We start from the raw sequence: 47,503 nt of genomic DNA, 5'->3' as shown, positions 1-47,503 counted from the left end.
GCAAAGAACTTTTAAAAATGGCTGGGGTACTAGGATTCGAACCTAGGGATGGCGAGATCAAAACCCGCTGCCTTACCGCTTGGCGATACCCCAACTAGAGATGGTGGCTATGACGGGATTCGAACCTGTGACCCCCGCATTATGAGTGCGATGCTCTAACCAACTGAGCTACATAGCCAACCTTGCTTCCGGTGAGTCGTTACCTCGTCACCGTGCGGGCCGAATTATGCGTATCTGGCTCTGGGGCGTCAACCCTTTTTTTGCCAGAAAAACGCAATTTGAGTGCGTTTGACCAGTTATTGGTCTCTGTTGCGCAAAAGCCCAACAATCTGGTTTTTTTTAAGACATTGCCATGATTGCCCGAGCAATGGCAGATAAAAAACAGGCCAGCAAATGCTGGCCTGTCATGGGATTAGACGTTGAACAGGAAGTTCATGATATCGCCATCTTTGACGATGTAATCTTTCCCTTCAGCGCGCATCTTGCCCGCTTCCTTGGCGCCTTGCTCACCCTTGTAGTTGATAAAGTCTTCAAAGGCGATGGTTTGGGCGCGAATAAAGCCTTTTTCAAAGTCAGTGTGGATCTTGCCAGCCGCTTGCGGGGCAGTGGCACCGACCGGAATAGTCCAGGCGCGTACCTCTTTCACACCGGCGGTGAAGTAGGTCTGCAGGTTGAGCAGCTGGTAGCCGGAGCGGATAACGCGGTTCAGGCCCGGCTCTTCGATGCCAAGGTCAGCCATGAACTCGGCGCGATCTTCATCGTCCAGTTCGGCTATGTCGGCTTCGATGGCGCAGCAGACCACCACCACGACCGCGTTCTCGGCGGCGGCGATTTCACGCACCTTGTCCAGATAGGGGTTGTTCTCGAAGCCATCTTCCGCCACGTTGGCGATATACATGGTGGGTTTCAGGGTCAGGAAGTTGAGGTGGCTCACGGCGGCCAGCTCTTCTTTATCCAGCTTCATGCCGCGGATCATCTGGCCGTTTTCCAGCGCAACCTTGATCTTCTCAAGCACTTCCACTTCCAGCTTGGCATCCTTGTCGCCGCCTTTGGCGCGCTTGGACTGACGGTGAATGGCGCGCTCGCAGGCGTCCAGATCCGACAGGGCCAGCTCGGTGTTGATCACTTCGATATCGTCAGCGGGAGAGACCTTGCCGGCAACGTGAATGATGTTTTCGTCGTCGAAGCAGCGCACTACATGGCCGATCGCTTCGGTTTCACGGATGTTGGCCAGGAACTGGTTACCCAGACCTTCACCCTTGGAGGCACCGGCAACCAGACCGGCGATGTCGACGAATTCCATGGTGGTCGGCACAACGCGCTGCGGATTGATGATGGCAGCCAGCTGATCGAGGCGGGGATCCGGCATCGGCACCACACCTGTGTTCGGCTCGATGGTGCAGAACGGGAAGTTGGCGGCTTCGATACCGGCCTTGGTCAGCGCGTTGAACAGGGTGGATTTGCCTACATTGGGCAGGCCCACGATACCGCATTTAAAACCCATGGATTGTTACCTTACTTGATGGATGCTGTTGGGGGTCGCCCGCAGGCGGCCCATGTCATGCTTGTTCTGGTCGTTGCTCATGTACCGGCACAATGCCCGTACAGGGTCAAACCGACCTAACCCTTTTCAGCCTTGAAGCTGTGCAAGCGATTCATGGCCTTGGTCATATCTTGTTTGAACAGGATGTCGGTGGCGCGCAGAGACTCGTCCAGCGCGGCGTCGATCAGGTTCTGTTCACTGCTGGGGGCCTTGGTCAGGACGAAGCTAGCCACCTGCTCTTTGCTGCCGGGATGGCCGATCCCGAGACGCAGCCGGAAGAAGTTATTGTTGTTGCCCATCTTGGCGATGATGTCCTTGAGGCCGTTATGGCCACCGTGACCACCACCTTGCTTGAACTTGGCGATGCCCGGCGGCAGATCCAGTTCGTCATGGGCCACCAGCATCGCTTCCGGCTCAATCTGATAAAAACGCGCCAGTGCGGCCACCGCCTTGCCGGAGAGGTTCATATAAGTGTTCGGGATGAGCAGCCGCACATCCTGCCCCTCGACCAGGATGCGGGCAGTATGGCCGAAGAACTTGGGTTCTTCACGCAGGCTGACATTGTGCCAGCGGGCCAGTTGCTCCACATACCAGGCGCCCGCGTTGTGGCGGGTCTTGGCATATTCCGGGCCGGGGTTGCCCAGTCCGACGATCAGTTTGATTTCGCTTGTCACGCTTGATGTCTTCACTCGCAGCTGCCATGGGCACACTACCCAGGGCAATAGGACGCAATATTCTAGCCGCCGAGTGGCGATCACTCAACCAATGCGCATGTTATGGCGGGATTTGCAGCATTATTGCGGCCAATGGGTGGCTAACGGTGGGCAAACGGGCCTCTTGCAAGAGGCCCGTTTCAGTTTACCGATGGATTGTGCCCGGTTGACTACCGTCGTTATTTGATACGCAGCAGGGTGACGGTCTCTTCATCCAGTGCGGTCAGGGTGGGACGGGCATCGCGTACATACTCCACGAAAGAGGCTGCATCGGTGCCGCAATCCACGCCGCTGGCTTTGCAATCGAGGGGCTGGCCCGGGGCATAGACGGCGCCGAGCAGTTCACCGTTCTGTGCCACCTTCAGCACCGGGAAGGCGGTCAGCTTGCCATTGACGCTGGCGATATCGACCCGCTCGCTCTTCTGACGCTGGGCATTGGCCAGTGCCTGCCAGCCATCGTTGCCGTTGGCGCTGTAGGCGTTCATCACCACCCGATAGTGCTGGCTATCCACCAGATCTTGCCACTCGCCGCTTGCGGTCTTGCGCTGCAATTGGGTCAGGGTGCCCGCTTTGCCTGCGTCGGTCTCCTGGAAGGTGTAACGCAGGTGGCCGCCATAGGGGAACTTGCCGGCATGGGCGCTGGCGGGCAGGGTGGCGGTGATGGTCTCGGTCAGCAGGGCGCGCACCTCGGCGCCAGTCAGGGTCAGCACCGAGAGCTGGTTCTTGAACGGCAGCAGGGTGAGGGCACTATCCCCCTCGCGCCATTCGCCAGCGGGCAGGTCGGCGCGCACGCCGCCCACCGCAACCAGAGAAAAATCGACCGGGCCACCGGTCAGGGCCTGAACGGCCGGGGTATTGGCCCAGTAGAACTCCCCTTCGGCAACCAGCGGCGCGACATCTGAGCCGTGGTTGTCGCTGCCGTTGTCGCCGGGGCGACGGGCATTTTGCAGTTGCTCGGGGATGGTACCGATCACCGGGCCGTAGGCTTGCTCCAGCGCCGGTTTGTAGTGGCTGTCGATGATGCCGCGCAGGCGCGGATCTTCATCCACGGTCACCAGATTGGGCTGGTTGTCGACAAACAGGCTCGCCTCTTTGCTCCGGGCGTCGTCGAGCGCTTGCTTGCGCGCCGCATCGGCGAAGAAGTCGCGGCTGGCCAGCAGGCTGTTGTGGCCCTGGCAGTCGGTCACCTGACCTAGGCTGTCAAAGGTCACCTGTGCCAGACCGATGGCCTGGGCGTAGGAGCCCGCCTGCACCACGCAGGTTTTGCCGATGCCATCCGGATTGGTCACCAGCTTGGCGTAATCGCCGGTCTTGCCCCAGCCGATATTGCGAAAATCGCCGAGCAGGCTGTGGGAGTGGCCGCCGACGATGGCATCGAGGCCGTTTACCTTGGCCGCCAGTGCCAGATCCCGCTCGTTGCCGATGTGGGTGAGCGCCACGATCTGATGGATCCCCTTGGCTTGCAGCATGTCGACCGTGGCCTGAGCCGAGGCGACCTCCTTGCCAAAGCGCAGCTTGCCGACGTTGGGGGCGATATTGCCCATGTCTTCCAGTACCAGACCGATGACGGCGACCAGCTGTTTGCCTTGTGGCAGGTTGTCGAGATCGGTGACCGGGCTCTTCTGGTTGCCGTCAAAGGCGTAGACCACGAAGGGCTTGAGGTTGTCAGCCTTGCTGAGGGCCGGATCGGCCTTGGTGTCGAGGTTGGCGGCCAGCACCGGGAAGTTGACCCCCTCGATGAAGCGGGCCAGCTTCTGATTATCCAGGTCGAACTCGTGGTTGCCCAGCGCCATGGCATCGAGGCCGAACTGGCTCAGCAACTCGGCGTTGGCCATCCCCTCGTTGAGCTTGAAGTAGCCGCTGCCCTGCCAGGCATCACCGCCGTGCAGCAGCAGCAAGGGCTGGTTCTTGGCCAGCGCATCGGCCTGATAGGCTTTCGCCATGGTCAGCAGCCGCGGGTAACCGCCAAAGCGGGTATAGAGGGTGTCCGTCTCCCCCTCCTGGGCAAAGATCTGCCCTTTGATCTCCGCATTGACCGGATCAAACTGGGAGTGGGTGTCGTTCATGTGAGCCAGAGTCAGCACGAAGGGCGGGTTCTCTTTGGCGGGCTGACAGGCGAACAGAGCGGAGGTGAGGGTCGCGAGCAGGAGGGGACGCAAGCAATTCATGGGTAAATCCTTAAGCCTGCCGGGGGCAGGGTCGTACCAGATAGCAGAAAGTTGGAAAGAGAAGGTCCAGAAAGACGAAAACCGCCTGATGGCGGTTTTCGTTATTGCTGAATCTATCAATGCTCAAACATGGCAGAGATGGACTCTTCGTTGCTGATGCGACGAATGGCTTCGGCCAGTACAGTTGACAGCGTCAGCTGCTTGACCTTGCCGACCGCTTTCATCTCCGCAGTGAGCGGGATGGAGTCGGTGATGATCAGTTCATCGATCACGGAGTTCTTGATGTTCTCGACGGCGGAACCGGAGAAGACCGGGTGGGTAGCGTAAGCGAATACACGCTTGGCACCGCGCTCTTTCAGGGCCTCTGCGGCTTTGCACAGGGTGCCGCCGGTGTCGATCATGTCATCAACGATGATGCAGTCGCGGCCGGCAACGTCACCGATCAGGTGCATGACCTGGGAGACGTTCGGGCGGGGACGGCGCTTGTCGATGATGGCGATGTCGGTGTCATCCAGCAGCTTGGCGATGGCGCGGGCACGCACGACGCCACCGATGTCCGGGGAGACAACGACAGGAGACTCGAGGTTCTTGGACTTCATGTCTTCCAGCAGCACCGGGCTACCGAACACGTTGTCTACCGGAACGTCGAAGAAACCTTGAATTTGCTCGGCATGCAGGTCAACGGTCAGCACGCGATCCACACCGACGCTGGAGAGGAAGTCAGCGACAACCTTGGCGGTGATGGGTACACGGGCGGAGCGGACGCGGCGGTCCTGACGGGCATAACCAAAGTAGGGGATAACGGCAGTGATACGGCCAGCTGAAGCACGACGCAGAGCATCCACCATGACGATCAATTCCATCAAATTGTCGTTGGTCGGGGCACAGGTGGATTGAATGATGAAGATATCGCCACCACGTACATTCTCATTGATCTGTACGCTGATCTCGCCGTCGCTAAAGCGACCTACGGCAGCATTGCCGAGTTTGATAAACAGGCGATCTGCGATCTTCTGGGCTAGTTCCGGCGTTGCGTTACCAGCAAACAGCTTCATGTCAGGCACGGTTTGAAACCTCGGGGTTGCATCCAGTATGTGGGGGAGTCTGAAATCAGACCCTATCGTTTTGGGGCAAACGATTTATCAAGATAACGTACAAGGTGTCTGCTGCCCAATGATTGTGATGATACCGGTAACCCGAATCCGTGGCCGAGTGCAAAACCGGCCACATTAATCATCATCAATACCGTTCGGTAAAATTGGCTGGGGTACTAGGATTCGAACCTAGGAATGGCGAGATCAAAACCCGCTGCCTTACCGCTTGGCGATACCCCAATCATTTGAACTGTTGCAATGTGGAGAAGAGAGGTGATATGTTCTCGCCCTTGGCGACAAACCCATCAAGTCCCTTCGGCACGCAGGCCAACACTTCCCGAGCAGTCACTTCGTCTTCAAATTGAGCAAAGACGCAGGCTCCTGTGCCCGTCATTCTTGACGGCGCGTATTCTAGCAACCAGCCGAGCGCATTGGCAACCTCGGGGTGGCGCTTTTTCACCAGTGATTCGCAATCGTTTTTCCACTCGCCTTCCAGCAGGTTGTCCAGCGCCATTTTTGGCGTGGCTCTCGGCAGGTCCGGATCCTGGAATACGGCCGCGGTCGCTACATGGCAATCGGGCTTGAGCACCAGATACCAGGCATCGGGCAGTTCGACCGGTTGCAGCCGCTCGCCTACTCCTTCGGCAAAGGCCGCCTTGCCACGGACAAACACCGGCACATCGGCCCCCAGCTGTACGCCGAGCGCTGCCAGTTCATCTTCACTCAAACCCGCTTGCCAGAGGTGGTTAAGCGCCACCAGCGTGGTCGCTGCATCGGATGAACCGCCGCCAATACCGCCCCCCATGGGCAGCACTTTCTCCAGCCGGATATGGGCCCCTTGCGGGCTCGGCAGGGTTGTTTGCAGCAGGCGCGCCGCCCGGATAATCAGATTCTGCTCATCCGGCACCCCGGGAATGGCCGGGCTCAGGGTGAGAGTGTCGCTATTCGGTATCACTTCAAACTCGAGCCAGTCGCTGTGGTTGAGGAAGATAAACAGGGTCTGCAGCTCGTGATAGCCATCGGGACGACGGCCATTGACGTGTAGAAACAGGTTGAGTTTGGCCGGTGCCGGCCAGCGTGTGGAAGCCATTAACGTGCAAGAGTCCATTGGTTGATCTGAAGCTTGAGGCGGCTGTTCTGGCCGGTCATGGTCAGCTGGTGCGGCAGGCGGTAGCCATCCTGATCCCGATAATCGCCATAGACGATCTGCCACTGGCCGTCGCGCACGCTGGCCAGACTGCTGTCGGGGTTGAGTTCAAACTCCGCCTGACCTGGCAGCCCCTTGATCCACTCTGGCAATCCCGCAACCGGAATATTCCAGCCGGTCAGTTGATAGATGAGCGCTTCGGCATCCTGGCTCTGGTGGCGATTGCCGTCGCTGTCGAGCAGGGTGATCTCTCCCTTGCTGCGGGAGAGCTCCAGAATGCTGGTGCCAATCAGGCTGGTGAGGTTGAGGCGATAATCCTCCCCATCCTGCTGCCAGTTGAGACGGGCGCTGCCCTTTTGCTGTGGCGTGATGATGGCCATCTTGCCGGATAGCTGCCAGTGGGTCAGCTGCTCGAGACGGGTCCGCTCCTGGTTCCAGTTCACCTGGTCACGCTGGGGCTGGGTGGTGGCACAACCGGCCAGCAACAGCAGGCAGGTGAGGGTAAAAATACGTAGCAGCAAGAGACGGCTCCAGAGAGAGGAATTTGCCACAGTATACGGGGCGGCCGTATTGCTTTTAAAGACTTACCCTTTCTCGTACAATTGGCAGCCTTTGCACCCAGCGTATGAAATGATCGTCGCCCACTCATGAGTTTGCTTGCCCTCGGAATCAACCACAACACCGCCAGTGTCGCCTTGCGGGAACGGGTCGCCTTTGGCCCTGACTGCATCGATCGCGCCTTGCGTGAGCTGGTGAGCCAACCCGGTGTCAGCGAGGCGGTGATCGTCTCCACCTGCAACCGGACCGAACTCTATTGCAATCTGGAGGAGGAGCGGCAGGAGCAAGTGCTGCGCTGGCTGCAGCAGTTCCACGGGTTGGACGCGGCCGAACTGGTCACTGCCATCTATCAGCATCACGATGAAGAGGCGGTGCGCCACCTGATGCGGGTGGCGTGCGGGCTCGACTCGCTGGTGCTGGGGGAGCCGCAGATCCTGGGGCAGATCAAGCAATCCTACGCTCACGCCCAGCAGGCGGAGTCGGTGAAGGGGGCGCTGGAGCGGCTGTTCCAGAAATCCTTCTCGGTGGCGAAAAGAGTGCGTACCGATACCGAGATTGGCGCCAGTGCCGTGTCGGTGGCCTTTGCCGCCGTCAGTCTGGGTCGGCGGATCTTCTCCGATCTCTCCCAGACCAAGGTATTGCTGGTCGGGGCGGGGGAGACCATTGAACTGGTGGCCCGTCACCTGCGCGAGCAGAGCGTCACCAAGATGATGGTGGCCAACCGCACCTTGCAGCGCGCCCAGACCCTGGCAGCCGAATTCGGTGCCCAGGTGATGACGCTCGAAGAGATCCCCGACTATCTGCACGAGGCGGATATTGTCATCAGCTCGACCGCCAGCCCACTGCCCATCATCGGCAAGGGGATGGTGGAGCGCGCGCTGAAGGCCCGCCGCTTCAAACCCATGTTTCTGGTGGATATTGCCGTGCCGCGCGACATCGAAGCCGAAGTCGATGAGCTCTCCGATGCCTATCTCTACACGGTGGATGATTTGCAGGGGATCATCGAGCAGAACCTCGAAACCCGTAAACGGGCTGCCGCACAGGCGGAAGTGATCGTGCAGGAAGAGCGCGACGAGTTTATGGGCTGGTATCGCGGCCAGAGCTCGGTCGATCTCATTCGCGATTACCGCCATCAGTCACAGCAAGTGGCTGATGAAGAGTTGCAACGGGCCCTGCTGGCATTGGCGCAGGGCGAGAGTGCCGAACAGGCGCTCAAGGCGATGGCCCATCGCCTCACCAACAAATTGATCCACGCGCCGACCCAGGCGTTGCGCCAGGCTGCCTCCCAGGGGGATCAGAGCGAGCTCTCCCGCTTGCGGCAGGCGCTGGGGTTGTCACAAGAGCCATAATTTTCGGGCAACCTGCCGGTTGTCCCGTCCTCCATTGAGAATGCAAGAGTTATGAATCCGTCACTGATCAGAAAGCTGGAAGGCCTCATCGAGCGCCACGAAGAAGTACAGGCCATGCTCGGCGAGCCAGACGTGGTCTCGGATCAGGATCGCTACCGCGCCCTGACCCGCGAATATGCCCAGCTGGAAGATATCGTTCACGCCTTCCAGCGTTACCGTCAGGCTCAGGATGATCTGGAGACCACCCAGATGATGCTGGAGGAGGAGGATGCCGACCTGCGCGAGATGGCGCAGGAGGAGCTGCCGCTCGCCAAGGCCAATCTGGAGGCGCTGGAGCAGGAGCTGCAACTGATGTTGCTGCCCAAGGATCCCAAGGATGACAACAATTGCTATCTGGAGATCCGCGCCGGTGCCGGTGGCGACGAAGCGGCCATCTTTGCCGGTGACTTGTTCCGCATGTATTCACGGTTTGCCGAGCGTCAGGGCTGGCGCGTCTCCATCGTCAGCTGCAATGACGGTGAGTACGGTGGCTACAAGGAGGTGATCGCCAAGATCGACGGCGAGCGCGTCTATGGCCGTCTCAAGTTTGAATCCGGTGGTCACCGGGTACAGCGGGTGCCGGAGACCGAATCTCAGGGGCGGGTGCACACCTCCGCCTGTACCGTCGCCGTGCTGCCGGAAGTGCCGGAAGCCGAGCAGATCGAGATCAATCCTTCCGACTTGAAGATCGACACCTTCCGCGCCTCCGGTGCCGGTGGTCAGCACGTCAACAAGACCGACTCGGCCATCCGCATCACCCACCTGCCGACCGGTCTGGTGGTGGAGTGTCAGGACGAGCGCTCCCAGCACAAGAACCGCGCCAAGGCGATGTCGGTGCTCTCCGCCCGCCTGCAAGCGGCCGAGGATGAGCGCCACCGCGCCGCCGAGCAGAGCACCCGCCGCAATCTGGTGGGCTCCGGCGATCGCTCCGAGCGCATCCGTACCTACAACTACCCGCAGGGCCGCCTCTCCGAGCATCGCATCAACCTGACCCTCTATCGCCTCTCCGAAATTTTGGAAGGGGATCTGGACTGCGTCATCACGCCGCTGGTGCAGGAGTATCAGGCCGATCAGCTCGCTTCGCTGGCCGAGAACAACTGATGCAAATGGTGATCCGGCAAGCTCGCATTAAGTGTGGTGCCCGTAAGGTTGAGTGGCACTGATGCAGATCCAGCAGGCCCGCGCCCATATCATGACCGTGCTGGCTGAGGGGGAGTCCCCCCGCGCCGATGCCGATGTACTGCTCTGTCATCTGCTCGGGTGTCGTCGCAGCTATCTGATGACCTGGCCCGAACATGAGCTGGATGCCGCCCAGCAGGCCACCCTGCAGGGGTGGCTGGCCCGTCGTCTCAATGGTGAACCCATCGCCCATCTGGTGGGCGAGCGGGAGTTCTGGTCGCTGCCCCTCAAGGTGAGCCCGGCGACCCTGATCCCGCGCCCCGATACCGAGGTGCTGGTCGAGCAGGCGCTGACCAGAATCCCGCAAGGGCCTTGCGCCGTGCTGGATCTCGGCACCGGCACCGGCGCCATCGCGCTGGCGCTCAAGTCCGAGCGGCCCGAGGTCGATGTGTGGGCGGTGGATCGGATGGCGGATGCCGCGGCGCTGGCCCGCGAGAACAGCGCCGCGCTGGGGTTACCCATCGAGGTGCGCGATGGCAGCTGGTTCGAGCCCCTTGGTGAGCCGGATCGCGACAATACGCCACGTTTTGCGGTGATTGTCTCCAATCCCCCCTATATTGATGGCGCCGATCCCCATCTCGAGCAGGGGGATGTGCGCTTTGAGCCTCGCTCGGCGCTGGTTGCCGATGACGCCGGGCTGGCCGATATCCGCCACATCGTGGCCCATGCTCCCGCTTATCTGCTGACCGATGGCTGGTTGCTGCTGGAGCATGGCTGGGATCAGGGGGAGTCGGTGCGTCAGTTGCTGCGTGATGGCGGTTACCGCGAGGTAGCCACGGTGCGCGATTACGGGGATAACGACAGGGTGACGCTGGGCCTCTGCCCGCTGCGCTGACGGTTCCTCACTGTTACACGGCGGGTTGCCTGTGCGCCCCCATGCAAGGATTGAATATGGTTTTTGTGCTCAAACACCTGCACCTCACCCTGATTGCCGGGGCCGTGCTGATGTTTATGCTCCGCTTCTACTGGGTACAGACCGCCACTGGCCGAGCCTATAGCGCGCCGGTGATGAAGGTCAGCGGCTGGCTCAACGGTCTGGTGGTGCTCTCCGGCGTATTGCTCTGCATGGTGCTGGATCTCAACCCGCTCAATAACGGAACGCCCTGGCTCAGCGAGAAGCTGATGGCCATTCTGGTGCTGGTATTTCTGGCGGCGATGGCGCTGCGGCTGGCCAAAAGCAATCTGGTGCGCTGGTGCTCCTTTCTGGGGGCGCTCGGCTGGATCTACTTTATTGCCAAGTTGGCAGTGCTCAAACAGACGAGTGTGTTCGGCTAAGGCATGAAGAGAATGTTACACATAGACGAATGGACCGATTTCGAAGCCCACGACATCACCGAGCTGGCGTTGTCAGTCAGCGATGAGATTTATGGCTCGGTCGAGGAGGGGATGCGCGAGTTGAACCTGCTGGACGAGTGGCTGGACGAGCAGATCGAAGAGGGCACCTGCGATGAGGTGCGCCAGCAGTTGCTGCAGGGCTTCTACCACAGCCTCGGTTTTCATGGCGACTGGCAGGACTATTTCTCTGCCAACAACTGCGATCTCAATCAGGTGCTGGTTCAGCGCAAGGGGATCCCGGTCAGCCTCGGCATTCTCATTATCCAGCTGGGGCGCAAGCTCGGGCTCGATGTAGAGGGGATCTGCTTCCCCGGCCACTTCCTGGTGAGCTTTGCCGGTGGCGAGGGGGAGGTCTATGTTGACCCCTTTACCGGCGACGAGCTGAGCCTGGCCCGCATCGAGCTGCTGCTGCGCGGTGCGTTGGGGGACTTGGCAACCCTGACCCCCGACTACCTGCAGCCCTCCGGCCAGTGGGAGATCATCGAACGGCTGCTCAACGTCAGCAAGGGTGCCCTGCTGCGGGAAGATCGCATGCCCGAGGCGCTACGTTGCAGCGAGCTGTTGCTGCGGATGAAGCCCGGCGATCCGCTGGAGACGCGGGATCGCGGCTTTATCTACGAGCAGCTCGATTGCCCGCGCCAGGCAGCCGACGATTTTGAATATTTTATTGAACAATGCCCGGACGATCCGGTCGCCGATGTGCTGAAAGTACAGCTGGCCGCGCTGGATCTGAGCCCCAAGCCCCTCCATTAAGGGCGGCTTGAAACTGAAACAGAAGAATATCAAGGCCGCTGCGTCCGGTCGCAACGGAGTAACTTGGCTTCAGGCCCTTTTATTTAGGATGTCTTGGAGTTGAAACAGAAGAATATCAAGGCCGCTGCGCTCGGCTGCAACGGAGTAACTTGGCTTCAGGCCCTTTTATTAAGGATGTCTTAGATGGAACAGAAGAATATCAAGATCAACCAGATCGACGTTGCCAACGACAAACCGTTCGTGCTGTTTGGCGGCATGAACGTGCTGGAATCCCGCGACATGGCGATGGCGGTGTGCGAGAAGTACGTGGAAGTGACCAGCAAGCTGGGCATCCCGTTTGTCTTCAAGGCGAGCTGGGACAAGGCTAACCGCTCCTCCATCCACTCCTACCGCGGTCCGGGTCTGGAAGAGGGGATGAAGATTTTCCAGGAGCTGAAAGCGACCTTCGGCATGCCGGTCATCTCCGATCTGCACGAACCCCATCAGGCCAAGCCGGTTGCCGAGGTGGTTGACGTTATCCAGCTGCCCGCTTTCCTGGCACGCCAGACCGATCTGGTGGAAGCCATGGCCCGCACCGGCAACGTTATCAACATCAAGAAGCCGCAGTTCCTCAGCCCAAGTCAGATGAAGAACATCACCGACAAGTTCGAGGAGTGCGGCAACGATCAGCTGATCCTGTGCGAGCGCGGTGCCAATTTCGGCTACGACAACCTGGTGGTGGACATGCTGGGCCTGGGGGTGATGAAGAAGAGCACCGGCGGCTATCCGGTGATCTTTGACGTGACCCACTCCCTGCAGTGTCGTGATCCGCTGGGGGCCGCCTCCGGTGGTCGTCGCGAGCAGGTGACCGAGCTGGCGCGCGCCGGCATGGCGGTCGGTCTGGCCGGTCTCTTTATCGAATCCCACCCGGATCCGAAAATTGCCCGCTGCGATGGCCCGAGCGCCCTGCCGCTGGAGAAGCTGGAAGGCTTCCTCAAACAGATGAAGGCCATCGATGACCTGATCAAGGGCTTCGAACCCCTCGATACCTCGGCCTGATCCCGACGCTGTCATGCCTGATGAAAATGCCCCGCAATGCGGGGTATTTTTATATCTGCCATATTTAGTTGAAGACTCAAATTAATCTACGAGCAAACAATTGTCGGTTGCTGTGGTGTTAATGGTGTTAATGGTGTTAATTTTGTTGTGTGATTAATGTCTCTTAATTGTTTTTTATTACATGTAAAGTGGTCCCCGTAGTAATGCAGAAACAGCATGGATCGGGTGAGGTACGCAGATATCTCGTCCGGCTATCTGCATGTTTATTGCTGCCATAACAATGTGCAATTAAATTAACAGGACGTTAATAATGCGAAAGAAACTATTTAGCAGCCTCTATTTTCAGGTATTGCTCGCGATTACCCTCGGGGTATTTCTGGGGCATGTCTATCCGGAACTGGGCGCCGATATGAAGCCCCTCGGTGATGGCTTCGTCAAATTGATCAAGATGATCATCGCCCCCGTTATTTTCTGTACCGTGGTTACCGGCATTGCTGGGATGGAGAGTATGAAGGCGGTCGGCAAGACCGGCGCCATTGCTCTGCTCTACTTCGAGGTGGTCAGCACTATCGCCTTGATCATCGGGCTGTGTGTGGTCAACCTGCTGCAACCGGGTGCCGGTATGAACGTCGATCCGGCTGCGCTGGATGCCAGCGCCATCTCCGCCTATGCGGAGCAGGCCAAATCCCAGGGCATTATCGCCTTTTTACTGGATATTATTCCGGGCAGTGTGATCGGTGCCTTTGCCAGCGGTAATATCTTGCAGGTGTTACTGTTTGCGGTGCTGTTTGGCTTCTCCCTGCATCATATCGGTGAAAAGGGACAGGTTATTTTCGGCGTCATCGACAGTTTCTCCAAAGTCATATTTGGCATTATCAATATGATAATGAGACTGGCGCCGGTCGGTGCATTCGGGGCAATGGCATTTACCATCGGCAAATATGGAGTAGGTTCACTGGTACAGCTGGGCCAGCTTATTGCCTGCTTCTATCTCACCTGCCTCTTCTTTATCTTCATTGTGCTGGGCAGCATCGCTAAAGCCTCGGGTTTTAGCATCCTGCGTTTCATCTCCTACATTCGTGAGGAGTTGCTGATCGTGCTGGGGACCTCCTCTTCCGAGTCGGTACTGCCGCGGATGCTGGACAAGATGGAGAAGCTGGGTTGCCAGAAATCGGTGGTGGGGCTGGTCATTCCGACCGGATACTCTTTTAACCTGGATGGCACCTCCATCTATCTGACCATGGCGGCGATTTTTATCGCCCAGGCCACCAATACGCCGCTCGACCTGTTCCAGCAGATCACCCTGCTGGTGGTACTGCTGATCTCCTCGAAAGGGGCGGCGGGGGTGACTGGTAGTGGCTTTATCGTGCTGGCAGCGACCATTTCGGCGGTGGGCCATCTGCCACTGGCTGGTTTGGCGCTGATCCTGGGGATCGACCGTTTTATGTCCGAAGCGCGGGCGTTGACCAACCTGATCGGTAACGGGGTTGCCACCGTGGTGGTCGCCAAATACTGCAAGCAGCTGGACGAGAAGAAAATGGATGCAGTGCTCGGCGGCAAGGTCGGGCAACTGGAAGCGGATAGGGCGTAAGCGCTGTTCCCCCCCGCACGGCCGCGTTGGCTGGTGCGGGGGCAATAAAAAAACGGCCAATCGGCCGTTTTTTTTGTGCTGATACCGCAAGTACCAGCTCTTCACTGCAGGGCGCTGATTACAGGCTCTGGGTGAAAGTACGGGTAACCACGTCACGCTGCTGTTCCGGGGTCAGAGCGTTGAAACGCACTGCGTAGCCAGATACACGGATGGTCAGCTGCGGGTACTTCTCCGGGTTTTCGATAGCATCTTCCAGAGTTTCGCGACGCAGCACGTTGACGTTCAGGTGCTGGCCACCTTCAACAGCAGGTTCAGCCTGAACCGGCAGTTCGCGGTATTCGAACTGACCCAGGTCAGCCAGTTGCACTTCTTGATCGGCAGCGAAAGCATCGCCTTTGACGCAGATGCAGCGAGCTTGTTGCTTCTCTTCGTCCAGAAGCCAGAAAGAGTTCAGCAGAGCGGTGTTGGCGGCCTGGGTGATTTGAATGCCTTTGATCATGGTATGACTCCTCAATGGGAACGCGAATCCAACTGTAAGGAAATTACCCTGATGTATTTAAGCTACCGTCGATGGCGATGACTTAAAGGGCCCTTGCCTTACACCTTTTCTTTGATGGGGTCATATATACCACGGTGGTAATATTACCAAAATTGATCTAGATCAAGAAAATCCGACAAAGCGCCATTTCAATGGGATTAAATTCTTGAGTTGAATCAAAAATAGGTCATTTTTTTGATTTTGTAAGATATCCAAATTATGCATCTTTTATCTCGTTAATCTAGTAATTTAACTACATCTTTTCGGCTTTTTCTGAGGTTAATTGAGGGGTTGGCTACACTCAGCAAAAAAAGCGAGGAGAGTGCCGGGTGAATAATGGGTGGCGAAAGTGGGTATGGCTCGCCCTGTTCTGTTGCTGGGCAAGCAGTGTTGCGGTGCGGGCCGAGACGGTGCGTATTGCCGTGGGCGAGTGGCCGCCCTATATCAGTGAGTCGTTGCCCAATCAGGGCTTTCTCTGTGAGGTGGTGCGCCAGGCCTTTGCCGAAGAGGGGCTCGATGTCAGCTTTCACTTCTATTCCTGGGCCGAGGCTTACCGACTGACTCTGGAGGGGCGCTATGTGGTCACCATGCCCTGGTTTCGCTCCCGCGAGCGGGAGCAGCTTTTCTATCTCTCCGCCTCGCTCGGCCATTTCACCACTCGCCTGATAACGTTGACCGGTACACCCGTGGTCAATCTGGGTGAGCTGAAACACGAGCCGGTCGGGGTGACCCGTGGCTATTTCTATGGCGATGGTTTTGCCGCCCGCCAAGCCGGGCTCACCCTCGAGTGGTCAGATTCCGATGAGGAAAGCATGGGCAAGCTGCTCGACGGGCGGATCCACTATCTGGTGATGGATGAGCAGGTGGCACAGACTCTGTTCCAGCAGGCACTCGTTCGTCATCCCCAATCGCTGTCACTGACCGGTGCCGCCGACCCCATCTGGTCGCAACCGGGATACCTGCTGATGCGCAAGGTCGATCCCGAGGCGCGCCGTCTGATGCTGCTGTTCAATAGCGGCCTGCGCAAGCTGGAGCGCTCGGGGCGCCTCGCCAGGCTCTGGAAAGCGTGAGCCACGGTTGCGTCTTGCGGGCTGGCCCCCTATCCTGAGCCCTTCGCCGTATCAAGTGAGGAGGCCGGGGTGCTGACCTGGAGTGATGTGATTGGCTCTGAGAAAGAGCAGGACTATTTCAAGAGTACGCTGGCAACTGTCAGAGCCGAGCGGGAAGCGGGCAAGGTGATCTACCCGCCAGCCACCGATGTGTTCAATGCCTTCAAGCTGACCGAGCTGGATCAGGTCAAGGTGGTGATCCTGGGCCAGGATCCCTACCACGGCCCCAATCAGGCGCACGGGCTCTGCTTCTCCGTTCTGCCCGGCGTGCGTACGCCCCCCTCACTGGTCAACATCTATAAAGAGATGCAGCGTGACCTGCCAGGTTTCGTCACACCCAATCACGGCTTTCTCGAATCCTGGGCCAAACAGGGTGTCTTGCTGCTCAACACTGTGCTGACGGTGCAGGCCGGTCAGGCTCATTCCCACGCCCATCTGGGATGGGAGACTTTTACCGATCGGGTCATCGAGCAGATCAATGCCAGTTGTCAGGGGGTGGTGTTCCTGCTGTGGGGGGCCCACGCCCAGAAGAAGGGACGTTTCATCGACCGCCAGCGCCACTATGTGCTGACCGCGCCGCACCCGAGCCCACTCTCTGCCCACCGCGGTTTCATCGGTTGCGGTCACTTTAGCGAGACCAATCGCTTGCTGGAACAACAGGGCAAGAGTCCGATAGAGTGGAAATCTGTCTGCATCCCACTTGATTGAGTGCAAAGTTCGGGCGACAAATGACCGTATACTCAGGGACATAAGATTAATTCAGAGCCAAGGAGTGCCCATGTTATCCAGTCTGCACAAGGACCATCTCAACATCGCCCGACTTTTGGAGCTGCTCAAGCACAAGCTGGCAGCCATTCGTGCCGAAGAGCCCATCAGCTATTTTCTGGTGCGCGATGTCATCGACTACCTGCGGGAGGTCTCTGACAAGTACCACCATCCCAAGGAAGACCTCATCTATGACTACTACCTGAAATATCGGGTGGTGGAGGGTGAGGTCGCCAACCGCCTGCAGGAGGAGCACGTCAAGCTGCTGGAGGCCGGGGCCGATCTCAAGGAGATGGTGGAGATGATCCTGATGGATGCGGTGATCCCCCTCGATCAGTTCACCACCAAGCTGGAGCGCTTCGTGGAACTGCAAGAGGCGCACATGAACTACGAAGAGGGGGTGATCTTCCCCCATCTGCGTGACTCCCTGACCGAGGATGACTGGCGTCATCTGGAGCAAAACTGGCAGAACCGCGCCATTGGCGACCCCCTGTTCGGGGCTGAGGTGAGCCAGCACTTTCAGGCACTGGCCAAACGCCTCTCTCTGCCGCTCACGACCGGCTAAGACGAGCCCTAACCCGCAGCGCGGCGGGTATTGTGTGAGTGCCACTTGAGTGAAAACAGAAAGGCCTCCATCCGGAGGCCTTTTGCATGGTGGAGCAAGCTTACGCCTGTGGTTTCAGGAAGTTGCGATAGAGCATATAGAGGTGGGCCGAGCTCCAGCTGAAGTTGCTGGCCCCCTGCATGGCGCCGGTCTCCGGATTGTAGTTTTCGCGGATGGGGCCGCTGCCCGCCAGTCCTTCGGCATTGTTGAACAGTTTGTTGACCAGTGCTTCGGCATCGCTGCGGTAGCCGTAGTTCTCCAGCCCCTTCACCCCGAAGTAGAACTGATCGAGCCATACCCGGCCGCGCCAGTAGATATTGGGGTCGTAGGCCGGGTTGGTGAGTGCGGCTGTGCCCAGCGGGATCTTTGTGTTGAACTCCTGGGCGTTGAGCATTACCTCACGTACCCGCGCCGCTTTCTCCTTGTCTGCGACCTCTGCCCAGAGCGGGCTCCACCCTTCCGGGCCACGGCCGCGAGCGGTCAGCAATTTGCCGACGCAGCCGTTGCCGTCAGCAACATCCCCCTGAGCAATCTGGCGATCGTAATAGAAGCCTGATGCCTCATCGAACATGCAGCTGTTGATGTAACCAGCCAGCTGGGTCGCGCCATCGCGGTAGCGGCTTGCGTCGTCCGGCTTGCCAAGCAGGTCGGCCATGTCGGCCAGAATGCGTTTCTCCTTGGCGAGGAAGGCGTTGAGCTCCACCGACTCCTGATCGATGGAGAAACCGATCAAATCGCCATTGTCCTGATGGTTTTCAAAGAAGGCGACGTTCCAGTCCTGACGCGCCTTGGCCAAATCTCCGCCATAGGTCTTGTCGGCATAGCGTTGCAGCTGGCCCGGTTCGATAAAGCCGAAGCGGGCGGCGTTGTCCATGCCTGACTCCCAACCGGCGCCGTGCTGGGCACCGATATCCATGTCGCTGTACCCGCCCACGTTCAACACCTGTTGATAGAGCGGCATACCGGCGCAGGCATACCAGCCATCCCCCTCACTGGTACAACTGGAGAGATCCAGCCCGGCGGGAATACCGTTGGAGTACTGCACCTTGAAGGTGATATTGCCGTACTCGTCGTTATGTTCGACGTGCTTGGTAGCACCATATTCGATGATGCCGTTGCGGTTGTTGTCACGTGCGCGGTACCACCAGTCGTGATAGGCCTGCAGTTTGGGATACATCTCGGCAATGAATGCCTTGTCCTTGGTAGCGCTGTAGATTTCCCAGATGGCCCAGGCGGAGAGGGGCGGCTTGGTGTCGCGCTCGTTCCAGTTGCCGCCATCGCCACCGCGATCCGCCAGCTTGTTGTAGAAGACGGCATCGATCACCATGCCCGCATCCTGCGGTCGCACCGGATCATCCGGCTGCACCTGATAGTCATACATGGCGCGCACGTTGTTCTTGGCCACCTCAGGGTTGAAGTGTGCCATGGCATAGGCGTGCTTCCAGCTGTCCCAAGCCCAGACGCCGTCGAACCAGCGGGCGGTATTGGAGGGGGTTACCCCGTCGTGGAGGATGGCGCCAGCCGGGGAGCGCCAGTTGCCATTGAGGGTCTCCATCGCCTTGACGGCGATGCGACGCTCCGACTCGGGGATCCCCTGATTGGAGAGACCCTTGGCAAGGTAGTCCTCCCAGCGGCGGATGGAGTCGGCAAAATAGCTGGCCGGGTTGGCCAGCAGGGCTTGACGGCTCTGCTGATGGCGGCTGGCGTCATCTGCGGAGTGGAGATAGCTCTGCAGGGTGTAGATATCCTCGCTCCCCTTGGCGGCAAGGGTAATGCTGGCGTCGCTTTGGTAGCCCAGTGTCTTCTGGTCGAGGGTGGTGCGACTTGGCAGGGTGCGGTCGATGCGATAGCGGGCGCTGCCGCTCTGCATGATGTTCCAGGTGCTGCGCAGTTTGCCGAACTGGAATTCGATTCCTTTGTCACTCTCGCTGATGGTGCGTGTCCAGCCTGGATATTTGCTGGCAATCGTATCCTTGGCATCCCATTGATTGAGCAACTCGCCCTGCCAGTTGAGGTTGAGGGTGAGCGGTGCATCGGTCTGGTTGATGAGTCGGGTGCGGATAAGGGCGGTGCGGGCATCACCATAACGCAGCTCCAGCTCCAGCGTGAAGGGCTCGAACTCGAAGCGTTGCACCAGCGCACCGGGAAGGGCGTACACCTCCTGCTTGCGGGCGCTGGTGAGCGGGAACGGGCGGCCGCTCGCATCGCTCAGGGTGAGCTTGTCCAGCTCGCTGGCAAAGAAGAGGCTGTACTCCTCGGAGATGACCATGGGACCGGTAAAGCCCCCCCACTCCTTGTCGCTGGCAGGCAGCAGGAAACCGTGCCATGCCCCCAGATCGAGCAGCGGGTTGTATTTGAGGTTGGAGTAGCTGTCAAAGTCGCGGAATTGGGTCGGAGTTCCCCGACGGTCGATCACGTCCTTGTACTGGATGGCCTGCTCCGGTTTGGCGACTGTGCTGCTCTCTGTCTGGTTATCGTTGCAGGCGGTCAGTCCGAACAGGGCGGTGCCTAGGGCTACCGAGAGTAAAGTTTTACGAAACATTTCTCGCTCCAATTCCGTTTATGTAGGTTAAAAGGAAGATTTTTTACGCTTATTTTTAGTGAAAAGATGTTCGGTAGCCATTGTATGGCAAGGGGAAAGGGAGCGTTGGCGCGAGATCACACTCTGAAGAGGCGGCAATGTGAGCGGGATCACCGGGTTACATCAGGTTACATAGAATGGTCTTTAAGTAATATTTTACTTTTCGTTGCTCGCCAATCTGGCAGGGCAGGTGTGCAGGTATTGGTGGGGCGTCAGGCCAAACTCCTGTTTGAAGCGGGCGGCAAAGCGGCTGGGGGAGTCATAACCGCAGGCGAGGGCGACCTCCAGCGGGGTCAGGCCCTGTTGCAACAGGTTGAGGGCGTGGCTCATGCGTACCTGAGCCAGCAACTGGCGAAAGCTGCGACCTTCGGCGGCCAGCTTGCGCACCATGGAGGCGCGGCTCATGGAGAAGTAGGGGGCCACCGCCTCCAGGGTGTGGTCGATGCCGGGTTCCACCGCCAGGTAGCGTGCCAGCCGCTCTGCGAGGGTCATGGTGCTGGCGGGAAAGAGTAACCCGAGGGCGTTGGCGGCCCGCAGCTCGGCATAGAAGCCGCGCAGCAGTTCGGCCTGGGTCGCCTCGCTCAGTCCCCGTTCGGCCATGGTGCTGATGAGCTCAAAGCAGAAGGCGAGCCCGGGGGTGACCTTGACGGCGGGTTCCTCCAGATCGGCGTGGGAAGGGGCTGACTCGGCCAGCCATTCTGGCGGCGGCGGGGTGAGCAGCGTGATGGCGTGGGAGCGAAATTTGCCCTGCTCCGGCTGATTGACGAAGGTGAGCTGGTGGCCTGCCGGGATCAGCAGCCACCGCTCCCTGTTAAACGACAGACGTCGCTCGCGCCACCACAGTTGCTTGCTCCCCTGGGTGACCCAGATGAGGGTCGGGGCGTAGATGAGCACCCGATGCAGGGGCTGCTGGCGGATCCCGAGATAGTGGCTCTGTTGCAGCAGGGGAGTGCTCATCCGGTTGGCTCCTAGGGGGTGACGAAGGTGGCGGTCAGGGTGGCTTTGCCGAGCGCCATGCTATTGAGCATGTAGCCTACCATAGCCGGCGGGGTATCAGCCTTTACCTCGAGATCATGGGGCAGGGCCCAGGCGGTGAACTGATAGCGGTGCATGCCGTGACCTGCGGGCGGGCAGGGGCCGCCATAACCCTGGCTGCCAAAGTCGGTGCGGATCTCCAATCCCTGCTTGAGCTTGCCGGAGGCATTGCTGGCCAGCTCGCTCTGGGTAGCAGGCAGGTTAACCACCAGCCAGTGCCACCAACCGCTGCCTGTAGGGGCATCGGGGTCATAGGCGGTGATGGCAACACTCTTGGTGCCTGCCGGCAGATCCTGCCAGCTAAGTTGGGGCGAGTGGTTGTCGCCGCTGCAGCCAAAGCCGTTGAAGCTGAACTGTTTGTCCATCAACTGGCCTTCGTGAATGTCCGTGCTCTTCAGGGTCATGGCAAAGGCTGGCATGGCCGTCAGGCAGAGCAGTGGCAACAGGGCACTCTGTTTGAGCAATTTCATCGGGTGACTCCTCGTGTGGTAACGGGTTCACTTTAACGAGGGCAGGGTAGAATGTTATTGCAGAACGGCTCAATGTGAGGTCAATTGGTGAGTTAATTGAGCCTTTGGGTGGTTTTATGGCAAGAAGGTAAACGGCAGCCATAAAAAAACCGGCATCAGGGATGCCGGTTTTTTGTTTGACGATGAGAGGTGCGGCTTAGCGCAGGATCATCTCGTCACGGCCCGGGCCGACGGAAACCATCGGAACCGGTACGCCGAGCAGCTCTTCGATACGCAGTACGTACTGCTGGGCTGCTTTGGGCAGCTCTTCGAAGGTGCGGCAGCCGGTGATGTCTTCGCTCCAGCTTTCCATCTGCTCGTAAACCGGCTTCAGGGCAGCGGTTTGCGGCCAAATCGGGTTCTCGGTGTGAGCACCTTCGTAGGCCACGCAGATCTTCAGATCCGGCAGACCGGTCAGGCAGTCCAGCTTGGTCAGGGCGACTTCGGTCGCAGCCTGCAGCTCGACACCGTTCTTGGTGGCGACGGCGTCGAAGTAACCGACATCACGGGGACGGCCGGTGGTGGCACCGAACTCGTTGGTGATCTTGCGGAACTCGTCCTGGTTCTCCATGGCGGTCAGCAGGGTGCCGGTACCGACAGAGGAGCTGAATGCCTTGGCTACAGCGATGACGCGCTCCGGGCGCAGACCTGGCAGACCGCCACCGATACCGGCGTAGGCGCCAGATACGTGGGAGGAGGTCACCCAGGGGTATTCGCCGTAGATCAGGTCACGGCCAGCGCCCAACTGCGCTTCGAACAGCAGGGTCTTGCCTTCCGCCTGCAGCGCTTTGAGCGGCATGCTGACGTTGCACACGGCGTCGAGCCACGGGGCAGAGACTTCCAGCAGCCAGTCGGCCATCTCCTGGGCAGTCTGGGTGAATTCGAAGGAGGGGTAGATAGCCTTCATCTGCGGCAGTTTCCAGTCCAGCATGAACTGGATGCGCTCGACCAGCACGTCCGGCTGTTTCAGCCAGCCAACCAGGATCGCTTTCTTCATCACGCGATCGCCGTAGGCAGGGGCGATGCCCTGACGGGTGGAGCCATAGGCGCCGTCACCCAGACGTTGCTCTTCCAGGGTATCTTCCAGTGCGTGCAGCGGCAGGCAGAGAGTTGCGCGGTCAGAGATGGCCAGCTTCGGAGTCACGCCGGAGGCTTTGACTTCCTCGAGCTCGACGGTCAGTTTCTCGGGGCTGATCACCATGCCCGGGCCGAGGACAACCAGGCAATCCGGGTTGAATACGCCACTCGGAACCTGGTGCAGCTTGAAGGTGCCAAGGTCGTTGACCACGGTGTGGCCAGCGTTGTTGCCGCCCTGGAAGCGAATGCTGGCGCCAGCTTGACCTGCCAGATAATCCACGATGCGGCCTTTGCCTTCATCACCCCAGTTAGCACCTACGACTACGATAGACGACATGACTCTTTCTCCTAAGACGTTAGGCGTCCATCCTAGGAGCCTGATGCGGATTAGAAAAATTAATTATCTTTATAATTCCGATAAGAGAACCATATAATTATGGCCAATTAAGCGGCAAACTGCTCGATTTTGCCTGGCAAGCCCCGCACCTCGCGGGTTGAGGGACTCTTATGCTGGATATTCACTGGCTGCAAACCTTTGTCACCCTGGCCCGATTGCAACATTTTGGCCAGACCGCCACCGAGCTGCACATGACCCAGCCCAATGTCAGCCTGCATATCAAGCGGCTGGAGCAGGCGACCCGGGTGCGGCTGATCGAGCGCAGCCCGTTTCGCCTGACGCAGGCGGGGGAGCGGCTGCTGCAAAGCGCCGAGCGCACCATCGCCGAGTTGCAGCTCTGCCAGTCCGATCTCAATGCCCTCAACCAGCTGAGTCAGGGGACGCTGGCCATCGCCGCCAGCGACATCATCTCCCGCCTGCTGCTGATCCAGCCGTTCCAGCGCTTCAAGCGGGAGTTCCCCGGCATCGACCTCACCCTGTTCAACACCACTTCGGATCAGGCCGCCGAGCTGGTCAAGGCGGGCAAGGCGGATCTGGGTTTTGTCATGGCGCAAAAGCGCAGCGAGCCGCTCTTCTATACCGAGCTGCAACAGGTGACCTGGTGCGCGCTGGGCCACGGCCTGGCCCGCTGGCAGGCGCGGGCGGTGGCGGGGGAGAGCGATCCCCTCGATGAGCCGACCCTGATCCTGCTCGGTCACGACACCCGCACCCGGGCGCTGATCGACCCGTCCCTGCCGCTGCTGGCCTTGCCCCCCTGTCGCATCATGGAGGTGGGCAGCGTGGACGCCCAGCTGGATTGGGCCGAGGCGGGCTTTGGTGTCGCCATCGTGCCGGACTTCTCCCTGCATCCGCGCCTCAACCTCACCGCGCCTGTCACCAGCCTCGGCGACTTTCCCGGTACCAGTCTGGGCTACGTGGTGCGCCAGAATCAGGTGTTGTCGCGGGCCATCAAGCAGTTGCTGCACTGGGTGGAGGAGGAGATCCAGAAGCCCAATCCCTATCTGACCCGGGTGATAGAGCCGTAGCGGTACGGCAAGGTGAGCACGACTATCGGGGTGACTGTGCCGCCATCAATTGCGTCACTATCGAACGCGCGTAAACAATCAGGGCAGCCGAGGTTGCCCTGATGCATTTGTGGGAGCTGACCATTCAGGGTTGCAGCTGTGTGGCTGCGCTGGTGGCAGGGGCGGGAGGCGTGTCGGTTTTATCCTGCTGCAGGGTTTCGCCAGTCACCGCGCTGCTGGCAGGCTGGGTTGCCTGCTCTTGCGGCGAAGTTGCCGCAGAGGCGCTTTGTGGCAACTGAGCCGAAACGGCAGCCGATGGTGATGGAACCGTTGACGCTGCGGCAGAGGGAGCCACTCTTTCCCCCTCGGTGGTCGGCGTAGCAGTGAGCTCGGGGGTGACCTCAAGTGCCTCTTCGGGCAAGGGATTAACCTCTGTGGCTTCTGTTGCCACTGCGGCACTGCTGGTGGCGGTCGCGTCGAAGGGCGCCTCAATGGGCGTTGTCGTCCCGTCGGCGGCACTCACCGGCTCTGTCGTGGGCACCGTCTCCGAGGCCGATGGCGCTGGTGTGAACGGCTCCGGCGTCAGTTGTTCCGCGGTTAACTGCTCGGGGGTCAGTGGCAAGGGGGCTGGCGGTTGATCCGACATCCCCGCATGGAGGGGCAGCTCGGTTTGCGCCTGCAACTGCTCGGGGGTCACCTTGCTCAGGGCGGGATGCAGCCGGCTGAACTGTTTGACCCGGGCCAGCAGGGTATCGCGCACGGTTCGGACGATGGGGTCCGGCAGGCTGGCCAGCGCCACCAGTTCGGCACTCATCCCGATGTTGTTGATGGCGGTGGTCTGCCCCGGATAGAGGTTGGCGGCGATACGGCTGCGCTGGTAGTAGGGGTGTTGCTTGAGCAGCGTGTCGATCTGCTCCCCTTCGATAGGGATGAGGCGCACCTTGCAGCGGCTGATCAGATCGCCGACCGCCAGACTGGGGTGACCGGCAACCACAAACGCGGCATCCAGCGAGCCATCGCACAGCCCTTCCAGCGGTTCGCTGTCCGACTTGAGTTGATAGGCAGCAAACTGCCCGGGTTGCCATCCCATGGCTGCCATCAGGGCCTGGCTGGTGATCTGCTCACCGGCGCCCTTGTTGCCCGGATAGACCCGCTTCCCTTCGATATCTGCCAGGGTGGTGATGCCGCTATTGGGGGCGGCCAGCAGGGCCAATGACTCCTGATAGAGGCGAAACAGGCTGCGCAGCTCATTGTTGGCCCCCTGCCCACTGAAGGGGCCGGTGCCGTGCAGGGCGTGGTGCAACACATCGGACTGCACCAGCGCCAGCTGTACGTCCCCCTTGTCGAGTGCCTTGAGGTTGGCCATCGAGCCACGGGTGCTCTGCACGGTGCAGCTGTCCCCATGCAGGGCATGGCCGGCATTGAGCACCCGGCAGATGGCGCCACCGGTCGGGTAGTAGACCCCGTTGAGCGGGCCCGTTCCGATAGTCAGCGCCTGGCTGCCAAAGGGGAGCAGCGCAGAGAGTGCACAGAGTGGGAGCAGAAGGTGATGCAAGATCCGTAGAGACATAATTGACCGTTGACTGAGTTGACCGCTGGCTGATGACACAGGGAAAAAGGGATGGGGCTTGCCCATCCCGTTGCTGGCTGATCAGGGCTTGTTGTGGTTGAGGATTGCCCGCTCCATCCGCGCCAGCGCGTCGGTCAGCCGTGCCCTGGTGCAGCCGAAGTTGAGCCGCACGAACTGACCGTCGCCAAACTGGGCGCCGGGGGAGAGACCAACCCCGGCCTGCTCGAAGAAGGGGATGGGATCGGCAAGGCCAAGGGCGCTCACATCGATCCAGGCCAGATACGTCGCCTGATGGTTGGCCAGCTTGACGCCGGGCCAGCGGGCAACCGCCTGCTGGATCAGGGCCAGATTGGCTGCCAGATAGTCGAGTTGCTCGGTCAGCCACTGTTCGCCACCCTCATAGGCCGCTTCGGCGGCGACAAAGCCCAGCAGGTTGACGTCGGCGCTGATGCCGCGCATCGCCTGTTGCAGCCTGAAGCGCAGACGGGCGTTGGGGATAATGGCGAAGGAGCAGCAGAGACCGGCGATATTGAAGGTCTTGCTCGGGGCCATCATCACCGCGCAGCGCTCGGCTGCTTGTGCACTGATGGCGCCGTAGGGAATGTGGCGGGCGTTTTTATCCAGCAGCAGATCGCAGTGGATTTCATCGGAGCAGATCACCAGATTGTGGCGCGCAGCGATGGCATCGATGGCCAGCAGCTCGTCACGGGTGAAGATGGTGCCGCCCGGGTTGTGGGGGTTGCAGAGCAGCAGCAGATCTGCGGCGGGGGCCTGACGCTCAAGCTCTGCCAGATCCAGCACCCAGCGACCGGCGTCTTCAATCATCGGCACGGTGAGCAGGGGACGATCATTGAAGCCCGGCGCCTGCAGGAAGGGGTAGTAGACCGGCTTGGGGGTGATGATACCGCGGCCATGCTGGCTCCACGCCTTGCAGGCAAGGTTGAGCCCCGGCACCACGCCGGGCAGGAACACCAGCCATTCGGGCTCGATGGCCCAGCCATAGCGGGTCGCCATCCGTTCGATAATGAGTTCGATCAGGCGCGGCGAGGGGCGTGAATAGCCGAAAATGCCGTGGGCAACCCGTTTGGTCAACGCCTCGATCACGGACGGGGGGGAGACAAAGTCGGTATCGGCAACCCACATGGGCAGCACATCCTGACCCTTGTACTTGTCCCATTTCAGGCTCATGGTGCCACTGCGGTCTACTTCCTGATCAAAATCAAACATGCGAACTCCTTGTGCTGGCAGGATGGGCTTTCACTCTACGGGGTCGCGGCCTCCCTCGCAAGGCGCACACCTGCTTATGCCATCCTTGAGCCCGCTCTTGATAGTGACATAAGATAGGCGCCGAATTTTCATACGGCTGCCGCCCGTTAGCCCGTATCGTCCCTCCAATCAGTGGTAACCCTATGAGCTTGTCGATAGCGGCGGTCAAACGCCCTGACCCCGTCTCTCTTTCATTTCTTGCCGTGACCTTTATGACCGGCGTCGCGGTGGCACTGCAGGTGCCTACCTTAAGTCTGTTTCTGGCCGAAGAGGTACAGGTGCGCCCCTTTCTGGTCGGGCTCTTCTATACCATCAACGCCGTGGTGGGCATTCTGGTCAGCCAATGGCTGGGCCACCGCTCCGACAACAAGGGGGATCGCAAGCGACTGATCCTGCGCTGCTGTTTTGCCGGGGTAGCGCTCTCCCTGCTGTTTGCCTGGAACCGCAACTACTGGCTGTTGGCGAGTCTGGGGGTGATGCTGGCGGCGCTGGCGGCCACTGCCAGCCCCCAGTTGTTTGCGCTGGCGCGGGAGTACTCCGACAGCCGCAACCGGCGGGCGGACATGTTCAGCTCGGTGATGCGCGCCCAGTTTTCGCTGGCCTGGGTCATAGGCCCGCCCATCGCCTTCGCGCTGGCCATAGGCTACGGCTTCGAGCTGATGTATCTGGCCTCGGCACTGGCCTATCTGCTCTGTGCCCTGGTGGTGTGGCGCTGGCTCCCCTCTCTCCCTTTGCCCAAGATGGCTGAAGAGACAGAGCGGGTCAGCAGCTGGCGGGATCCGGCGGTGCGGGCGCTCTTTATCGCCTCCACCCTGATGTGGACCTGCAACAGCATGTACCTGATCAATATGCCGCTCTATATCACCCGAGAGCTCGGGATGGATGAGAAGCTTGCCGGTATCCTGATGGGCACGGCGGCGGCGCTGGAGATCCCCTTCATGCTGCTGGCGGGTTATTACACGGCCCGTTTTGGCAAGCGCCCCATGATGTTGTTGGCGGTGCTGGCTGGCGCGGCCTTTTACACAGGTCTGGTGACCCTCACCGACCAATACGCCCTGATCGCCTTGCAGCTGTTCAACGCCATCTTCATCGGTATCGTGGCGGGGATCGGCATGTCTTACTTTCAGGATCTGATGCCGGGGAGAGCCGGGGTGGCGACTACCCTGTTTGCCAACAGCATCCGCACTGGCTCCATCATGGCGGGGGCAATCGCCGGTGTGGTGGCGGAGGTGTGGAGTTTCCACGGAGTCTTTATGGTGGCGCTGGGATTGGCGCTGGTGGCACTGGCCGCCAGCTGGCGGGTGCCCAACGTCTGACGGGGGATCTGGCTGTTATTTATCGTGCTGGGACTGGGCGTGCGGAAGCGGCGCTGATTCGCCCTGATATTCGTTGCGCAGGCAGCGCAGCAGCAGCTCGGTCGCTGGGCCGAGGGATTCGGGGGAGAGGGTCAGCAGGTAGGTGTAGAGGTGGCGCTCGTTGCCGCTCTCCAGATCCAGCTGTATGAGTGAACCTTCCGCCAGCTCCCGCTCTACCAGATGGCGCGGCAGCCAGGCATAGCCGAGGCCGAGGCGCAGCATGGCGAGCACTTCGTGGTAGTGGGTCGCCTTCCAGCCGGTATCATCTGCATCGTTCCAGTCCACCGAGCGGTGAATGGGGGGATGGAGGCTGATCTGGTTGTGGCTGGTCAGCACGTCGCTGCGGATGGGCCCCTCCTCCTGTGCCAGCGGATGGCTGGCGGCGCAGAGGGGCAGCAGGCACACCTCATCCAGCAACAGGCCGGTGCGATCGCCGGGCAGGTGCTCGGAGAGCATCAGGTCCCCCGGTTGCAGGGCGTTGAAGTGGCAGTGAATGCGTTCGTGCAGGTTGACCCGGCAACCCCGGCTGCGGGGATAGAAGCTGGCCAAGGCCCGATAGAGGCGATCCCTTGGCTGCAGCGCCGAGACATAGAGGTTGATCTGCGGCTCCCACTGCCGCTCCAGGTTGTTGGCCAGATTCTCCAGCTCTTCCACCTGCTGGCTCAACTGACGGGCCCGCTTGAGGAAGATCTCGCCCGCTGGCGTCAGCACCGCCTTGCGGCCGCGCACCTCCAGCAAGGGCACCCCCAGACTCTGCTGCAACTTCGCAACCGCATGATTGAGGGAGGACTGGCTCTTGTTCAGCGCCTCGGCCGCCTGGGCGTAGCCGCCGCAGTCGACCACCGCCTGAAAGATCCGCCATTGCTCAAACGTGCTCTTGGGACGAAACATAGTTCAACCTGATTGGAGATAGGATGGTCAGTGGTTCGAACAGGGAGCCTGTGCCCCCTATTCAATTTAACCCCTGCCGCACAACACTCTGGGTATTTTATTGATTTATTTGGGCTGGGCCACGCCACTTGTTTATTTTGGCTGAGCCACAAAGGTCTGGCCGGTTTTGCCGCGGCTGTCCGACCCCATCAGGTAGAGGTAGAGCGGCATCAGGTCGGCCGGAGTCTTGAGGTTCATGGGATCTTCCGCCGGGAAGGCGCTGGCGCGCATCTTGGTACGGGTACCGCCCGGGTTTAGGGTATTGACCCGCACACCGGTGTTCTCAAGCTCGTCGGCCAGCACTTCCATCATCCCCTCGATGGCGAACTTGGAGATGGCATAGGTGCCCCAGTAGGCGCGCCCCTTGCGTCCCACGCTGGAGGAGGTGTAGACGATGGAGGCATCGCCCTGCGCCTTGGCAGTCTGGCGCAGCAGCGGCAGCAGCGCCTGGGTCAGCAGGAATTCCGATTTGACGTTGACCTGCATCACCTCGTCCCACTCCTTCTCCTGAATGTGTTCAAACGGAGAGAGGGTGCCAAGCAGACCGGCGTTGAACAGCACGCCGTCGAGGCGGCCAAACTGCTGGGCGAAGGTTTCGGCCATGCCGCGGTAGTGGGCGGCGGTGGCCCCTTTCAGATCCACCGGCACGATGGCGGGCAGCGGATAACCGGCCGCTTCAATCTGGTCATACACGGCTTCGAGTTTGGCGCTGGTGCGGCCGAGCAGGATCACGGTGGCACCGTGAGCGGCGTAGGTGAGGGCGGCTTCGCGGCCGATCCCGTCGCCGGCACCTGTGACCAGAATGACTTTATCCTTGAGCAGATCGCGGGGCGCCTGATAATCGAGCATGACAACTCCTGTTAACAAATTCCGGCCATAAGTGCATGGCAATCGGCGCCAAGTGTACTGATCCGCGCGCCTATTTGACCAGCCAGCGGCAAGAAAAATGTGAAGAAAATAGAGAGGTTGTGATGCTCGGGTTGGTTTTTCCGGGCACTGGCTGCGATTTTTTGCGCGCATTCGCCAAACTCCCTAGAATGTGACGAAAACCGATCCATTCTGGAGTCCATCGTGACATTTCTGACCGAATATGGCCTGTTTCTGGCCAAGACAGTGACCTTCATGCTGGCCATCGGCGCCATCATCCTGATGATCGTCAGCACTCGCCAGCCGAAAGCGCGCAAGGGTGAGCTGGTGGTGACCGATCTCTCGAGCGAGCTGGAGCAGGGGCAATTTGCGCTCAAGAGTGCGCTCGTAAGCAAGGCCGAGCGCAAGGTGCTGGAAAAGCAGCAAAAAGAGGAGCAGAAAAAACGCGCCAAGGCCGGTGATGAGCGCAGCCGCCTGTTCGTGCTCGATTTCAACGGCAGCATGGATGCCAAAGAGGTGGCCTCCCTGCGCGAGGAGGTGAGCGCGGTGATTGGTGTCGCCCAGCCCGGCGACGAAGTGCTGCTGCGACTCGAATCCGGTGGCGGCGTGGTGCATGGCTATGGTTTGGCAGCCTCCCAGCTGCAGCGGTTGCGCGATCGTGACATCAAGCTCACCGTTGCGATTGACAAGGTGGCGGCGAGTGGCGGCTACATGATGGCCTGCGTGGCGGACAAGATCCTGGCTGCCCCCTTTGCCATCGTCGGCTCCATCGGGGTGATCGCCCAGCTGCCGAACTTCAACAAGTTGTTGAAAAAGCACGATATCGAATTCGAGATGCACACCGCCGGCCAGTACAAGCGCACTATCACCATGTTTGGCGAGAACGACGATCTGGGGCGCGAGAAGTTTCGCGAGGAGCTGGCGGCGATCCACGAGCGCTTCAAGGCCTTTGTGGCCGAACACCGCCCGCAACTCGATATCGATCAGGTCACGACCGGCGAGCACTGGCTGGCAAGTCAGGCCAAGGGGCTGGGGTTGGTGGATACCCTCTGCACCAGTGATGATTACCTGCTGGCGCAGGCCAGCCACCACAAGGTGATCGGCATCAGCTATCGCAAGCCAAAAAGCCTGACCCAGAAGCTGGGGCAGCAGGGCGCGCAGGCACTGGAAGCCGGACTGGGGCGGCTGTGGCAGCAGAGCCCCTGGCGCTAAGCCTGGCCCTCTGGCTCTAGTCAGAGGGAAATCCCGCGATAAAAAGGCCAGCCGATGCCCATCGGCTGGCCTTTTTGCATCCGGTTGCACCTTGCTGGTGAGCAAAGATTGTTTCTATTGAGGCCCTCTGTTACAACTGAATGCTTTCCCCGTTTATGACAGGATCTTGTGGTAAGAGCTGCGGGGCATGGAGCATAGCGATGTCATGGAGCACCTTCAGGCAATTTACCCCGCTGGTCTGGATCGTCATTCTGGGCACCTTTATGGTGCGTACCAGCTACTACATGGTGTGGCCCTTCCTCTCCATTCTGCTCTATCGGGAGTATGACCTTTCGGCCACCTTCATTGGCCTGTTACTGGGTGGCTCAATGGCCCTCTCTACCCTGGTCAGTTTTTACGGCGGCTGGCTCTCTGATCGCTTCGGGCGGCGCAGCATACTGCTGGCCGGTTGTCTGGTGGCGATGCTCTGTTTCGGTCTGCTCGGTTTTTCGCACGAGGTATTCTGGCTCGGGGTCGGGGTGATGGGCAGCGGCCTCTCGTCGGGGCTCATCGATGCCCCCGGCAAGGCGCTGATGGCTGACAGTCTGGCCTCGGCCAAGGCGCGGGAGTTGGCACTGCACCTGCGCTATTTTCTGCTCAACCTGGGGGCCGCGCTGGGGCCGCTGCTAGGGGTGACTCTCGGGATCAACGCCCAGCAGGAGACCTTCCTGTTTCTGGTGGTGAGCTATTTGCTGCTGGCGCTGGCCTTTGGCTGGGGATTTCGCCGGGCTGGCAGCACAGGCAAGCCGGGGACTGCCGGGCCCGGCTTGCGGGATGCCATCAAGGTGTTGCTGGCGGATCGTGCCTTCCTGCTGCTGGTGATGGCCAATCTTCTGATGGTGCTGGTCTACTCCCAGTTTCACTCGCCGCTGGTGCAATACCTGACCCGGGCCGGTATGCCGCAGGTGGCCGAGCTGGTTGCTCTGCTGGTGGCGACCAATGCCCTGACCGTGGTGCTGCTGCAGTTTCCGCTGCTGCGGTTGTTGTCACGCTGGCCGGTGCGGGTACGGCTTCATATCGGCATGGCGCTCTTTCTGTCGGCCCAATTGCTCTTCGCGCTGGGGGACCCGATGGTGCGCAGCCACTGGTTTGGCGCCGTGCTGTTGCTCAGCATTGGCGAGACCATCCTCTTCCCCCTGCTCAACGTGCTGATCGACCAGATGGCCCCCACCCACCTCAAGGGGAGCTACTTTGGTGCCAGCGCACTGGCCGGGTTGGGAGGGGCTGCCGGCGCCCTGCTGGGAGGCTGGATCCTCGAGCAGTGGAGCGGGCAGTTGCTCTATGTGCTGATGGCGCTGCTTTGTGTGGCGATTTTTGCGCTTTATGAGTGGGGTGCCAGAGTACAGCATTCCGCTGTGGCCACGTCTGTGGTTGAGCGGAGCTGACCCGGTTAATGCGGGGATCTGTGATGCTGAATGTTCAGTGCGTGCTACCCGGAGTCTTCTCTTTGAGCGCCTTCTTGGCTGCGTACATCCTCTCGTCGGCGAGGCGGATCAGGTTTAGCCCGTCGTCGTAGTGCTCCGGTCCGGTCTGCACTATGCCGATACTGAGGGTGAGATCGCCCAGCTGCTCCTTGACGGTGTTGATCAATCGTTTGAGATAAATATCCCGCGCCTGACTCTCGTTGCAGTTGGGCAGGATCAGGCAGAACTCATCTCCCCCATAACGAAAGCAGCTGTCTTCGGCGCGAAAGACCTGACGGATGCAGTTGCCGACGATGCGCAGGATCTCGTCTCCGCGCTGGTGACCTTCGGTATCGTTGATTTGCTTGAAGTTGTCGATATCGAGATAGGCGATGGCCATGGGTTCGGCACGGCGCTGACAGGTGCGCAGGCTTAGCAGCAACAGCTCGTTGAGGTGGCGAACGTTGAGCAATCCGGTCAGGGCATCGGTGCGGTTCAGCTCCTCCAGTTGCTTGGTACGCTCGCGAACTTTCTGCTCCAGACTCTTGGCATAGTTCTCCGACTTCTCTCTGGATGACTCTATTTCCGACACCAGACTGCGAATGTAGGTTTCGAAGACCAGAGTGATGTCGAACAGAAAGAGTTTGTCCAGGGCGGCCAGCATGACGAGGCGCTCCGGTTCATCGCGGATCTGCTCGAACATATCCTCGATCAGCAGGGCTTTGAGGGTGTTGATGGCGGCCAGATAGAGCTTGGGTTCGACCCCGATCCGCTTGTGAACCAGCCCGATCCGAAGCCGGTTGTTGACGTACTCCAGATCGTAATGGCCGCTGAAGAGATCGAGCACATAGCGCCGTTGCGCGGTGCGCAACCGTATGAGGGTATCGGCATCCCCGATCAACAGGGCGATTTCGGTGATGGCCGTCTGCTGCTGGTAGAAGCGATCCACCAGGGCGTCGATACGTGGTTCTATCTTGCTGCAATAACTTGCCAGCCGCGCCACATCCTGTTCATTGAGCAGCAATAACTCCTTGCGATGGGCAATTTCAAAGTCGGTGATCCTCATCTGCTCAAGCAGGGTCTGTTCGGTCGGATTCATCGTCGTCCTCGGTTTATTACTGGGCGTTACGCTGTCCGTGAGGTGGGACAAACAAGCAGGCGTGGCAATTGATAGTGTAGTCAGTGAGGCTGGGGCGCGCGCAATGCCCCCGCGTGGCGGGGGCTATGGAGGGTCAGGTGAAGGCTAAAGGGGCAAGAGATCCGGAGGGGGAGATCAGAAGGTCAGCACCTTGTCGGCAGCCAGGGTCCATTGGGCCAGCATCGGCAGGGTGCCGACCTCAATGCCCTCGATCAGCGGCAGGGCTGTGATGCCACGGGCATCGGTGCAGGTCTTGCACAGGCGAATGGTGACGCCCTGGGCCAGCAGGATCTCCAGCATCTGGCGCAGGTTGTATCCCTCGGCCGGTGCCTGACCGGCCAGCGCTGCACTCACCGCATCTGACATCAGGAACAGCTTCAGGCTGGCACCACCCTGTTCGTTGAGGGCGATAGCGAGACGCAGGGCGTTGAACAGGGATTCGCTGCCATAGGGGGCACCGTTGGCAATGACCACAATTTGTTGATTCATAACAGACTCCCGATTGGAAAGAGCGCCATTGTAGAACCAACAGGGTGGCAATTGCGTGATGTTGCACAACTTCTGTCGCACCTTTTTCCCGCTTGCTTGACCCTGCTGCCGATCGAGGTTTTTATGGTCAGCTCGTAAACAAGACCGGATGAATCGAGATGTGGAAAGTATTGGGAGCCGGCTTGCTGCTGTTGGCGGGTCAGGCCTTTGGCAGTGAGGCGGTCGGTTGCAAGGCCCGTCTGCAGGCCGTCAACGACCAGCTGGTGTTTGCCAAAGCACACAACAATGCCGGGCAGATTGCCGGGCTGGAACAGGCCGTGCGCAATATCAAGGCTAACTGTACCGATGAAGGTCTGCTCAAGGAGCAGAAAGAGCGGGTTAACAAACTGCGCGGCGAGGTGGATGAGCGTCTGCTTGAACTGCAGGAGGCGAGAGTCAGTGGCAAGCCGGAGAAGATTGCCAAGCGGCAGGCCAGGCTGGAGGAGTCCCAGACCCGGATGCTGGAGGCCCAGCGTGAGCTGGACAAACTGATCCGGCTGGTCGGCAAGTGATAGCCAGCCGCTGCACACAGGATCAAAAAAGGCCGATTACTCGGCCTTTTTTTCGTTTTACCGTCTGTGCATCAGCTACTGCCTGTGCATCCGCACAAACTTCTCCATCAGCTGATCTTCGGTCTCCACATAAGCGGGATCCCAGATGATGCAGTCGATAGGGCAGACACTGATGCAGGTCGGCTTCTCATAGTGACCGACGCACTCGGTGCAGCGACTGGGGTCGATCTCGTAGATCTCCTCACCCAGGCTGATAGCCTGGTTGGGGCACTCGGGATCGCACATGTCACAGTTGATGCATTTGTCGGTGATGAGCAGCGCCATCTCAGGCCGCCGTGTGCGGGTTGCGGGTATCCTGGCTGTCGCCCAGATTGCGCAGCAAAATGCCGTAGTTCACATCCAGATCTTTCGGGACTGGCACATAGACCACGTGACCGTTGCCCGGCGCGGTATCGATAAGCTCGCCCTTGCGGTTCTCCATCTGCTCCAGATTGAAACGGACGTTGCCCTGCGGGGTCATCAGCTCCAGGTTGTTGCCCACCAGGAACTTGTTCTTCACCTCGACCTCGACCATGTCACCTTTGCGACCGGTGATCTCGCCGACAAACTGCTGGGTGTCGGAGACGGAGTAGCCGTAGTCGTAGTTCTGGTATTCGCTGTGGTTGTGACGGCGCAGGAAGCCCTCGGTATAGCCGCGGTGGGCCAGATTTTCGAGGGTGCCCATCAGGCTGCGGTCGAACGGACGACCCGCTACCGCATCGTCGATGGCCTTGCGGTAAACCTGAGCGGTACGTGCGCAGTAGTAGAAGGATTTGGTGCGCCCTTCGATTTTCAGGGAGTGAACGCCCATCTTGGTCAGTCGCTCGACGTGCTCGACGGCGCGCAAGTCCTTGGAGTTCATGATGTAGGTGCCGTGTTCGTCCTCGAACGCGCTCATGTACTCGCCCGGGCGGTTGGACTCTTCCAGCAGCACAAGGGCATCAGTCGGCTTGCCAAGGCCCAGGGTGTTGTCCGGACGCACTGCGATGGGCTCCTGACGGTGGACGATCTGGCCCACGTCATCTTCTTTACCCTCGTGTACCTTGTACTCCCAGCGGCAGGAGTTGGTGCAGGTGCCCTGGTTGGGGTCACGCTTGTTGATATAGCCGGAGAGCAGGCAGCGGCCGGAGTAGGCCATGCACAGCGCGCCATGGACGAACACCTCCAGCTCCATCTCCGGCACCTGCATGCGGATCTCCTCGATCTCGTCCAGCGACAGCTCGCGGGAGAGGATGGCGCGGGTAAGGCCCATTTGATGCCAGAACTTCACCGTGGCCCAGTTGACCGCGTTGGCCTGCACCGAGAGGTGAATGGGCATATCCGGGAAGGCTTCACGCATCATCATGATAAGACCGGGGTCGGACATGATCAGCGCATCGGGGTTCATCTCCACCACAGGGCGCATGTCGCGGATAAAGGTCTTGAGCTTGGAGTTGTGGGGCTGGATGTTGGCCACCACATAGAACTGCTTGCCCAGCGCATGGGCTTCGTTGATGCCCAGCTGCAGGTTTTCGTGATCGAATTCGTTGTTGCGCACCCGCAGGCTGTAGCGGGGCTGACCGGCATAGACGGCATCGGCGCCATAGGCGTAGGCGTAACGCATGTTCTTGAGGGAACCTGCGGGGGAGAGCAATTCTGGTTTAAACATGGTGGACTCTTTATATCTGATTGCAAATCAGGACGATGCCACCTGATGGCATCGTAGTGGTTGAGCTGCGGTGCAAGATGCCCTCCGAGAGGAGGCTCAATGCAGCGCGACCCGATGACGGCATATCCGGAGTTATCTAAAGAAGAAGCGCCGGATATTCGGGGTGCGAGATTGTACTCGCCCCCACGTCATCATGCAATTTGGCAGGACATTGTTGGCTGCGCGAGCCGATAGGATGCCGAAATGAAACCGCCGCTCAGGCCCAACGTGAGAGGGGGGAGGGCATGGCGTAGACGTAACCCTGTTGATAGTCACAGCCGAGCTGATCGGCAATCTCGATATGGGTCTGGTTTTCCACCCCTTCGCACACCACCTTCATGCCGAGTCGCTGCAGGTACTCCACCAGTCCGGTCAGCATGCGCAAGGCATGGCTACTATTGGTCGCTTGCAGCAGAGAGCGATCCAGCTTGATGATCTCGTAGGGGAGCGCCATCACTCGCTGAAAATTGCACTCCTGGGTGCCAAAGTCATCGCAGGCGATATGGGCACCGTGGCTGCGCAGTACTTCGATCAGGGCCAACTCCTTGCGCTCTAGCGGGGCGTACTCCACCACCTCGAACCAGATTGCAATATCCAGCTTGCGGGCCTGCAAGAGGGTGAGTAACAGCAGGTTCTTATATGTAGGGCTCTCAAAAGCGGGGTTGAGGTTTATCGAGAGGGAGCAAGGAGCATGGCGTGCCAGCGCGGTCAGATCACGCCAAATCGCTCTGAGCATAACGATATCCACATGCAGGGACTCTTCACTGCTGAGAGAGGGAAAGTCTATTCCCTGATAACGCTGCTGGCGGGGTTCCCAGCGTCTGGCCAGCGCCTCAAAGCCGATGATCTGGCGATCCCGGTCAACGATTGGCTGATAAAAGGGCACGGCAATGTCCGCTGTCGTCAGGGATGCCACGTCACCGACCGGAAACTCTTCTTTAAACGCAAACATGTCACTTCCCTGCTGACTGAGATGATTTCGGATCATAGGGGAGTATGTTGAAAGCTGGCTGTAGGAATTGTCTGATTGTTTGCAGAAAAAATACTTTGGCAGTATCAGATTATTCCGATTAAGTCCGCTGTGTGGATTATCTAGACTGGCCTCAATGACGAATCGCCGAGCCAAATATTATCATCTGGCGACTTATATATATGGATGTCATATATTTTTTGCGGAGCCTGCAATGAAGGCACTACTCTCTATCGTTTTTACAGTGTGATTATTATTCATGAATAAGATTTTTACTGTGTTGCTGCTTATATTCAGTAGCAATGCCTTGGCGTCGCCGGATATTAGCGTTGGTACCTTATATGATTATATGTCGGCAGATAAAACTACGCTGCTCAAGCGGGTTAGAAATCTTGGTGATGAGACGGCATTTGTCAAAATAACCTTGGCCGAAATTATATATGGTGCCGATGGTATGCCAAAGGAGCGGGAGTTACCGGAGGAGGGGGTTCGTCAGCTGGTGACCAGTCCATCAAGGTTGATTATTCCCGCAAGCAGTATGCAGGCCACCCGTTTCATCTATATGGGAGAGCGTGAGCGTGAACGTTATTTTCGGGTGCGTTTTGTACCGGTCAAGCCACAGGGGGATGAAATAACAGAATTGCCGCCACAACAGCAAATAAGCGCCGGGGTCAGCATTATGACCGGTTTTGGCACCATTCTATTTGTGGCACCCAAAGAGACCCGTTATGACACCCGGATTGAACGTGAAACCGGAGCCCTTTATGTGGAGAACCGGGGCAATGCCACCGTTATTCTCGATTATCTGGAGCTGTGTGACCAAAAAGAGAGCTCATGCAGTCAACCGGAGAAGATGCATCTGCTGCCTGGCGTTAAAAAGCGGGTCAGTGAAGAGGCAACCCGATTGGTTCGTTTTGAACTGATCGAAGGGAAAAAGTCGGTATTCAAGGAGTTCAAGCTCTGAATCCCGATATATCACAAGAACGACAATCACACCTGAAGGAGTGGCTATGAAGATGTTATCGCTTTTTCCCGCCCTGTTGCTGGCGAGTGGTTCGCTGATGGCGGCCGAGCGCATCGAGCATACGGTGACGGTGACGGCGCAGATCCCGACCGAGAACTTTTATGTGCAGCCCGTGGGGGACTGGATGAATACCCCGCAAAAACTGGCCTTTAACTCTTTTAACAACAAGCTGGAGCCATTAGCCAAACAGCTGGATATGAAGAGCACTATTGGTCCCATCAAGGGCTATCTGCTCTATCCCTCCACCATTATCAGCGGTAAGGAGAGTATCGGCGTGACGGTCAAGGTGGCGGGGGTTGAGCTGACCACCTCATCGAAAGACCTGCTGAATCAGGCGGATGCCAATACCGGTAAAAAGGTCGGGTTTGAAATCATTCCGGCAGCGGCGCCAGCCGGTGGCTATAAGCCCGGCAACTATCAGGGAATTGTCAGCATGATGTTTGAATCGGAGGCGCCGTCGGCACCGCCTGCTCAAGGCAGCTGACATGAGTATGTGGGGGTCATCAGGCCCCCCTTTAATTGAGATTCCAAGCATTCAGGTTGCACTTAATGGTTCGTTCTCTTCTTCTCTTGCTCGGGCTGTTGCTCTCTGTCCCGTTGGTGGCGGCAGATCCGGCACTGCTGCAACAGGCGCGGCAGTTGCCAGAAGGGTTTGAAGCGCACTTTTTTGGTGTTCCCCTGATGGTGCGGGTGACCGTCGACGGTCGCCTGCTGGGGGATGGGGAAGTGCTGCTCGGGCGGGATAACTCGGTACAGCTGCTCTCGCTGCTGGATGTGCAGGAGAGCGAGTTTGACGAGGGGGCGCGTGAACGCTGGTTGAGCAAGCTGGGAACCCAGCTGCCGCTCGGCGAGTGCAGCCGTGCCTGTCCCGAGGGAATTGTGGGATTGCAATACAGTCTGGAGGAGTCCCAGCTCTCGGTGCTGACCGGTGAGGTGGAGCAGGAGGCGCGGGATCAGCGCTTTATGACATTGCCTCAAGAGAGCAAGGGGTTGCTGGTCCAGAACCAGCTGAACCTGGTGCAGGGCACTCAGCGCAACGGTCACTACAACCTGCAGTTGGAAGGCAGCTGGGGGCCGTGGACCCCCTTTATGGAGGGGGATGCCACCTGGCAGGAGGGTGGGCCAACTGATCTGGGGTTGGCTCAGGTCTATGGAGAACGACTCCATGAGGCCAATTTTTATCGCCTTGGCTTCTTCTTTCCCTCGGCGCAGGGGTTGGTGCGTCAGCCGAATTACTACAGTGGTGCGACGCCCACAGTGTTCGGGGTGATGTGGGGCAGTTCGGATCTGCTGCGCCGGCAACGCGGGGTACCCAGTCTGGCTCCGATTCAGGTAGCACCGGCACGGCCGGGCATGGTGGAGATCTATCGTGACGGCAACCTGATCCAGTCCCAGCCGGTCGTATCCGGTTTGCAGGCACTCGATACCCGATCGCTACCCGGCGGTATCTACGAGGTGGAACTGCGGTTGCTAGAGGATGGTCAGGAGACCCGCCGTTGGCGCGAGATGATCTACAAACCCTCCAACTGGCAGACGCCGGAGGAGCCGTGGCGCTTCAACCTGTTTGCCGGACGTCAGACCCGCTGGCTGGTGCGGCAGGGGGACAGCGATCTGGAGGGGGCTAGTGGCGGCGTAGCGGTGAACCACTTACTGCTTCCCTCGCTGGTGGTGGGGGCAGGTAGCCAGTATGTGGATAGACGGGCCCAGCACTCCCTCTCACTCGATTGGGAGGCGACCAGTCAGCTCCACGGTTTTGCCTCCCTCAACCAGAGCGTCGGCATGGGGTGGGGTTACGATCTGCAGGGGATTTATTGGCACGGCAACAGCAGTCTGGTGGCCAGCCATTCGCGCAATCTGCGCAAGCAAGGGGACGCAAGCTCGGTATCCAGCCTGTCACTGCAGCAGTCGCTGGAAAAGTGGGGCTCCCTCGGTCTCTATGTTTCTCATCAGTCTGGCCGTGGCAATGGCGCTGATCTGGGGTGGCACTATAGCGATCGTTTTTTGGGGCGCTGGGTAACCTGGGGGGTGACCCTGTTCGATCGTCCCGGTAGCGAGAGCACGGCACTGCAGCGGGATCGCGGCAGCACGCTGAGTCTGACCGTCAACCTAGGGGGGCAGGATCGCCAGTTGTCACTGGGGCTGGGCAGCAATACCTCGCGCTCGGGCGGTGCCCAGCGCAGCGCCTATCTCAACTACCAGCAGGAGGTGGATTGGGGGCTACTGCGTCAGGTCAGCGTGGGCAGTACCCGTGACAGTTATGGTATCGGTCTATCCGGCTATGGCCGCTTCGCTGCGCCCTGGTTGGGGGGCGACCTGTTTGCCCAGCACTCCTCCTATAACGCAGAGATGACCGGCGGCATCAACCTGGATAGCGTGGTGGCACTGGGGCGAGAGGGGGAGCTGGCGATCGGCTCCCGCGATATGGGCGGCATGGGCAATGAGGCGGCGATGATCCTCGATATCGACGCTGATGACGAGGCGGCGCAGATCCGGGTCAGCGACGATCAAGGGGGCGTGCAAACCCTGGGGCCCGGACGTCATCTGGTCTCTGTGCCTGCCTTGCAAAGCGGCACCTTGCAACTGGAGATGGCCGACCACGAGGGCGCGCCGCTCACCATCAAGCCTACAGTGCTCCCTTACCACCTTAACCGCGGCGGAGTGGGTTATGGCCAGGTGAATGCGGTGAGTACAGTCACAGTGATAGGTCGTTTACTGAACGAGCAAAATCAGCCACTGCGTGGCGCCATGGTCAGCAACCCTATTGGGCGGGCATTTACCGAAAATGATGGCTTCTTTGCGTTGGAGGCGAGCCGACGACAGCCGGAATTTAGCGTGGAACATAATGGTTCCCTTCATTGCAACAGTCCTGCTAGAGAACAAAGTCGCATGGATGAGTCGGATATTATTATGTTGGGAGAGTTAAGATGTTCATCCAGTATTACCGTAAAAAAATAATATCTATACTTCTTTTTATTATTATAGCCATGATGAGTGACTCAGTATATGCAGAAACATTCAATATTACAGCTGAGTACATTCCGAGCAGCTATGGACATCAAGGTAGTTATTTTATAAATAAAACTCCATGTCGTATGGAACGGCCATATGGATTGGACTTTTGTGACCCAGAGAAACCCCTAGAAAGTGCCACTATCATTCAATTTTTAGTGGACGTATTTCGTTCTCGAATCAGCTCTAAAAAAAGCAAGTCAAACTATCTTAGTTATTACCAAACTTCCGGCCCCAAAAAAATAATTGTTACTAATGATAAAGATGGTACGGTTTATGAATTAAAAATGATTCCTACCCATATTGGTGTTGAAACAGAAAAAATGGATCTTTCAGGCGATCATCCTAGACCAATGAGTAGAATAAATGGCGACTGTATTTTTTTGACAGAAAGAGCATGGGGAACACCAGCATTTTCTGAGTTACTTCTACATTCTATTAAATCAAGTGCACAAGGACGTGCTGCTGAGTGCTATTTTAATAGCCCGGCAGATGATGATGGTAATTATTGGATTAGTAGGGTTATTTATGGTTTCCGTCTTGAGTCGCCAGATCCTCTTAAAATGTCAAATGGAAATTATTCCGGTAAGTTCAATTTTTCTATAGGTAGGAATCAGGATATTGATCTTGGTGATGGAGTTTATAACGGGCAACTAGCACATGAAGTTAATATTAAGCTGGTTGTCCGTCACCAACTTAGAGTGGATTTTCCAAAAGGAGAGGGGGAAGGGAGAAGCAAAGTAACTCTGTTGCCGCCAGGGGGATGGAACGATTGGATACATAATGGGAAGGGGATACCAAATAAATTACAACAAGAGTTACCATTTCGGCTTTGGAGTAGTGCACCATTTACAGTAACACTACGTTGCCAGTATATATCTGGTACAGAATGTGCGTTAAAAAATGCCAAAGGGCATCAAGCAAAATTAAATACATATTATATTAACGTGGAAAATGAAATGTTCAATCTTAGTACTACACCATACAAATTTTCATCCCTGCGGGGGCCTACTATCAATGGGGCAAGAAAGATTAAATTCAGGGTCGCTGGCGATGTGGTCACGGAAATGATGAAGTACCCGGGCTCCACCTATAAAGGAGATATCACCCTGATATTTGATGCTGCTATTGATTAGCAGAGGCCGCTGCTTTTGGCATAGTCAAAGAGCGCACTATCGCTTTGCAGGCCGAGCCGCAGCATGGCGCTTTTTTTCTGGGTGCTGATGGTCTTGATGCTGCGGTGCAGGTACTCGGCCACCTGGGTGACGGACATGCCGCTGGCCAAGAGTCGCACAACTTCGCTCTCCTTGGGGGTGAGCTGAATCAGGCTTGTGTGGTGACCAAGCCCGGCTTCGGCCAGCAGGTTTTTCGCCGAACTGCCGATATAGCTGTGCCCGGATAATATCTGGCGAATGGCATCGGATAATTCGCTGATCACCGCTTTTTTGAGCAGGATACCGCTCACCCCCAATTGGATGAGTGACTGCAAGATACCGGCATTGTGGATCTGGGTTAGTACAATAATGGGCAGGTTTGGATAATCCCGGCGTAACTGCTGGATCATTACTATGCCATCGCTACGGGTATCGCCCGGCATGCTGAAATCGGTGATCAACAGATCACAACGATGTTGTTGCAATAATTTCAGCAAGTCAGATACCTGATATGCCTCGGCGACCACTTCACAATGGGGTGTTATCTGGTCAATCAGGCTACGGATTCCGGTCAGAATCAAGGGGTGGTCATCGGCAAGAATAATCTTGAAGGACATGGATGAGCCTCTTATAAAACGGTGAATAATATTCAGGCTACCAAAGCTAACATTTCTATACTACCGTGCGCACCCCATTTTTTCAGGTGCATATATCTTTTTATAAATATATGTGAATCGTTATGTCTATATATTGTTCGCTTATGTCATTAATCAAACGATTCATAATTATTGTCGCTGTTTTTTCCTTGACGCCTTCCGTATTTTCGGCGGAGGTACATTCTGTACCAACGATTGAAGTGGGCATATTGGCTGGCGGATGGGGACCATTCCAGCAGTGGGACGGCAAGGTCGTCGCTGGATTCAGTGTTGAATTGATGGAGGAAATAGCCAAAAAGCTTGACTACCGGATTGCCTGGCAGGTTTACCCTGACTGGAAAACCATGTATGCCGATGCCTGCCGTGGCAAGCTGGATATCCTGCTCGATGCATTTAATTCTGAGGTGCGTCAGTGTGTCACCTATAGCCTACCTTACTACACTTCGCCGACCGTGGTGGTGGTTCGCCAGGACAGCCCCCTGTTTCGGGATGTGAGCCGGTTGCAGTCCGCCAGCATTGCTATCGAAAAAGGCTTTCTGACCGAGAAGCTGGTCAAGCTGCACTATCCCAATGTCACACCGCGACTCTTTGTCGATACGCACCGTGCATTGCAGGCGGTTGAGCAAGGTCGGGCAGATGCCTACATCGGCAACCTTCATGTGGCCAATCTGTTTATCGAGCGTCACCCGGCGTTGGCGGTGGTTGCCCAGTCTCCCTTATTGATGGAAACCCTGCATCTTGGCGTCGCCAGCCAGAAACACACTCTTGCCATCCGGCTTGATACTGCCATTCAGTCGCTAACGGTCGAGGCGCGCAGTGAACTGGAGAAACGCTGGCTGGGGGAGAGCCTGGAGCCCAACTTCATGGGACACAGCAATTTCTTGCTGCGCCCTGATGAGCGAGCCTGGCTCTCGATGCTGCCGCCGCTGAAGCTGGGATTGATCCCCGGCTGGGTGCCCTTCTCTTATCACGATGAGGGTGGCAACCCGGTCGGCTTGATGGTGGATTACCTGGACTTGCTGCAAGAGAAGCTGGGGCTGGCATACAGCCGTGTGCCGGTGCAGGGCTGGCCCGATCTGCAGCAGTTGCTGCTGCATCACGATGTGGATCTGGCGGTATTGCCCACCCGCATCATCGAGCGACTGGTAGGGTGGCATGCCAGCGAGCCCTTCGCATCATTCCCTATGGTACTGGTGACGGCGCGCGGCAGCCTGCCGATCGGGGATCTCTCCGATCTGGCCGGCAAAAAGCTGCTGCTGACTGACAGCATGCTGATCCCCCAGCTGAAGGCACTGGTGCCTGATCTTGAACTGACCACGACCCGCCATGCCAACGAGGGGCTCGCTCGTGTTGCAGCAGGTGAGGGAGATGCCTATATCGGCAATCTGGTGGTGGTTTCCCGTCTTGTCACCGAGCAGTTTGATGACCGACTTCATATTGCCGCGCCCACCCCCTTCAAGGATGAGTTGGCCGTTGCGGTACGTGAGCCTTACAGCCCCTTGCTGCCCCTGGTCAACCGGGTGCTTGCCAGCATGAGCGACAAGGAGAAGCGCCAGATACGCAACAGCTGGTTGGCGCTCAATTACAGCGAAGGGATCCCCAGAGCGAAACTGGTGCGTACCCTGCTGCCCGCCGGGGTGGCGATTACGCTCTTTATTCTGGTGCTGTCGGTGGCGTACTGGCGGCTGCGTCAGGAGATAGTCCGTCGCCATCAGGTTGAGGCTGCATTGGCTAGAGCCAAGGCCAAGGCGGAGTCTGCCGCCACCCAGAAAGGGGAGTTTCTGGCCACCATGAGCCACGAAATTCGCACGCCTATGAATGGCATTATCGGTATGGCGGAACAGCTCACTTTTACCGAGCTGACCCAGGATCAGCGCCAGATGGTGGAGGTTATCAACCGCGGTGCCCAGGGATTGCATGCGCTGATCGACAACGTGCTCGACTTCGCCAAGCTGGAGGCGGGCAAGATGCAACTCGAAGAGGCTCCATTTCTTGTCCGGGAGCTGCTCGACAACGTGCTGACCATGACGGTGAGCGAAGTTCATCGCAAGGGGTTGCGCGTCTATCTCTGGGCGGATGCAGGTGTTGCGGCCCGGGTGAGCGGTGATGCGCTGCGTCTGCGCCAGATCCTCTTCAACTTTGTCAGCAATGCCATCAAGTTCACCGAGCGGGGCTTTATCGAGATCTCGGTGCAACTGCTGGTACAGGAGGAGGAGCAACAGCAATTGTGCTTCGGTGTGCGCGACAGTGGCATCGGCATGAGCGCCGAAGCGCTTGGCCGGATCTTCAATGCCTTTGAGCAGGCAGAGAGCTCCACCACCCGCAGTTATGGTGGTACCGGCTTGGGCCTGAGTATTTGCCAGACCCTGGCCACCTTGATGGGTGGCGAGATCCGGCTGGAGAGTGCCCCTGGGCTGGGCACTTTCATCAGCCTGACGGTCACGTTGCCAGTGCTGGCACAGCGAGAGCCGGATCTCCGTCTCAATGGCGTGCAAGCCCACATCGATCTCCATGACGAGAAGTTGTGCCACACCCTGTTGTTGCAACTTGATGCGTTGGGAGTAATACGAACGTCGGAGTCTGGTGATGCTCAGTTGCGTTTCACAGACCATGAGTTGGCGGGCAACAGGGTCATCCGGGTGCTGCCGCTGGCAACCCCCCTCGGTTATCGTTGTGATGAGGAGGGTTACACCCTCAATAGCAATCCCATGACCTGGCATTCGGTGCGTGAAGTTTGCTATCACCAGCTTGGCTTGAGCGATGGGACGGCAACGAAAGGGATGCGAAAGAGCGCACCCATGCAGCCCTGTCGGGTATTGCTGGTGGAGGATAATCCCCTCAACCAGTCGCTGGTAATACGCCAGCTCAGGCAACTTGGGATGAACTGCGATGTGGCAGAGCATGGCCAGCAGGCTCTCGAGATGGTCGCGCAGCATCCCTATGAGCTGGTGCTCTGTGACTGTCAGATGCCGGTGATGGATGGTTATGAGTTCACGCGCAGGATACGGGCTGCAGAGAAAGGTGAGCGGCTACTGATCATCGCCATGACGGCCAATGTGTTGCCAGAACAGGCTGAACGCTGTTCTGCCGCGGGCATGGACGATCTGCTGGGCAAACCGGTGCTGCTGGATACTCTGCGCCAGATGTTGCAGAAGTGGCAGATCTTACCCGCGCCAACCTTGATTGATATTGCAGCTATGGAGGCATTTTTTGGTCATGGTGAAAAGTTGCGGCAGATGTTTCCGCTTTTTCGCCAGGAGCTTGAACAGTCGATGGCGCAGGCGCCACTTGATGACAATGCATTGGCCAATTGGGTGCATCGTCAGGCGGGGACCATCAGCATGATGATGGCGCCGGAATTGGCGGAACAGGCATGGCGATTGGAAGAAAAAATCCGTCAATTTGGATCGCCAGCTTGTACCGATGAGCTGACACGCTTTCGTGCCCAATTACAGCAAATCATCGATGAATTGACGTTATTGAGCGAGAAAGGGCACTCAGTTATCGAGGGAGAGCTGGAGTAAGGGGAACTGTTCGCTCATAAAATTGCGGGGGCTGTGGCCATTGCCTGCGCTGGCCAGCCATTCCCAATCCAGTCTTGGCGAACCCGCTTTGAAGCGTTGATAGGCAACGCCCTGATGAATGGTCAGAAAGAGGGTCGTGGGGAGTCCCAGCTTGTTGCGGTAGCGCACCATCAGATCACCCTGATAGTCGTTGCTGATTCTGACTTTGAGCGCCTGCAGTGTCAGACCGGTGGCGTGACCATGCTCGTCCCAGACTTCAAACATGATATGAACACTCTGATGTCGATGATGCCACGATGAGCAAGATGGGATGCAATTGCAACTGTCAGATCTGACAAGACCGAAAAAGTGTGAGGGGAATGGCAGAAAGCGAAAACCCGGCGCGAGGCCGGGTTTTCTTGAATGATGGTGGAGGGAGAAGGATTCGAACCTTCGAAGGCAGAGCCGTCAGATTTACAGTCTGATCCCTTTGGCCGCTCGGGAACCCCTCCACG

The 47,503-nt window shown here is 58.5% G+C and carries 42 protein-coding genes and 4 tRNA genes; 20 read left to right on the top strand and 26 right to left on the bottom strand.

The genetic code is table 11. The features are described from left to right. Positions 1-18: 18 nt before the first annotated feature. The 9 genes from AB5Z09_RS04550 to lolB all read right to left on the bottom strand — a co-directional run bounded on the left by AB5Z09_RS04550 (position 19) and on the right by lolB (position 7,186). Positions 19-93, bottom strand: a tRNA-Gln gene (locus AB5Z09_RS04550). 8 nt (positions 94-101) lie between these two features. Continuing rightward, positions 102-178 (bottom strand) — tRNA-Met (locus AB5Z09_RS04545). 234 nt (positions 179-412) lie between these two features. Next, positions 413-1,504 (bottom strand): redox-regulated ATPase YchF, encoded by a 1,092-nt coding sequence (gene ychF / locus AB5Z09_RS04540; protein WP_005353921.1) that lies wholly within the window; start codon positions 1,502-1,504, stop codon positions 413-415. A 116-nt stretch (positions 1,505-1,620) separates the two neighbouring features. After that, on the bottom strand, positions 1,621-2,217 hold the full coding sequence (gene pth / locus AB5Z09_RS04535; protein ID WP_368194727.1) for an aminoacyl-tRNA hydrolase: 597 nt from the start codon (positions 2,215-2,217) through the stop codon (positions 1,621-1,623). Between the two features lie 218 nt (positions 2,218-2,435). After that, the gene (locus AB5Z09_RS04530; protein WP_368194726.1) at positions 2,436-4,424 is read right to left on the bottom strand and encodes a bifunctional UDP-sugar hydrolase/5'-nucleotidase; all 1,989 of its coding nucleotides are present in this window, start codon (positions 4,422-4,424) and stop codon (positions 2,436-2,438) included. A 116-nt stretch (positions 4,425-4,540) separates the two neighbouring features. Next, the gene (locus AB5Z09_RS04525; RefSeq protein WP_005343846.1) at positions 4,541-5,488 is read right to left on the bottom strand and encodes a ribose-phosphate pyrophosphokinase; all 948 of its coding nucleotides are present in this window, start codon (positions 5,486-5,488) and stop codon (positions 4,541-4,543) included. 195 nt (positions 5,489-5,683) lie between these two features. Continuing rightward, positions 5,684-5,758: transfer RNA gene (locus AB5Z09_RS04520), tRNA-Gln, on the bottom strand. Position 5,759: 1 nt separating this feature from the next. Beyond that, positions 5,760-6,608: a 4-(cytidine 5'-diphospho)-2-C-methyl-D-erythritol kinase gene (ispE, locus tag AB5Z09_RS04515; protein ID WP_005362211.1), complete on the bottom strand. Its 849-nt coding sequence runs from the start codon at positions 6,606-6,608 to the stop codon at positions 5,760-5,762. Then, the gene (gene lolB / locus AB5Z09_RS04510) at positions 6,608-7,186 is read right to left on the bottom strand and encodes a lipoprotein insertase outer membrane protein LolB (RefSeq protein WP_005353907.1); all 579 of its coding nucleotides are present in this window, start codon (positions 7,184-7,186) and stop codon (positions 6,608-6,610) included. The genes ispE and lolB overlap by 1 nt, the downstream gene beginning before the upstream one ends. Positions 7,187-7,312: 126 nt before the next feature. On the opposite strand from lolB, the gene hemA reads away from it, so the two are divergent. From hemA to AB5Z09_RS04475, 7 genes are all read left to right on the top strand, one after another. Further along, the gene (gene hemA, locus AB5Z09_RS04505; RefSeq protein WP_120415613.1) at positions 7,313-8,572 is read left to right on the top strand and encodes a glutamyl-tRNA reductase; all 1,260 of its coding nucleotides are present in this window, start codon (positions 7,313-7,315) and stop codon (positions 8,570-8,572) included. A 51-nt stretch (positions 8,573-8,623) separates the two neighbouring features. After that, positions 8,624-9,712, top strand: a complete 1,089-nt coding sequence (gene prfA / locus AB5Z09_RS04500; RefSeq protein ID WP_042061304.1) for a peptide chain release factor 1 — start codon at positions 8,624-8,626, stop codon at positions 9,710-9,712. 61 nt (positions 9,713-9,773) lie between these two features. Next, on the top strand, positions 9,774-10,625 hold the full coding sequence (gene prmC, locus AB5Z09_RS04495; RefSeq protein ID WP_368194725.1) for a peptide chain release factor N(5)-glutamine methyltransferase: 852 nt from the start codon (positions 9,774-9,776) through the stop codon (positions 10,623-10,625). Positions 10,626-10,681: 56 nt separating this feature from the next. Beyond that, positions 10,682-11,065, top strand: coding sequence for a SirB2 family protein (locus AB5Z09_RS04490; protein ID WP_005334939.1), 384 nt, complete (start codon positions 10,682-10,684; stop codon positions 11,063-11,065). Between the two features lie 12 nt (positions 11,066-11,077). Further along, on the top strand, positions 11,078-11,878 hold the full coding sequence (locus tag AB5Z09_RS04485) for a SirB1 family protein (RefSeq protein WP_005334938.1): 801 nt from the start codon (positions 11,078-11,080) through the stop codon (positions 11,876-11,878). Between the two features lie 183 nt (positions 11,879-12,061). Next, entirely contained in the window at positions 12,062-12,916 is an 855-nt protein-coding gene (kdsA, locus tag AB5Z09_RS04480; protein ID WP_005334937.1) for a 3-deoxy-8-phosphooctulonate synthase, read from the top strand. 310 nt (positions 12,917-13,226) lie between these two features. Next, on the top strand, positions 13,227-14,507 hold the full coding sequence (locus tag AB5Z09_RS04475; RefSeq protein ID WP_005353887.1) for a dicarboxylate/amino acid:cation symporter: 1,281 nt from the start codon (positions 13,227-13,229) through the stop codon (positions 14,505-14,507). A 118-nt stretch (positions 14,508-14,625) separates the two neighbouring features. Here AB5Z09_RS04475 and grcA read toward each other — a convergent pair whose 3' ends face one another. Further along, positions 14,626-15,006, bottom strand: coding sequence for an autonomous glycyl radical cofactor GrcA (gene grcA / locus AB5Z09_RS04470; protein WP_005334936.1), 381 nt, complete (start codon positions 15,004-15,006; stop codon positions 14,626-14,628). 368 nt (positions 15,007-15,374) lie between these two features. On the opposite strand from grcA, the gene AB5Z09_RS04465 reads away from it, so the two are divergent. From AB5Z09_RS04465 to AB5Z09_RS04455, 3 genes are all read left to right on the top strand, one after another. Next, complete coding sequence (locus tag AB5Z09_RS04465; RefSeq protein ID WP_236767432.1) at positions 15,375-16,115, top strand: transporter substrate-binding domain-containing protein; 741 nt, start codon at positions 15,375-15,377, stop codon at positions 16,113-16,115. 69 nt (positions 16,116-16,184) lie between these two features. Continuing rightward, a complete protein-coding gene (gene ung / locus AB5Z09_RS04460; RefSeq protein WP_005353881.1) occupies positions 16,185-16,862 on the top strand; it encodes a uracil-DNA glycosylase in 678 nt (225 codons plus the stop codon). Between the two features lie 70 nt (positions 16,863-16,932). After that, positions 16,933-17,484 carry a hemerythrin domain-containing protein gene (locus AB5Z09_RS04455; RefSeq protein WP_005353878.1) on the top strand — a complete coding sequence of 184 codons (552 nt, stop codon included), beginning with the start codon at positions 16,933-16,935 and terminating at the stop codon, positions 17,482-17,484. Positions 17,485-17,584: 100 nt separating this feature from the next. On the opposite strand, the gene ygjK is transcribed toward AB5Z09_RS04455, so the two are convergent. From ygjK to AB5Z09_RS04435, 4 genes are all read right to left on the bottom strand, one after another. Beyond that, positions 17,585-20,065: an alpha-glucosidase gene (gene ygjK / locus AB5Z09_RS04450; RefSeq protein WP_236767431.1), complete on the bottom strand. Its 2,481-nt coding sequence runs from the start codon at positions 20,063-20,065 to the stop codon at positions 17,585-17,587. 195 nt (positions 20,066-20,260) lie between these two features. Beyond that, positions 20,261-21,061 (bottom strand): helix-turn-helix transcriptional regulator, encoded by an 801-nt coding sequence (locus tag AB5Z09_RS04445; RefSeq protein WP_368194724.1) that lies wholly within the window; start codon positions 21,059-21,061, stop codon positions 20,261-20,263. Positions 21,062-21,072: 11 nt separating this feature from the next. Beyond that, on the bottom strand, positions 21,073-21,609 hold the full coding sequence (locus AB5Z09_RS04440; protein ID WP_005353872.1) for a YbhB/YbcL family Raf kinase inhibitor-like protein: 537 nt from the start codon (positions 21,607-21,609) through the stop codon (positions 21,073-21,075). A 196-nt stretch (positions 21,610-21,805) separates the two neighbouring features. Next, a complete protein-coding gene (locus tag AB5Z09_RS04435) occupies positions 21,806-23,062 on the bottom strand; it encodes an adenylosuccinate synthetase (RefSeq protein ID WP_368194723.1) in 1,257 nt (418 codons plus the stop codon). A gap of 170 nt (positions 23,063-23,232) precedes the next feature. Here AB5Z09_RS04435 and AB5Z09_RS04430 point away from each other — a divergent pair, with 170 nt between their 5' ends. Next, positions 23,233-24,147, top strand: coding sequence for a LysR family transcriptional regulator (locus tag AB5Z09_RS04430; protein WP_042658174.1), 915 nt, complete (start codon positions 23,233-23,235; stop codon positions 24,145-24,147). Between the two features lie 124 nt (positions 24,148-24,271). On the opposite strand, the gene AB5Z09_RS04425 is transcribed toward AB5Z09_RS04430, so the two are convergent. After that, the gene (locus AB5Z09_RS04425) at positions 24,272-25,696 is read right to left on the bottom strand and encodes a TAXI family TRAP transporter solute-binding subunit (protein ID WP_368194722.1); all 1,425 of its coding nucleotides are present in this window, start codon (positions 25,694-25,696) and stop codon (positions 24,272-24,274) included. 81 nt (positions 25,697-25,777) lie between these two features. After that, entirely contained in the window at positions 25,778-26,923 is a 1,146-nt protein-coding gene (locus AB5Z09_RS04420; protein WP_368194721.1) for a MalY/PatB family protein, read from the bottom strand. 182 nt (positions 26,924-27,105) lie between these two features. On the opposite strand from AB5Z09_RS04420, the gene AB5Z09_RS04415 reads away from it, so the two are divergent. Then, positions 27,106-28,278, top strand: a complete 1,173-nt coding sequence (locus tag AB5Z09_RS04415; RefSeq protein ID WP_005334914.1) for an MFS transporter — start codon at positions 27,106-27,108, stop codon at positions 28,276-28,278. Between the two features lie 15 nt (positions 28,279-28,293). On the opposite strand, the gene AB5Z09_RS04410 is transcribed toward AB5Z09_RS04415, so the two are convergent. Together AB5Z09_RS04410 and AB5Z09_RS04405 are read right to left on the bottom strand one after the other, a co-directional pair. After that, positions 28,294-29,208: a LysR family transcriptional regulator gene (locus AB5Z09_RS04410; RefSeq protein ID WP_149152400.1), complete on the bottom strand. Its 915-nt coding sequence runs from the start codon at positions 29,206-29,208 to the stop codon at positions 28,294-28,296. A gap of 132 nt (positions 29,209-29,340) precedes the next feature. Next, the gene (locus AB5Z09_RS04405; protein WP_005334909.1) at positions 29,341-30,096 is read right to left on the bottom strand and encodes a YciK family oxidoreductase; all 756 of its coding nucleotides are present in this window, start codon (positions 30,094-30,096) and stop codon (positions 29,341-29,343) included. A gap of 222 nt (positions 30,097-30,318) precedes the next feature. Here AB5Z09_RS04405 and sohB point away from each other — a divergent pair, with 222 nt between their 5' ends. Beyond that, positions 30,319-31,326: a protease SohB gene (gene sohB / locus AB5Z09_RS04400; RefSeq protein ID WP_368194720.1), complete on the top strand. Its 1,008-nt coding sequence runs from the start codon at positions 30,319-30,321 to the stop codon at positions 31,324-31,326. 200 nt (positions 31,327-31,526) lie between these two features. After that, a complete protein-coding gene (locus AB5Z09_RS04395; RefSeq protein WP_368194719.1) occupies positions 31,527-32,750 on the top strand; it encodes an MFS transporter in 1,224 nt (407 codons plus the stop codon). Positions 32,751-32,784: 34 nt separating this feature from the next. Here the strand turns inward: AB5Z09_RS04395 and AB5Z09_RS04390 are convergent, their stop codons facing one another. Together AB5Z09_RS04390 and AB5Z09_RS04385 are read right to left on the bottom strand one after the other, a co-directional pair. Continuing rightward, positions 32,785-33,867: a diguanylate cyclase gene (locus AB5Z09_RS04390; protein WP_064339649.1), complete on the bottom strand. Its 1,083-nt coding sequence runs from the start codon at positions 33,865-33,867 to the stop codon at positions 32,785-32,787. Positions 33,868-34,041: 174 nt separating this feature from the next. Continuing rightward, complete coding sequence (locus AB5Z09_RS04385) at positions 34,042-34,395, bottom strand: DsrE/DsrF/TusD sulfur relay family protein (protein WP_005334901.1); 354 nt, start codon at positions 34,393-34,395, stop codon at positions 34,042-34,044. A gap of 158 nt (positions 34,396-34,553) precedes the next feature. Here AB5Z09_RS04385 and AB5Z09_RS04380 point away from each other — a divergent pair, with 158 nt between their 5' ends. After that, positions 34,554-34,946 (top strand): DUF1090 domain-containing protein, encoded by a 393-nt coding sequence (locus tag AB5Z09_RS04380; RefSeq protein ID WP_317114827.1) that lies wholly within the window; start codon positions 34,554-34,556, stop codon positions 34,944-34,946. A 75-nt stretch (positions 34,947-35,021) separates the two neighbouring features. Here the strand turns inward: AB5Z09_RS04380 and AB5Z09_RS04375 are convergent, their stop codons facing one another. The 3 genes from AB5Z09_RS04375 to AB5Z09_RS04365 all read right to left on the bottom strand — a co-directional run bounded on the left by AB5Z09_RS04375 (position 35,022) and on the right by AB5Z09_RS04365 (position 37,624). Then, a complete protein-coding gene (locus AB5Z09_RS04375) occupies positions 35,022-35,270 on the bottom strand; it encodes a YfhL family 4Fe-4S dicluster ferredoxin (protein WP_219594570.1) in 249 nt (82 codons plus the stop codon). 1 nt (position 35,271) lies between these two features. Further along, positions 35,272-36,633 (bottom strand): tRNA 5-hydroxyuridine modification protein YegQ, encoded by a 1,362-nt coding sequence (gene yegQ, locus AB5Z09_RS04370; protein WP_042082572.1) that lies wholly within the window; start codon positions 36,631-36,633, stop codon positions 35,272-35,274. Positions 36,634-36,889: 256 nt separating this feature from the next. Further along, the gene (locus tag AB5Z09_RS04365; RefSeq protein WP_127005867.1) at positions 36,890-37,624 is read right to left on the bottom strand and encodes an EAL domain-containing protein; all 735 of its coding nucleotides are present in this window, start codon (positions 37,622-37,624) and stop codon (positions 36,890-36,892) included. A gap of 277 nt (positions 37,625-37,901) precedes the next feature. Between AB5Z09_RS04365 and AB5Z09_RS04360 the strand changes: the two genes are divergently transcribed. From AB5Z09_RS04360 to AB5Z09_RS04345, 4 genes are all read left to right on the top strand, one after another. Next, positions 37,902-38,606 (top strand): hypothetical protein, encoded by a 705-nt coding sequence (locus AB5Z09_RS04360; RefSeq protein ID WP_368194718.1) that lies wholly within the window; start codon positions 37,902-37,904, stop codon positions 38,604-38,606. 46 nt (positions 38,607-38,652) lie between these two features. Beyond that, positions 38,653-39,150: a CS1 type fimbrial major subunit gene (locus tag AB5Z09_RS04355; protein WP_127005865.1), complete on the top strand. Its 498-nt coding sequence runs from the start codon at positions 38,653-38,655 to the stop codon at positions 39,148-39,150. Positions 39,151-39,215: 65 nt separating this feature from the next. Beyond that, positions 39,216-41,621, top strand: a complete 2,406-nt coding sequence (locus AB5Z09_RS04350; protein ID WP_368194717.1) for a TcfC E-set like domain-containing protein — start codon at positions 39,216-39,218, stop codon at positions 41,619-41,621. Continuing rightward, complete coding sequence (locus AB5Z09_RS04345) at positions 41,591-42,811, top strand: hypothetical protein (protein ID WP_368194716.1); 1,221 nt, start codon at positions 41,591-41,593, stop codon at positions 42,809-42,811. The genes AB5Z09_RS04350 and AB5Z09_RS04345 overlap by 31 nt, the downstream gene beginning before the upstream one ends. Here the strand turns inward: AB5Z09_RS04345 and AB5Z09_RS04340 are convergent. Further along, complete coding sequence (locus AB5Z09_RS04340) at positions 42,808-43,446, bottom strand: response regulator (protein WP_368194715.1); 639 nt, start codon at positions 43,444-43,446, stop codon at positions 42,808-42,810. The genes AB5Z09_RS04345 and AB5Z09_RS04340 overlap by 4 nt on opposite strands. A gap of 122 nt (positions 43,447-43,568) precedes the next feature. Between AB5Z09_RS04340 and AB5Z09_RS04335 the strand changes: the two genes are divergently transcribed. After that, positions 43,569-47,009, top strand: coding sequence for a transporter substrate-binding domain-containing protein (locus tag AB5Z09_RS04335; protein ID WP_368194714.1), 3,441 nt, complete (start codon positions 43,569-43,571; stop codon positions 47,007-47,009). Here the strand turns inward: AB5Z09_RS04335 and AB5Z09_RS04330 are convergent. Both AB5Z09_RS04330 and AB5Z09_RS04325 read right to left on the bottom strand, forming a co-directional pair. Further along, positions 46,983-47,273, bottom strand: a complete 291-nt coding sequence (locus AB5Z09_RS04330) for a hypothetical protein (RefSeq protein ID WP_368194713.1) — start codon at positions 47,271-47,273, stop codon at positions 46,983-46,985. The genes AB5Z09_RS04335 and AB5Z09_RS04330 overlap by 27 nt on opposite strands. Before the next feature lie 142 nt (positions 47,274-47,415). Continuing rightward, a tRNA-Tyr gene (locus AB5Z09_RS04325) sits at positions 47,416-47,500 on the bottom strand. Positions 47,501-47,503: the final 3 nt, after the last annotated feature.

The sequence above is a fragment of the Aeromonas sp. R2-2 genome, assembly GCF_040908355.1.
In the GTDB taxonomy this organism is placed as follows: domain Bacteria; phylum Pseudomonadota; class Gammaproteobacteria; order Enterobacterales; family Aeromonadaceae; genus Aeromonas; species Aeromonas veronii.
This window is presented reverse-complemented; position numbering and strand designations above follow the sequence as displayed.

Coding starts and splice junctions, on each gene's coding strand:
- AB5Z09_RS04490 (WP_005334939.1), top strand. CDS start 10,682: ATGGTTTTTGTGCTCAAACACCTGCACCTCACCCTGATTGCCGGGGCC.
- ispE (WP_005362211.1), bottom strand. CDS start 6,608: ATGGCTTCCACACGCTGGCCGGCACCGGCCAAACTCAACCTGTTTCTA.
- AB5Z09_RS04475 (WP_005353887.1), top strand. CDS start 13,227: ATGCGAAAGAAACTATTTAGCAGCCTCTATTTTCAGGTATTGCTCGCG.
- AB5Z09_RS04330 (WP_368194713.1), bottom strand. CDS start 47,273: ATGTTTGAAGTCTGGGACGAGCATGGTCACGCCACCGGTCTGACACTG.
- AB5Z09_RS04415 (WP_005334914.1), top strand. CDS start 27,106: ATGAGCTTGTCGATAGCGGCGGTCAAACGCCCTGACCCCGTCTCTCTT.
- AB5Z09_RS04390 (WP_064339649.1), bottom strand. CDS start 33,867: ATGAATCCGACCGAACAGACCCTGCTTGAGCAGATGAGGATCACCGAC.
- AB5Z09_RS04530 (WP_368194726.1), bottom strand. CDS start 4,424: ATGAATTGCTTGCGTCCCCTCCTGCTCGCGACCCTCACCTCCGCTCTG.
- AB5Z09_RS04345 (WP_368194716.1), top strand. CDS start 41,591: ATGTTCATCCAGTATTACCGTAAAAAAATAATATCTATACTTCTTTTT.
- AB5Z09_RS04485 (WP_005334938.1), top strand. CDS start 11,078: ATGTTACACATAGACGAATGGACCGATTTCGAAGCCCACGACATCACC.
- yegQ (WP_042082572.1), bottom strand. CDS start 36,633: ATGTTTAAACCAGAATTGCTCTCCCCCGCAGGTTCCCTCAAGAACATG.
- prmC (WP_368194725.1), top strand. CDS start 9,774: ATGCAGATCCAGCAGGCCCGCGCCCATATCATGACCGTGCTGGCTGAG.
- AB5Z09_RS04375 (WP_219594570.1), bottom strand. CDS start 35,270: ATGGCGCTGCTCATCACCGACAAATGCATCAACTGTGACATGTGCGAT.
- AB5Z09_RS04410 (WP_149152400.1), bottom strand. CDS start 29,208: ATGTTTCGTCCCAAGAGCACGTTTGAGCAATGGCGGATCTTTCAGGCG.
- AB5Z09_RS04435 (WP_368194723.1), bottom strand. CDS start 23,062: ATGTCGTCTATCGTAGTCGTAGGTGCTAACTGGGGTGATGAAGGCAAA.
- ygjK (WP_236767431.1), bottom strand. CDS start 20,065: ATGTTTCGTAAAACTTTACTCTCGGTAGCCCTAGGCACCGCCCTGTTC.
- prfA (WP_042061304.1), top strand. CDS start 8,624: ATGAATCCGTCACTGATCAGAAAGCTGGAAGGCCTCATCGAGCGCCAC.
- kdsA (WP_005334937.1), top strand. CDS start 12,062: ATGGAACAGAAGAATATCAAGATCAACCAGATCGACGTTGCCAACGAC.
- AB5Z09_RS04365 (WP_127005867.1), bottom strand. CDS start 37,624: ATGTTTGCGTTTAAAGAAGAGTTTCCGGTCGGTGACGTGGCATCCCTG.
- AB5Z09_RS04420 (WP_368194721.1), bottom strand. CDS start 26,923: ATGTTTGATTTTGATCAGGAAGTAGACCGCAGTGGCACCATGAGCCTG.
- AB5Z09_RS04335 (WP_368194714.1), top strand. CDS start 43,569: ATGTCTATATATTGTTCGCTTATGTCATTAATCAAACGATTCATAATT.
- AB5Z09_RS04355 (WP_127005865.1), top strand. CDS start 38,653: ATGAAGATGTTATCGCTTTTTCCCGCCCTGTTGCTGGCGAGTGGTTCG.
- AB5Z09_RS04405 (WP_005334909.1), bottom strand. CDS start 30,096: ATGCTCGATTATCAGGCGCCCCGCGATCTGCTCAAGGATAAAGTCATT.
- AB5Z09_RS04360 (WP_368194718.1), top strand. CDS start 37,902: ATGAATAAGATTTTTACTGTGTTGCTGCTTATATTCAGTAGCAATGCC.
- grcA (WP_005334936.1), bottom strand. CDS start 15,006: ATGATCAAAGGCATTCAAATCACCCAGGCCGCCAACACCGCTCTGCTG.
- AB5Z09_RS04385 (WP_005334901.1), bottom strand. CDS start 34,395: ATGAATCAACAAATTGTGGTCATTGCCAACGGTGCCCCCTATGGCAGC.
- AB5Z09_RS04395 (WP_368194719.1), top strand. CDS start 31,527: ATGTCATGGAGCACCTTCAGGCAATTTACCCCGCTGGTCTGGATCGTC.
- AB5Z09_RS04350 (WP_368194717.1), top strand. CDS start 39,216: ATGGTTCGTTCTCTTCTTCTCTTGCTCGGGCTGTTGCTCTCTGTCCCG.
- ychF (WP_005353921.1), bottom strand. CDS start 1,504: ATGGGTTTTAAATGCGGTATCGTGGGCCTGCCCAATGTAGGCAAATCC.
- AB5Z09_RS04430 (WP_042658174.1), top strand. CDS start 23,233: ATGCTGGATATTCACTGGCTGCAAACCTTTGTCACCCTGGCCCGATTG.
- AB5Z09_RS04440 (WP_005353872.1), bottom strand. CDS start 21,609: ATGAAATTGCTCAAACAGAGTGCCCTGTTGCCACTGCTCTGCCTGACG.
- AB5Z09_RS04425 (WP_368194722.1), bottom strand. CDS start 25,696: ATGTCTCTACGGATCTTGCATCACCTTCTGCTCCCACTCTGTGCACTC.
- AB5Z09_RS04340 (WP_368194715.1), bottom strand. CDS start 43,446: ATGTCCTTCAAGATTATTCTTGCCGATGACCACCCCTTGATTCTGACC.
- AB5Z09_RS04455 (WP_005353878.1), top strand. CDS start 16,933: ATGTTATCCAGTCTGCACAAGGACCATCTCAACATCGCCCGACTTTTG.
- hemA (WP_120415613.1), top strand. CDS start 7,313: ATGAGTTTGCTTGCCCTCGGAATCAACCACAACACCGCCAGTGTCGCC.
- AB5Z09_RS04445 (WP_368194724.1), bottom strand. CDS start 21,061: ATGAGCACTCCCCTGCTGCAACAGAGCCACTATCTCGGGATCCGCCAG.
- AB5Z09_RS04380 (WP_317114827.1), top strand. CDS start 34,554: ATGTGGAAAGTATTGGGAGCCGGCTTGCTGCTGTTGGCGGGTCAGGCC.